The organism is Pseudomonas sp. 22526 (assembly GCF_052044735.1).
Classification (GTDB): Bacteria; Pseudomonadota; Gammaproteobacteria; order Pseudomonadales; family Pseudomonadaceae; genus Aquipseudomonas; species Aquipseudomonas piscium.
The window spans coordinates 307566-350029 of the sequence record NZ_JBQENK010000005.1 but is presented as its reverse complement, the minus strand read 5'-3'; the positions used below and the strand labels follow the sequence as shown (position 1 = coordinate 350029).

The 42464-nt window shown below is 65.1% G+C and carries 28 protein-coding genes (1 of these 28 only partly in view); 15 read left to right on the top strand and 13 right to left on the bottom strand.

The window, feature by feature from the left end; all coding sequences use genetic code 11:
- The coding region (locus tag ACTJKT_RS10460; RefSeq protein ID WP_440787032.1) for an amino acid adenylation domain-containing protein at window positions 1–7068 on the top strand (7068 nt) is incomplete at its 5' end.
- A 450-nt stretch (window positions 7069–7518) separates the two neighbouring features.
- On the opposite strand, the gene ACTJKT_RS10455 is transcribed toward ACTJKT_RS10460, so the two are convergent.
- Together ACTJKT_RS10455 and ACTJKT_RS10450 are read right to left on the bottom strand one after the other, a co-directional pair.
- Window positions 7519–9918, bottom strand: a complete 2400-nt coding sequence (locus ACTJKT_RS10455) for a TonB-dependent siderophore receptor (protein ID WP_440787031.1) — start codon at window positions 9916–9918, stop codon at window positions 7519–7521.
- 153 nt (window positions 9919–10071) lie between these two features.
- Entirely contained in the window at window positions 10072–11724 is a 1653-nt protein-coding gene (locus ACTJKT_RS10450; protein ID WP_440787030.1) for a cyclic peptide export ABC transporter, read from the bottom strand.
- Window positions 11725–11911: 187 nt separating this feature from the next.
- Between ACTJKT_RS10450 and ACTJKT_RS10445 the strand changes: the two genes are divergently transcribed.
- Window positions 11912–12739 carry a N(5)-hydroxyornithine transformylase PvdF gene (locus ACTJKT_RS10445; RefSeq protein ID WP_440787029.1) on the top strand — a complete coding sequence of 276 codons (828 nt, stop codon included), beginning with the start codon at window positions 11912–11914 and terminating at the stop codon, window positions 12737–12739.
- A 255-nt stretch (window positions 12740–12994) separates the two neighbouring features.
- Here ACTJKT_RS10445 and pvdO read toward each other — a convergent pair whose 3' ends face one another.
- Genes pvdO through pvdM form a run of 3 tightly spaced genes read right to left on the bottom strand, consistent with a single transcriptional unit; the run spans window position 12995 to window position 16614 of the window.
- The gene (gene pvdO, locus ACTJKT_RS10440) at window positions 12995–13894 is read right to left on the bottom strand and encodes a dihydropyoverdine dehydrogenase (protein WP_440787028.1); all 900 of its coding nucleotides are present in this window, start codon (window positions 13892–13894) and stop codon (window positions 12995–12997) included.
- Between the two features lie 46 nt (window positions 13895–13940).
- Window positions 13941–15233, bottom strand: a complete 1293-nt coding sequence (gene pvdN / locus ACTJKT_RS10435) for a pyoverdine-tailoring periplasmic protein PvdN (protein WP_440787027.1) — start codon at window positions 15231–15233, stop codon at window positions 13941–13943.
- A 31-nt stretch (window positions 15234–15264) separates the two neighbouring features.
- Window positions 15265–16614, bottom strand: coding sequence for a pyoverdine-tailoring dipeptidase-like protein PvdM (gene pvdM / locus ACTJKT_RS10430; RefSeq protein WP_440787026.1), 1350 nt, complete (start codon window positions 16612–16614; stop codon window positions 15265–15267).
- A 218-nt stretch (window positions 16615–16832) separates the two neighbouring features.
- Here pvdM and pvdP point away from each other — a divergent pair, with 218 nt between their 5' ends.
- On the top strand, window positions 16833–18458 hold the full coding sequence (gene pvdP, locus ACTJKT_RS10425) for a pyoverdine maturation tyrosinase PvdP (RefSeq protein WP_440787025.1): 1626 nt from the start codon (window positions 16833–16835) through the stop codon (window positions 18456–18458).
- Window positions 18459–18680: 222 nt separating this feature from the next.
- On the opposite strand, the gene ACTJKT_RS10420 is transcribed toward pvdP, so the two are convergent.
- Genes ACTJKT_RS10420 through ACTJKT_RS10410 form a run of 3 tightly spaced genes read right to left on the bottom strand, consistent with a single transcriptional unit; the run spans window position 18681 to window position 23229 of the window.
- Window positions 18681–20075: an efflux transporter outer membrane subunit gene (locus ACTJKT_RS10420; RefSeq protein WP_440787024.1), complete on the bottom strand. Its 1395-nt coding sequence runs from the start codon at window positions 20073–20075 to the stop codon at window positions 18681–18683.
- Between the two features lie 7 nt (window positions 20076–20082).
- Window positions 20083–22056 (bottom strand): MacB family efflux pump subunit, encoded by a 1974-nt coding sequence (locus ACTJKT_RS10415; protein ID WP_440787023.1) that lies wholly within the window; start codon window positions 22054–22056, stop codon window positions 20083–20085.
- Entirely contained in the window at window positions 22057–23229 is a 1173-nt protein-coding gene (locus tag ACTJKT_RS10410; RefSeq protein ID WP_440787022.1) for an efflux RND transporter periplasmic adaptor subunit, read from the bottom strand. It lies immediately after the preceding gene.
- Window positions 23230–23562: 333 nt separating this feature from the next.
- Here ACTJKT_RS10410 and ACTJKT_RS10405 point away from each other — a divergent pair, with 333 nt between their 5' ends.
- The 6 genes from ACTJKT_RS10405 (at window position 23563) to ACTJKT_RS10380 (ending at window position 31283) form a co-directional block, all read left to right on the top strand.
- Complete coding sequence (locus ACTJKT_RS10405; protein ID WP_016702389.1) at window positions 23563–24045, top strand: sigma-70 family RNA polymerase sigma factor; 483 nt, start codon at window positions 23563–23565, stop codon at window positions 24043–24045.
- 131 nt (window positions 24046–24176) lie between these two features.
- On the top strand, window positions 24177–25511 hold the full coding sequence (locus ACTJKT_RS10400) for a lysine N(6)-hydroxylase/L-ornithine N(5)-oxygenase family protein (RefSeq protein ID WP_025804952.1): 1335 nt from the start codon (window positions 24177–24179) through the stop codon (window positions 25509–25511).
- Window positions 25512–26118: 607 nt separating this feature from the next.
- Window positions 26119–28884, top strand: a complete 2766-nt coding sequence (gene mgtA, locus ACTJKT_RS10395) for a magnesium-translocating P-type ATPase (RefSeq protein ID WP_440787021.1) — start codon at window positions 26119–26121, stop codon at window positions 28882–28884.
- 262 nt (window positions 28885–29146) lie between these two features.
- Window positions 29147–29863 carry an MgtC/SapB family protein gene (locus ACTJKT_RS10390; protein WP_016702385.1) on the top strand — a complete coding sequence of 239 codons (717 nt, stop codon included), beginning with the start codon at window positions 29147–29149 and terminating at the stop codon, window positions 29861–29863.
- A gap of 126 nt (window positions 29864–29989) precedes the next feature.
- On the top strand, window positions 29990–30457 hold the full coding sequence (locus ACTJKT_RS10385) for a hypothetical protein (protein ID WP_440787020.1): 468 nt from the start codon (window positions 29990–29992) through the stop codon (window positions 30455–30457).
- 346 nt (window positions 30458–30803) lie between these two features.
- Window positions 30804–31283, top strand: a complete 480-nt coding sequence (locus tag ACTJKT_RS10380) for a hypothetical protein (protein WP_440787019.1) — start codon at window positions 30804–30806, stop codon at window positions 31281–31283.
- A gap of 4 nt (window positions 31284–31287) precedes the next feature.
- Here the strand turns inward: ACTJKT_RS10380 and dkgB are convergent, their stop codons facing one another.
- The 3 genes from dkgB to ACTJKT_RS10365 form a co-directional block, all read right to left on the bottom strand.
- The gene (dkgB, locus tag ACTJKT_RS10375; protein WP_440787018.1) at window positions 31288–32091 is read right to left on the bottom strand and encodes a 2,5-didehydrogluconate reductase DkgB; all 804 of its coding nucleotides are present in this window, start codon (window positions 32089–32091) and stop codon (window positions 31288–31290) included.
- A 190-nt stretch (window positions 32092–32281) separates the two neighbouring features.
- Window positions 32282–32821, bottom strand: coding sequence for a PaaI family thioesterase (locus ACTJKT_RS10370; RefSeq protein WP_440787017.1), 540 nt, complete (start codon window positions 32819–32821; stop codon window positions 32282–32284).
- Between the two features lie 109 nt (window positions 32822–32930).
- Window positions 32931–33839 carry a LysR family transcriptional regulator gene (locus ACTJKT_RS10365; protein ID WP_440787016.1) on the bottom strand — a complete coding sequence of 303 codons (909 nt, stop codon included), beginning with the start codon at window positions 33837–33839 and terminating at the stop codon, window positions 32931–32933.
- Window positions 33840–33946: 107 nt separating this feature from the next.
- Here ACTJKT_RS10365 and ACTJKT_RS10360 point away from each other — a divergent pair, with 107 nt between their 5' ends.
- The 5 genes from ACTJKT_RS10360 (at window position 33947) to ACTJKT_RS10340 (ending at window position 38921) form a co-directional block, all read left to right on the top strand.
- Entirely contained in the window at window positions 33947–34813 is an 867-nt protein-coding gene (locus ACTJKT_RS10360) for a pirin family protein (protein ID WP_025804944.1), read from the top strand.
- 98 nt (window positions 34814–34911) lie between these two features.
- The gene (locus ACTJKT_RS10355; protein WP_025804943.1) at window positions 34912–35595 is read left to right on the top strand and encodes an isochorismatase family protein; all 684 of its coding nucleotides are present in this window, start codon (window positions 34912–34914) and stop codon (window positions 35593–35595) included.
- Between the two features lie 56 nt (window positions 35596–35651).
- The gene (gene ycaC / locus ACTJKT_RS10350) at window positions 35652–36278 is read left to right on the top strand and encodes an isochorismate family cysteine hydrolase YcaC (protein ID WP_097304411.1); all 627 of its coding nucleotides are present in this window, start codon (window positions 35652–35654) and stop codon (window positions 36276–36278) included.
- A 547-nt stretch (window positions 36279–36825) separates the two neighbouring features.
- Complete coding sequence (locus tag ACTJKT_RS10345; RefSeq protein ID WP_440787015.1) at window positions 36826–38265, top strand: mechanosensitive ion channel domain-containing protein; 1440 nt, start codon at window positions 36826–36828, stop codon at window positions 38263–38265.
- A 215-nt stretch (window positions 38266–38480) separates the two neighbouring features.
- Window positions 38481–38921, top strand: a complete 441-nt coding sequence (locus tag ACTJKT_RS10340) for a carboxymuconolactone decarboxylase family protein (protein ID WP_097304409.1) — start codon at window positions 38481–38483, stop codon at window positions 38919–38921.
- An 8-nt stretch (window positions 38922–38929) separates the two neighbouring features.
- Here ACTJKT_RS10340 and ACTJKT_RS10335 read toward each other — a convergent pair whose 3' ends face one another.
- Window positions 38930–40522, bottom strand: a complete 1593-nt coding sequence (locus ACTJKT_RS10335; RefSeq protein WP_440787014.1) for a DHA2 family efflux MFS transporter permease subunit — start codon at window positions 40520–40522, stop codon at window positions 38930–38932.
- Entirely contained in the window at window positions 40519–41640 is a 1122-nt protein-coding gene (locus ACTJKT_RS10330) for an HlyD family secretion protein (RefSeq protein WP_440787013.1), read from the bottom strand. Before ACTJKT_RS10330 ends, ACTJKT_RS10335 begins: the two co-directional genes overlap by 4 nt.
- Window positions 41641–41852: 212 nt before the next feature.
- On the opposite strand from ACTJKT_RS10330, the gene ACTJKT_RS10325 reads away from it, so the two are divergent.
- Window positions 41853–42464, top strand: partial view of a DUF533 domain-containing protein gene (locus ACTJKT_RS10325; RefSeq protein ID WP_440787012.1) — the 5' portion only. 159 nt of this gene lie beyond the right edge of the window; 612 of the gene's 771 nt are visible here — the first part of the coding sequence; its start codon is at window positions 41853–41855; its stop codon lies off the right edge, out of view.

Below are 42464 nucleotides of genomic sequence, written 5' to 3'. Positions count from 1 at the left end.
CGCAGCGCCAACCGCCTGGCCCGAGCCCTGATCGCCCGTGGCGTCGGCCCGGAGGTGCGGGTGGCGATTGCCATGCCGCGCAGCGCGGAAATCATGGTGGCCTTCCTCGCGGTACTCAAGGCCGGCGGCGTCTATGTGCCGCTGGATGTGGAATACCCGCGCGATCGCCTGCTGTACATGATGCAGGACAGCCGCGCCAAATTGCTGCTGACCCATACCGCGGTGCAGCAACAGCTGCCGATTCCGGACGGGCTGGACAGTCTGGCGGTGGACCGCACCCAGGACTGGGCAGGGGAGGACGACAGCGCACCGAACGTGGCCCTGGACGGCGACAACCTCGCCTACGTGATCTACACCTCCGGCTCCACCGGCATGCCGAAAGGCGTGGCGGTATCCCACGGTCCGCTGGTGGCGCACATCATCGCCACCGGCGAACGTTATGAAATGACTCCGGCGGATTGCGAGCTGCACTTCATGTCGTTTGCCTTCGATGGTTCCCACGAAGGCTGGATGCACCCACTGATCAACGGTGCCCGGGTACTGATCCGCGACGACAGCCTGTGGCTGCCGGAGCACACCTATGCGCAGATGCATCGCCATGGCGTCACCGTCGGTGTGTTCCCACCGGTGTACCTGCAACAACTGGCCGAGCATGCCGAACGTGACGGCAACCCACCGGCGGTACGGGTGTATTGTTTCGGTGGCGACGCCGTGGCGCAGTCCAGCTATGACCTGGCCTGGCGTGCCTTGCGTCCGACCTACCTGTTCAACGGTTACGGTCCGACCGAAACCGTGGTCACGCCACTGCTGTGGAAAGCCCGCAAAGGCGACCCATGTGGCGCGGCCTATGCACCGATTGGCGAACTGCTGGGCAACCGCAGCGGTTATGTGCTGGACGCCCAATTGAACCTGCAACCGATCGGTGTCGCCGGTGAGCTGTACCTCGGTGGTGAAGGCGTGGCCCGCGGTTACCTGGAGCGTCCGGCGCTGACTGCCGAGCGTTTTGTCCCGGACCCGTTCGGTGCTCCAGGCAGCCGTGTGTACCGCAGCGGCGACCTGACCCGTGGCCGTCCGGACGGTGTGGTGGATTACCTGGGTCGGGTCGACCATCAGGTGAAGATCCGCGGTTTCCGTATCGAACTGGGCGAGATCGAAGCGCGCCTGCGCGAGCAGGATGCGGTACGCGAAGCCGTGGTGGTGGCCCAGGATGGGCCGAGCGGCAAGCAGTTGGTGGGTTACATCGTTGCCCTGGACCCGACAGTGGCCGCGGATAGCGCCGCCCAGGCGACTTGCCGCGAAACCCTGCGCCGGGCGCTGAAGGCCCGCCTGCCGGACTATATGGTGCCGGCGCACCTGCTGTTCCTCGAACAGATGCCGCTGACCCCCAACGGCAAGCTGGACCGCAAGGGCCTGCCACTGCCGGACGCCAGCCTGCTGCAACAGGAGTACGTGGCGCCGCAGAGCGAACTGGAACAACAGATCGCGGCGATCTGGGCCGAGGTCCTGCGCCTGCCCCAGGTCGGCCTGAACGACAACTTCTTCGAACTGGGCGGTGACTCGATCATCTCGATCCAGGTGGTCAGCCGCGCCCGTCAGGCGGGCATCCGCTTCACGCCCAAGGACCTGTTCCAGCACCAGACCGTGCAGAGCCTGGCCGCGGTCGCGCGCCAGGGGGCCGAGGGGCTGTCGATCGATCAGGCCGCGCTGAGCGGCGAACTGTTGCTGCTGCCGATCCAGCAGGCGTTCTTCGAGGACGAGATCGCCGAACGTCATCACTGGAACCAGTCGGTGGTGCTGCAAACCCATGAACGCCTGGACCCGGCGATCCTCACCCAGGCCCTGCAAGCGCTGATCGTGCAGCACGATGCGCTGCGTTCGCAGTTCGTCGCCGATGCCTCCGGCTGGCACGCGGCTTATCGCCCGGTGGAGCAGCATCAGGCCGAGCAGGTGCTGTGGCAGAGCGCGCTGCAAGGTGTCGAGGAACTCGCCGCCCTCGGCGACGAAGCCCAGCGCAGCCTGGACCTCGGCGCGGGCCCGCTGTTGCGCGCGGTCCTCGCCGAGCTGGCCGACGGTTCCCAGCGCTTGCTGCTGGTGATCCATCACCTGGTGGTGGACGGGGTGTCGTGGCGCATCCTGCTGGAGGACCTGCAGAGTGCCTATCGCCAGGTGGCCCGTGGCGCCGCCGTGGTGCTGCCGGCCAAGACCAGTTCGACCCGCGACTGGGCCCAGCGCCTGCAGGGTTATGCCCAGGGCGCGGCCCTGGAGCGCGAGCTGGCCTGGTGGCAGGAGCAATTGCAGGACGCCCGGGCCGAGCTGCCATGCGCCAACCCGGACGCCAGCCTGAGCAACCGCCACGCCCTGAGCGTGACCACCCACCTGGACCAGGACTTCACCCGCAAGCTGTTGCAGGATGCGCCGGCGGCCTATCGCACCCAGATCAACGATCTGCTGTTGACTGCCCTGGCGCGGGTCATCGGGCGCTGGAGCGGCCACGAGTCGACTCTGATCCGCCTGGAAGGCCACGGTCGCGAAGACCTGTTCGACGACATCGACCTGACGCGCACGGTGGGCTGGTTCACCAGTATCTATCCGGTGAAGCTGGTGCCGGCGCAAACCCTGGCCGACTCGCTCAAGGCAATCAAGGAGCAGCTGCGGGCGATTCCCGACAAGGGCATCGGTTTCGGCGCCCTGCGTTACCTGGGCAGTCCGCAGATCCGTGAAGCGCTGGGCCAGCTGCCGCGGCCGCGGATCACCTTCAACTACCTCGGCCAGTTCGATGCCAGCTTCGAGGGCGGCGAGGCCGAAGGGCTGTTCGCGCCGTCCGGCGACTCCGCCGGCGCCGAGCAGAGCCCGGAGGCGTCGCTGGGCAACTGGCTGGAAATCAACGGTCAGGTCTACGGCGGCGAGTTGAACCTGAACTGGAGCTTCAGCCAGGCAATGTTCGACGAGGCGACTATCCAGCGACTGGCCGACGACTACGCCGCAGAACTCAAGGCGCTGATCGAGCATTGCTGCCAGCCCGAAAGCCGCGGCGCCACGCCGTCGGACTTCCCGCTGGCCAGACTGGACCAGGAACAACTGGACGGCCTGCAGTTGCCGATCCAGCAGGTCGAGGACATCTATCCGCTGTCGCCGATGCAGCAGGGCATGCTGTTCCAGTCTCTGTACGGGCAAGGTTCGGGCGACTACATCAACCAGATGCGGGTCGATGTGCAGGGCCTGGACGTCGGGCGCTTCCAGGCGGCCTGGCAGGTGGCGCTGGAGCACCACGATATCCTGCGCAGCGGTTTCCTCTGGCAGGCGGAGCTTACGCAGCCGCTGCAAGTGGTCTACAAGCAGCTGCAAGTGCCCCTGGTCGAACATGACTGGCAGCACCGCGCGGACCAGGCGCAAGCCCTCGACAACCTGGCCGAAGCGGCCAGGACCCAGGGCTTCGTCCTGGAACAGGCACCTTTGCTGAGCCTGGTGGTGGTGCGCACCGGTGCCGACAGCCATCACCTGATCTACACCAACCACCACATCCTGATGGACGGCTGGAGCGGTTCGCAGCTGTTCGGCGAGGTGTTGCAACACTATGCCGGCGAGACCCTGCGCGCGCCTGTCGGGCGTTATCGCGACTACATCGCCTGGCTGCAGGCACAGGACCGCTCGATCAGCGAAACCTTCTGGAAAGGCCAGCTGGCCGGCCTCGAGGAGCCGACGCGGCTGGCCCGTGGCGTGGCCCAGGACGCGAGTGTCGCGCTGGTCAACGGCGCCCACCGCCTGAGCCTCGACCAGGACCAGACCGAGCGCCTCAAGGCCTTTGCCCAGGGCAGCAAGGTCACCCTCAACACCCTGGTGCAAAGTGCCTGGCTGCTGCTTCTGCAGCGCCATACCGGCCAGCGCACCGTTGCCTTCGGGGCGACGGTGGCGGGGCGTCCGGCGGAATTGCAGGGGATCGAGCAACAGGTCGGCCTGTTCATCAACACCCTGCCGGTGGTGGCCACGCCAAGCCCGCAGATGTGGGTGGGCGAATGGCTGCAACAGCTTCAGGAGCAGAACCTGCGCCTGCGCGAGCAGGAGCACACGCCTTTGTTCGAAATCCAGCGCTGGGTCGGGCTGGGTGGCGAGGCGCTGTTCGACAGCATCCTGGTGTTCGAGAACTACCCGGTGTCCGAGGCACTGGAGCAGGGTTCGCCAGCGGGCCTGCGCTTCGGCGCCATCGAGAGCCTGGAGCAGACCCACTATCCATTGACTGTGTTGCTGGCCATCGGCGAAACCCTGGTGCTGGAATTCAACTATGACCGCCAGGCTTTCGGCGCGCGGGACATCGAGCAACTGGCCGAGCACTTCCAGCAACTGCTGCTGGCCCTGGCCACGCCTGAGCCGCAGCGTCTCGCGGACCTGCCGTCGTTGCCGGCCGCGCAGCGCCAGCAGATGGTCCATGACTGGAACGCGACGGCCCGCGATTATCCGCTGCAACGTGGCGTGCACCAGCTTATCGAAGAGCAGGTGCTGCGGACCCCGGATGCGCCGGCGCTGGCCTTTGCCGAGCAGCAGCTGAGTTATGCCCAGCTGAACCGCCGCGCCAACCGCCTGGCCCATCGCCTGATGGCCGCCGGCGTCGGCCCCGATGTACTGGTGGGGCTGGCGGTGGAGCGTTCCATCGAGATGGTGGTCGGCTTGCTGGCGGTGCTCAAGGCCGGTGGCGCCTATGTGCCGCTGGACCCGGAATATCCGCGCGAACGCCTGGCCTACATGCTCGAAGACAGCGCGGTGAAGCTGCTGCTGACCCAGGATCACCTGCTGCAACGCCTGCCGATCCCGCAAGGCCTGGAGTGCCTGGTGCTGGATCAGGGGCAGATGCAAAGCGGCCTCGAAGGCTACAGCGAGGACAATCCGCAGGTGGCGCTGGACGGCGAAAACCTCGCCTACGTGATCTACACCTCCGGTTCCACCGGGCAACCCAAGGGCGCGGGCAACCGTCATTCGGCACTGACCAACCGCCTGTGCTGGATGCAGGAAGCCTATGGCCTGGACGCGCGCGACACGGTCTTGCAGAAGACCCCGTTCAGCTTCGACGTGTCGGTGTGGGAGTTCTTCTGGCCGCTGATGACCGGCTCGCGCCTGGTGGTGGCGGCGCCGGGGGATCACCGTGATCCGGAAAAGCTGGTGCGCCTGATCAACCGGCAGCAGGTCACGACCCTGCACTTCGTGCCTTCGATGTTGCAGGCGTTTCTACAGGATCCGGCCGTGGCTTCCTGCCACAGCCTGCAAAGGATTGTCTGCAGCGGCGAGGCCTTGCCGGTGGATGCCCAGCAGCAAGTCTTCGACAAACTGCCAGCCGCTTGCTTGTACAACCTCTACGGCCCGACCGAGGCGGCGATCGACGTCACCCACTGGACCTGTGTCGACGAGGGCCGGGACGCGGTGCCGATCGGTGTGCCGATCGCCAACCTGGGCTGCTACGTGCTGGACAGCAATCTTGAACCGGTGCCGGTGGGTGTGCTGGGCGAGCTGTACCTGGGCGGGGTCGGCCTGGCCCGTGGTTACCACCGGCGGCCGAGCCTGAGCGCCGAGCGTTTCGTGGCTCATCCGTTCGTCAGTGGCGAGCGCATGTATCGCACCGGCGACCTGGCCCGCTACCGCGCCGACGGGGTGATCGAATACGCCGGGCGTATCGACCATCAGGTCAAGCTGCGCGGCTTGCGCATCGAGCTGGGCGAGATCGAAGCCCGTCTGCTGGAACACGACCTGGTGCGTGAGGCCGCGGTGCTGGCGGTGGAAGGCAAGCATCTGGTGGGCTACCTGGTGCTGCAAGAACACCGTGACGATTGGCGTGACACCCTGGCCGCGCACCTGACGGCCCAACTGCCGGACTACATGGTGCCGGCGCAATGGGTGCTGCTGGAGCAGATGCCGCTGAGCCCCAACGGCAAGCTGGACCGCAAGGCGCTGCCGAAACCGGACGCGCAGCAGGGCACGCAGGACTACGAAGCGCCGCAAAGCGAGCTGGAGCACCAGCTCGCGGCGATCTGGAGCGAGGTGCTGGGCGTGGAGCGTGTCGGCCGGAGCGACAACTTCTTCGAACTGGGCGGCCATTCGCTGCTGGTGCTGATGCTCAAGGAGCGGATCCGCAAGGCCAGCGGCATCGGCCTGTCGGTCAGCCAGCTGATGCTCAACCCGACCGTGCGTGGCCAGGTCAATTGCCTGGAAGGCAACGCGCGCAGTTCGTTGATCGTCAAGCTCAACAGCCAGACCCAGGGCACCCCGCTGTACCTGTTCCACCCAAGCTACGGCTCGGTGCATTGCTACAAGGCCATCGCCCTGGCGCTGCGTGAGCAGCGGCCGGTGATGGGCGTGATCTGCCGGGCCCTGGCCGAGCAGGGCGCTGAGGTGCCGAGCTGGGAAGCCATGGTCGAGGACTACAGCAGGCAACTGCTGGACGCCCAGCCGCAGGGCGCCTTCCGCCTGGCCGGATGGTCCCTGGGCGGCAACCTGGCGCTGGAAGTCGCCTACGCCCTGGAACAGGCCGGCCGGCAGGTCGAGATTGTCGGCTGGATCGACTCCGCGCCGCCGTTCTGGCTCAAGCCGTACTGGGACGCGGCGGTGATCAGCGACGAGCGCGAGGTTTCGGCCAACGAAAGACGGGTGGCCCTGCTCGGGGTGATGTTCGGTGAATTCGCCGAGCCGATCCGCCAGTCCTGGCTGGACTGCCAGGCGGGGTCGGCGGACGAGGCCGAGCAATGGAGCCGGTTCTGCGCCTGGGCCGAACAGACCCTGGGCGATGCCTTCCGCGAGATCAAGGAAGAGTTGCTGCGAGGCAACGAGGCCGAGATCTCCTGGGAAGTCGACCGGACCCTGACCGAGCGTCTGGCGCAGGCCGACTTCAAGCCGATCAAGGCGCCGATCAGCTGCTGGTGGGCGGGCCTGAGCCGGGCCGGCCAGCACAAGGAACTGATCGAGTCGAGCATGCGGCAGGTCATCGGCCAGTCCTGTGTGGTGCGTTCGGTGGTGATCGATACCGACCATGACCGGATCATCGACAACGCCGAGTTCGTGGAGAGCTTTGCCGCCGCGATGGAGTAACCCCAGCAGGAACAAAAACGCCCCCGGCCACATCCGTGACCGGGGGCGTTTTTGTTTGTACGGCAGCACAGAAGCGCAATGTAGCCGCTGCCGAGCCTTGGCGAGGCTGCGCTCGACTGCGCAGCAGTCGCCAAACCAGACGCCCGCGCAGTCCAGGCCCACCACGTCGCCAGCTTTACGGGGCTACGCCCCGATCGCAGCCTGCAGCAGCGGCTACAGGTATGGCTTGTAGCCGCTGCCGAGCCCCGGCGAGGCAGCGATCGACTGCGCAGCGGTCGCCAAACCAGACGCCAGTGCAGTTCAGGCCTACCGCGTCGCCAGCTTTACGGGGCTACGCCCCGATCGCAGCCTGCGGCAGCGGCTACAGGGGGCCAAGGAATCCTGGGCAAACAAAAACGCCCTGGGAAGGTGGAACCTTTCCAGGGCGTGGGGGACGTGCAGGGCGGGGTATCAGAAGTCCCAGCGGGTAGTGACCATGACGTTGCGTGGTTCGCCGTAGATGGCCGAGTTATAGAAGCCGACGTTGGTGTAGTAGTACTTGTCGAAGATGTTGTTGACGTTGAGCGTCGCCGACAGGTTCTTGGTGATCTGGTAGCGGGTCATCAGGTCCACCACCCAGTAGGATTCCTGGGTGATGTCTTCATTCACGCCCTTGGGGCTGTTCCAGATTTGCTGCCAGGCCTTGTTCTGCCAGCGGGCACCGCCGCCGATGGTCATCTTGTCCAGGTCGCCAGTGAGCTTGTAGGTGGTGTAGAGGCTGAGCTGATCTTCGGGCTCGAAGGTCGAGAGCTTCACATCGTTGTCGTCGCGTACCACCTTGTGGGTGTAGCCGCCCTGCACCTGCCAGCCCGGGGCCAGCTCGCCGGACACTTCCAGCTCGTAGCCCTTGGTGGTCGCCTTGCTGCCCTTGAACGCGTAGTTGGACGGCGTCGGCGTCTGGTTGTTGTAGGCGTCGTCCGGTACCGAACGGTTGGTTTCCTTGACCTCGAAGTAGGCCAGGCTGGCGTTCAGGCGACCGTCGAAGAAGTCGCTCTTGATGCCGATTTCGTAGTTTTCGCCTTCATCCGGCTCGATCAACTTGTTGTCGCGGTCGCGGTTGAAGTTCTCCTGGGGCATGAACACGTCGGTGTAGCTGGCGTAGACCGAGAAGTTCTCGTTCAGGTCGTAGATTGCCCCGGCGTAGGGAATGAAGCGCCCGGATTCGGTGTAGGTCGGGGTCAGGCCGGTCAGGCTGTAGTTGACCACGCGGCCGCCCAGCAGGACTTTCAGGTCGTCGGTCACGTTCAGGCGGGTGGTCATGTAGACGCCGGTCTGGCGGATCACGTCGTCGGTGCGCTGCGACACCGGGCCCCAGTCGGGCTTGGGCAGGTTGCCGTGCCAGTTGTTGTAGTCCACACGGTTGGGTACCGAGAAGGTTTCGTCCCAGTAACCCTTGCCTTTCCAGTGGGCCTTGCTGATCGAACCGCCGAGCACCAGGTCGTGGTCGCGGCCGAGCATGCTGAACGGACCGCTGACATAGAGGTCAGCCGAGTCGCTGGTGGTGTCGCCCTTGTAGCGCTGTGCGTTGATTTCGGCGCTGCCGTCGGGCTGCGGCTGGTCGAACTGGATGGAACCCATCTGGGCGTCATAGCCGTTGTACTTGTGGTCCAGTTGCAGCTTGGTCACCCAGCCGTCGCCCAGGTCGTGTTCCAGGGTGGCGAAGACGGTGCGGGTGTACTGCTGCCAGCTGCTCCAGTCGGTGGCGTTGCTGAACGAGCGTTTGGCGTCGTTGCGCTCGCCCTTGGAGTTGAGCAGCGGGAAGCTGCCGGACCAGGTGGAACCCCTGGGGTCGTTGTCCTGATAGTCGGCGCCCACGGTCAGCAGGGTGTCGGGCGACAGGTCGAACTCGAGGATGCCGTAGAACACCAAGTTCTTGGTCGAGTAGCGGTCGATGAACGAATGCTTGTCCTGGTAGGCGGCCACGGCCCGGCCGCGGACGTTGCCGGTCTCGGTCAGCGGGCCGCTGACATCCAGTTCGCTGCGGTAGTTGTCCCAGGAGCCCGCGCCCAGGGTGGCGTGGCCCTGGAAGTCGGCGGTGGGCTTCTTGCGCACCAGGTTGATGGTGCCGCCCAGGGAGCCGGCGCCGCTGAGCAGGCCGGAAGCGCCCTTGAGCACTTCGATGCGGTCGTAGATCGCCATGTCGCTCAGGGTGTTGCCTGCCGAATAGGCGACGTTGCGCACGGCGGAGGGAATGCCGTCGTACTGGAAGTTGTTGATCGAGAAACCGCGGGAGTAGTAGTTGGTCCGGTCGGTGTCGAACGCCGACACAGTGATGCCCGGGGTATGGCGCATGACGGCGTCGACGCTGTTGAGGGCAAAGTCATCCATGTGCTGGCGGGTGACCACGCTGATCGACTGTGGGGTCTCGCGCAGGGTCAGCGGCAGGCGGGTGGCGGTGGCGATGGTGCCCGGGGTGTAGGAGCCGGTGCCTTCGGTCACGTTGCCCAACTGGTTGGCGGTCACTTGCGTCGGGCTCAACTCGAGACCCTCGGAGCCGCTACTGAGGGCGCTGAGGGTCAGCGAGTTGCCTTGCAGGCTGTATTGGATACCGCTGCCGGTCAGCAGGATGCCGATGGCCCGTTGCGCGTCCATCTTGCCCTTCACCGCGGTGCTCTGCTTGCCTTGCACGTCCTGCGGGCTATAGAGGACCTGCAGGTTGGTCTGCCGTCCGAACTCCTGCAGGGCACTGCCTAGAGATTGCACAGGAATGTCCAGCTCGATCTCTTGGGCCTGTACATAGCCGGCTACCGGCAGCGACACCGCAAGGGCCAATGCGCTGGGGAGAAGCTTGATGTTCAGGGCCTTTCGCATGGATAGCGCTTTACTCAGGGGACTGAGACCGAGTACTGCTGGCATGGATGCGTTCTCTTCTATGTATAGGTTGGCAGGTGCTGGTATTTATTGCGGTTAATTCTCATTACCGATAGTGAGACGTTCATCCATGAACAAACCGGAAAAAAAGATTCAGGCCGGTTGCATTTCGTGCACCACCTGGCCCGCGCGCAGACGGACCAGCTGGTCGGCGATATCGAAATAACGATCGTCGTGACTGATCACGATGATGGTCTTGCCCAGGCGCTTGAGATCCGGCAGCAGCTCGGTGTAGAAAATCCGCCGGAAGGCCGGGTCCTGGTCCGCCGCCCATTCGTCGAACACCAGCACCGGGCGCCCTTCGAGCCAGGCGTTGACCAGGGCCAGGCGCTTGCGTTGGCCGGTGGACAGGTCGGTGGTGGTGAAGGCGCCGTCCTTGATGCTGACCTTGTGCGCGATCTCCAGGCGGTCCAGGTATTGGGTGGCACTGTCCAGTGATTGCTGGCCGCCGCCCTGGACCAGGTCGTCGAACAGGTAGTAGTCGGCGAACACGGTGGTGAACAGCTGGCGGTAGTCGTCCCGGGCCGGGTCGGTCACGGCCTCGCCGTTCAGGCGTATTTCCCCGGCCTGAGGTTGGTACAGCCCCAGCAGTAGCTTGATCAGGGTGGTCTTGCCGCAGCCGTTCTCGCCGACGATGAAGACGATGTCGCCCTGCTTGATGTCCAGGTCGATCGGCCCCAGGTGGAAGGGTTCGCTGCCTTCCACCGGCGGCGGGCTGTAGCTCACGCCGCGCAACTCCAGGCTGTGCACCACCGGTTTCGGCGCCTCGGTAGCGTCCAGCAGCAGATGGGGTTCGGGGGAGGAGAAGCGCTCGGACAGTTCGCTGATGCGGCCAAAGGCGATCTTTGCCTTGCCCACCACTGGCAGGTAGGCCACCAGGTTTTCCAGCGGGCCTTTCATGTACAGCAGCACCAGCACGAAGCCGGTGATCACGGTCGGGTCCGGGTTCGGGTTGTAGGCCTGCATGGCCAGGGCCAGGCCGATGACCACGAAGAACAGCATCGAGCCGAAGGTCTTGGCCAGGATATAGATGTTCACCGAACGCACCTGGATCGAGGCGATGCGATCCGCGGTTTCCTGGATGCGGTGAGTGTTCATCCGGTAGCGGCGCGGCCGGTGCATGCGCAATTCCTTGGCGCCCGAGGCAATGGCGTTGTAGTAGCGCTGCAGCTCGTCTTCCTGGTCGCGGGCCAGGTCGAAGCCGCGGATGCCTTTGCCGCCGGCCACGTACTGCACACTGGTGCCGATGAGGATGGCGACCACCATCATCAGGAACATCGGCACCGACAGATACGCCAGGTAGCCCAGGCAGCCGAGGGTGACGGTGGCGGCGATGGCCAGCGGAGTGAAGGCGAAGGAAAAGTCGCTGATGGTGTCGACGTCGTGGGTCAGCACCGGGATCAGGCGGTGGGAGCGGTAGCGTTCGATCTGGGTGATGGGCGCCGAGAGTACTTTTTCCCCCAGGTCCTTGCGCAGCGCGGCAATGATGCGCTGGCCCACGTAGTTGGTGCCGATGTCCGAGACGATCGAGCTGGTCAGCGCCAGCAGGCACAGGGCGGCGAAGGTCAGCACCACGCCCTGGGTCATGCCGGTCTGCGAGTGCAGGGCGTTATTGATGGTGGCCAGCAGCAGGGTGATGGCCAGGCCGCCGACCATGCCCAGGGCAACGGAAATCACGACAGTGGTGCGAAAGGGTCTGAGCAGGGCGAGCAATCCGTGGAAGGCTCCGCGCTTGGGGTCGGTCATAAGGGGTTCCCGGCAGTGGATGAGGGGTCGAGGCAGAAAGACCCGTACCCCTGACAGACGAACCGTTGGCGGCAGTATTTAGCTCGGCGCCGGGGCGCGGATAAATTGCTCGGCGCCTGCTTCGTTCTTGTTCTGTGGGCGCACGTGTATCGACGCAGTGCCTGATCCATTCAGCGAGAGCGAGCAAATGACGAAGAAGAATCTGGTGTATGTCTGGTCCCTGAGGAACGCGGCGGCCGACAAGGCGGGGCAGCCGGTGGCCTACAAGGATCACGAGCGCTACATGAAATCGGTGCTGGAGTTTTTGGTGGAGTCGCTGAACCAGACGCCCCTGGGCGAGGCCTACAACCTGGTGGGCGTGGTCTACGACGATGACGAGCAATCGCCACGGGACCAGCAACTGGTGAGCGACTACGGCTTCGCCTATCAGCCCGGCCGGCAGTGGCTGTACCCGGCGGACCTGCGGGTGCAGGGGCGCCTGGTCAACGACCTGCTGCTCAGCGTGCCGTCCACCTATCGCCGCCATCCGCGGGGCAGCGCCGAGCATATCGCCGGCAAGCAGGACTTCGAGCGCCGCCTGCACGACATCCTGGTGGAACTGAAGGCCGACATCGTGGTGCTCGACGGCCTGCTGGTGATTCTCGACGAGCTGGTGCGTCCGGGCGCGCCTTTCGCGCGGCGGATCATGAATATCCATCCGGGCATCACCCGCCTCGAGTCGCCCTATGAGCGTCGCGGTGCCTATGCCACCTGGAATGCGCTGTACGGTGCCCGTGGGCAGAAGGTGGTGGACTGGACCACGCGGGAAACCGAGCCGGTCGAGCCGCTGTACATGACCGGCGCTTCGTTCCACTACGTGGACAACGGCATCGATTCTGGCGAGGTGTTCCACGACGTGCTCAACACCGAGATCGCCCCCGAGGACACCATCCTCGAACTGCGCTGGAACAACTTCAACAACAGCCTGTTCCCGGCCTTGCATGAAGGCCTGGAACTGTTGGCCAAGCAGGGCTGAGCCCCTTTGGCGGGCGCCGGACCTGGCGCCCCGATCGCCACCTGTAGCCGCTGCCGCAGGCTGCGATCGGGGCGCAGCCCCGCAAACCTGACGACGCGGTATACCTGATGGGGGAGTTGTCTGGCCTGGCGCCCGCTGCGCGGGCGATCGCAGCCTCGCCATGGCTCGGCAGCGGCTACAGGGTCATTTTGTAGCCGCTGCCGCAGGCTGCGATCGGGGCGCAGCCCCGTAAAACCTGGCGACGCGGGAGCGGTGTTACAGCTCGCGTACCACGCGGAAACCGATCCAGTCGCCACGGGTGCTCGGGTAGATATTGTTGCGATTGCCCGAACGGGAGAACACCGGTGCTTCACCCCAGTCATTGCCACGGATCTGCAGCGATTCGCAGCCCGGCTCTACCCAGGCGCTGCCGTCGGTGGGCGCGCCCACATAGTTGGCGTGTTCGCAGTCGGCGATCCATTCATAGACATTGCCGTGCATGTCGTACATGCCGAACGTATTGGGCGGGTAGCTGCCCACTGGCGAGCTGAAGCTGTAGCCATCGGCCGGGCCATAGGTATTGGCGTGCTTGGCGATGCTGTAGCCCTTGCCTTCGTCGAACGGAAACGGAAAGGGACCCTTGGAGCCGGCGCGGGCGGCGTATTCGCGCTGGGCCTCGCTGACCATCGAATACTTGTGCCCGGTCTTTTTCGACAGCCAGGCGACATAGGCCTGCACGTCGGCGAAGTCCATGCACACCGCTGGCTGACGCGGCTCTTGCTTGTAGCGCGGCTTGCTGGCGATGCATTCACGGCCGGGGCGGGTATCGCCATTGGCGATGACCACGCCGGTCTGCTTGACGTAGCTGTCCCACTCGCCGGCGGTGATCTGGAAGCGGCTCATGGCAAAGGGCTTGGCGAAGGTCACGTCATGCATCGGGCCTTCGTCCGGTTCGCGGCCGACCTCGTCGTCCGGGGTGCCCATGGTGAAGGTGCCGGCGGGCAGCACGACCATTTCCGGGCAGTCCTTGCAGTCCTTGAACACCTGGCCCGGTTGCTGCGTGGCGGCTGATGCGCCCTGGCACAGCAGGCCGCCGAGCAGGGCGAGCAGGGAGGCGGCGCAGAGTCTTTGCAGGTTGCGGGACGGGGGCGTGGGGTGAGTCGGTTCAGTAGTCATGAGTCATCTCAAGGGTTGGCAAAGGTGGATCGCCGGTGGCGCGGTCTCAAAGGGTGCGGGCCAGCAAGTCCATGAAGCGGTCGATCTGCGCTTCGTCGTTGAGCAGCCCGGGCGCGGTGCGGATCACCGGGCCGACGTCGCGGTCCACGGCATCGACCACCGCGCGGTTTTTCATCAGGTAGGCGGCGACCGCGTCGCTGTCCTTGCCCTTGACCCGGAAGAAGGTGAAGCCGGCGGACAGCTCGGCGCTCAGCGGCGTCACCAGTTCGATCTGCGGATGTTGCTGCAGGCGTCGTTTCAGGTAGCTGTTGAGGCTGTGAATGCGTGCCTGGACCTCGGCCTTGCCCAGTTCCAGATGCAGCTTGAAGGCTTCGTCCAGCGCCCAGCGATGCTCGAAGGCGTGGTAGCCGCCGGGCGACATGGAGGTGGCGAAATTGTTGTCTTCGGAGAAGGTCGGCGTCATTGGGGTGACGTCCTTGATCTCCTCGGAGCGGGCGCAGACGATCCCGGTGCCGCGCGGGCCGAACATCCACTTGTGGGTGCCGGCGATAAAGAAGTCGCAATGCATGTCCGGGAAGCTCAGGTCTTCCACGCCGAAGCCGTGCACGCCGTCGACCACGTAGAGGATGCGCTCCTGCTCGGCGCGCTCGCGGTTGAGTTCCTCCACCAGCTGGCCGATCTGGCCGATCGGCAGTTTCACGCCGCTGCCGGATTGCACCCAGGTCATGCCCAGCACTCGGGTGTTGGGGCGGATACTGCGCTTGATCGAGCCCAGCACTTCGTCCGCCGATACTGTGTGGGCGTTTTCGAACAGCTTGATCTTGCGCACCTGGGTGCCTTGTTTTTTCACCCGGAAGTCCAGGCTGTACTCGGTGGAGTAGTGCTCGTGGACGGTGGTGAGGATCTCCTGGTCGGGGCGCACATGGATGCCGCCGTAGATCATCGCCAGGCCTTCGCTGGTGCTGCCGGTCAGGGCGATTTGCCCGGGCTTGGCGTTCAGGTAGCGCCCGGCCCACTTGCGCACCTCGGCTTCGCGCTTCCAGGTTTCCTCCAGCTCCCAGTCCATGGCCAGGCCGGGGTTGCGGTCGATGCTTGCGCGATGGCGCTCGATGGCATCGCGCACCGGCTTGGGGTGGGAGGTCACCAGGAAGTTGGAGAAGTGCAGGTAGTCCGGGTCCTGGTTGAACAGTTGACGCAGTTGCGTCCATTTGTCCCCGGACGCCAGCGTGCTGTCGCGGGCTGCGTCGGCCTGGGCCAGAGAGGCGAGGGCGGCATTGCCCAGGGGCAGGCTGGCGGCGAGGACGCCGGCCTGTTTGAGAAAGGTACGGCGGTCAGTCATGGTTTTGGTTCACTTGTTCGGCAAAGGAAATTCAACGGTTGGCGACCGGGCGCGCGGCTTTCTGCACCTGGTCCCAGACCCGCAGGAAGTTGCCGCCCCAGAGCTTGGCGATGTCCGCCTCCGAGTAACCGCGCGACAGCAGCTCGGCGGTGACGTTGCGGATCTCGCCGACGTTCTCCCAGCCCTTGACCCCACCGCCTTCGTTGAAGTCCGAGCTGATGCCGACATGGTCGATGCCGATCTTGCGCACCGTGTAGTCGATGGCGTCGCCCAGGTCCTTGAGGGTTGCCTTGGGCTCTTCCTCGAGGATGGCGTAGAGCTCGCTGGCGTACTGGCCAAACCTCTGTTCCGGCCAGGCCGAGATGATCGGGTCGCCCGGCATCAGGGCCATGGCCAGGTTCGGCAGCGGCGGCAGGTCGAAGCGCGCGCGCAGGGCGTTGAGCTTGTCCTGGGTGGCCTGGGTCAGCGGGCGCAGGTACTGCGAGAAGCCGACCACCTGGACCACGCCGCCGCTGTTCTTGATCAGCTGCATTTCCTTGTCGCTGAGGTTGCGCGGGATATCCACCGAGGCCCGTGGCGCCGAGTGCGAGGCCACCAGCGGCGTGCGGCTCAGTTGCGCCACCTGCTCCAGGGCCTTGGTCGACATCTGCGAGACATCGATGATCACCCCCAGGTCGTTGAGGCGATGCACCGCCTGCTTGCCGATCTGTGACAGGCCATCGAGGGCGTCCGGGGAGTCGTTGAAGAACGGCAGCGGCCGCGAGGAGTCGGCCCAGGCGTTGTTGCCGATGTAGCTGAAGCCGAACATGCGCATGCCGCGGGCGGTCCACAGGTCCAGCAGGTTCAGGTCGTTGCCCAGGGGGTAGGCGTTGAGCATGCTGATAAAGATCGCGAACTTGCCTTCGCCGTGCAGGCGGCGGAAATCGTCCGGGGTGTAGGCGATGCCGACCTGGTTGGGGAAGTCGCGGACCATGCCGGAGATGATCTTGTAGCGCACCTCCTGCTGGTTGCGCGCTTCCTCGACAAAACCCTCGGTGGGACGGTGGGGGGCGTTGGGGCCATTCCACATTTCCGGCCAGCCGAAGATGGTCAGGGCCGCGCCGGACAGGCGCCCGCGATTGGCCTTGACCAGATCGAACTGGCCGCCGCCGTCCTTATCGAACTCGTTGCCGGCGGTGCCGAAGTCCAGCGGCAGGCTGATGTGGCTGTCGAACGACAGGATGCGTTCCTGCAGTTCATCGGCCTGCTTGATCACCTTGACCGGGTAGCCCGGGTTGCCACGCAACCAATAGTCCCAGGCCAGAAAGCCTGCTCCGGCACCGATGGCCAGGGCCAGCGGCAGACCGATGTAAAGAGCCTTTTTCGAACGTGGTTTTGTCATTGCCATCTCAGTCGGGTTCGCCGTCAAAGTGCAGGCCGCTGGTACAGGTACGGCGGCCTTTGCTATCTGGGAAGAACGAGTGAGGTCGGGGGAAAATTAGGCCTCGTGACCGGTCTGCCTGGCGGGCGCGGGCCTTTGCCGATGCGGCTTAAATTTCCCCCCTCTGCAAACGTCCTAGCTGGGATAAGGCCTGCTTCAGGGCTGACACAGGTAGGGCAATGACGATTTCTCGACGAGGGTTTATCGCAGGCTTGGCGCTCACTGGAGCTGCGGTGCCCGCGGCCATTTATGCGCACCGTGAACTGACGCGTGAGGAGGCGCCGGAAACCCCCGGCGAAGCGACGGTCGATCTGGCGGACACCGCCGGCCAGCAATTGGCGGACAAGCTGCGCGGGGTCTGGACCCTGCGTTTCGAGGGCGCGGACGCTGGCCTGGCGGGCCTGCCGCGGGAGGGGCTGGAACTGTTTCTCGACGTCGCCCAGCGCGGGCGCGGCCTGCGTGGTTACCTGGACCGCGGCGAGGCATTGCGTGGCGAGGCCGAGCCGCGTTACCGGGTGGTCGGCGATCTGCTGGCGCCCGATCCGAAACAGCTTTACTGGCGCCTGGTAAGCGCCGATGCCGGCGACGGTGCGCCTTGTTATGAGTTCAGTGTGGTGCTCGACGAAGTCTGGGGTGATTTCGGCAACGCCGGCAGCGGCACCCTCAGCGGGCGCATCCTGCGCCTGGACCGGCCGCTGGTGCTGCCCGAGCAGGACAACCGCTTCGTCGCCACCAAGCAGCTGTTCCCCGAAGCCCGCCAGCGCATCGGTCTGAACCCGACGCTGCTGGCCTGGCTGATTTCCCCCGAGCACCGGCTGTTTCACCAGCTGTGGCATGCCTCGCGGGACAAGTGGCACAGCCTGTCGGAAGAAAAACGCGACGCCCTGCGCGGCATCGGCTGGCAGCCCGGCCCGCTCGGTCAGGAGCGTGACGCCCGGGGCAAGCGCAAGGACCGCAACGGCTCGGGCATCGACTTCTTTTTCATGCACCGGCACATGCTCGGCACCGCACGCTCCATGCAAGACCTGCCGTCCTGGCTGAACTTCCCGACCCCGCAGCCGGAGCTGGAGCGCGATCGCCAGGGTTTCGCCCGTTATTTCGACAATCGCGACGGCTTTGCCCTGCCGCCGACCTGGCTGGCCAGCGACGACGCCGACTACACCCAGTGGGTCAGCGACATCAAGACCGCCGAGACCTACCACAGCAATTTCCAGGTCTGGGAATCGCGTTACCGCGACCCGCGTTACCTGTCGACGCTGACCCTGGGCCAGTTCGGTTCCGAGCTGGAACTGGGCCTGCACGACTGGCTGCACATGCGCTGGGCTTCGGTGCCGCGCGATCCTTCCAATGGCGCGCCGGTGCCGTTCGCCCGCGATCCGGCAGACTTTTCGGCGCGCTGGTACGCTGCGGAAAACGACTTTCTCGGCGACCCGTTTTCCTCCCATGTCAGCCCGGTGTTCTGGGCTTTCCACGGCTGGATCGACGATCGCGTGGAAGACTGGTTCCGTGCCCACGAGCGTTTCCATTCGGGCGAAGTCAGCCGCCTTGAAGTCAACGGCGTGCCCTGGTTCGCCCCCGGGCGCTGGGTCGAGGTCGACGACCCCTGGCTGGGCCCGGACACCCATGGCTGCAGCACCACCCCAGGTTTGCAAGTGGGGCGCTCGGTGGAGATGGATCCTGAGACCATGAAGCTGGCGCTGCGCATCACCTTCGCCGAGGAAGACAAGTTGGCCGAGCTGTTCCGCAAGGTGCCCAAGCGGCCCTGGTATGCCCGTCACCTGAAGGTGCGGGAACGATTGCTGTAACAACACTCGCCGCCCGCGCAGACAAAGGCCCTGTAGCCGCTGCCGAGCTTGCGAGGCTGCGATCGAGGACGCAGTCCTCGCAAGGCCTGTGCACGGGGTTTGTCTGAAACACCGCGTTGCCTGATTGGCGGCCGCTTCGCTGCCGATCGCAGCCTCGCTGCGCTCGGCAGCGGCTACAGAGGTTGCGCACCAGCCCGCAACCTACACGCTCGAAGCACGGCTTCAGAGCACTTTCCAACCACCCCCCAACGCCTTGTACAGGGCCACGCTGGCCTGCAGCCGGGACAGCCGCAGCTGCACGTTCTGGTCTTGCGCGGCGTACAGGGTGCGCTGGGTTTCCAGGACCGTCAGCAGGTCGGCGGCGCCGGCCTGGTAGCGGCTCTGGGCAATGTCGAAGGCGGTCTGCGCCTGGTGCAGTTCTTCGCTCTGCCATTGCCGCTGCTGGTCGAGGCCGCGGATGCTGGCGAGGGCCTTTTCCACATCGGCGAAGCCGTTGACGATCGCCCCGCGGTAGGTTTCCAGCAGCTCTTCCTGGCGCGCCCGGGCCTTGTCGCGTTCGGCGCTCAGGCGGCCGGCGTTGAAGATCGGCGCCGCCAGGGCGCTGGTGAGGTTGTAGAAGGGGCTGCGCAGGATGTCCGAGGCGCTATTGGCCCCCGAGCCGAGGCTGGCGCTCAGGGTGACGGTGGGCAGCATCGCCGCCCGGGCCACCGTGACGTCGGCCTGGGCGGCGGCGAGCCTGGCTTCGGCGCTGGCGATGTCCGGGCGGCGGCTCAACAGGTCGCTGGGTACGCCGGCGTCGATGCTGGGCCAGGTCAGTTGGGCGAAGGCTTGCTGGCCGAGGTCGAGGCTCTGCACCGGCTGGCCGAGCAGGGCGGCGAGGGTGATCCGCGCATCCTCGGCCTGTTGCTGCACCAGTGGCAGCTGGCGCTGCTGGGCGGCCACCAGGCTCTTCTGCTGGGCCAGTTCCAGGGCGGTGGCCGAGCCCGAGTCGTAGCGGGTCTGCACCAGCCTGAGCACGCTCTGCGCATTGGCCAGGTTGAGTTCGGCGATGCGGCTCTGCTCGCCCAGCGACAGCACCTGGGTGTAGCTGTTGGCGACGCCGCTGAGCAGGGTCAGCTCGACGGTGGCCTGGTCGAATTCGCTGGCCCGCAGGCTTTCCACGGCGCTGTCGCGGGCCGCGCGCCTGCCGCCCCAGAAGTCGATTTCATAGCTGGCGCTGAGGCTGGCGTCGAAATAGTCCACGGCCTTGTTGCTGCTGTCGGCGTCCAGTTGGCTGTAGCCGTTGCCGCGCAGCAGCTTCTGCCGGTTGGCGTTGAGCGCGCCCTTGAGTTCCGGCAGCAACGGCGCGCCGGCGACCACCGCCGAGGCCTGGGCCTGGCGCACCCGGGCCATGGCGGCGGCGAGGTCGTGGCTGCCCAGGCGGGCCTGCTCGATCAGGCGCTCCAGTTCCGGGCTGCCGAAGCGGGTCCACCATTGGCGATTGTCCTGCTGCGCAGCCGCGGTATGGGGCGAGTGCCAGGCGGGCGGTGCCTGCAAGCCGCTGTCCGGGCGCGGCGCGGGGCCGCTGCAAGCCGCCAGCAACAGGCTGGTGGCGATAAGGCTGAGGGGCGCTTTCATAGGTCGATCATTCACTGGTGAGGGCCGTGACCGGGTCGAGTCGGGCTGCTTTGCGGGCCGGCATGAAGCCGAAGATGACGCCGGTGACCAGGGCGCAGGCGAAGGCGCCCAGGACCGCCACCAGGGAAAAGGCCACCGCCACTTCGCTGAGGATCAGCACGCCGCCGATGATCAGCGCCAGGGCGATGCCGGTCAGGCCGCCGACCACCGAGAGCATCACCGCCTCGGTGAGGAACTGGCGCAGGATGTCGCGCTGGCGGGCGCCGGTGGCCATGCGGATGCCGATCTCGCGGGTACGTTCGCGCACGGTCATGAGCATGATGTTCATCACCCCGATGCCGCCCACCAGCAGCGAGATCGCGGCAATGGCGCCGAGCATCAGCGACAGGGTGTTCTGGGTGCGGGCCTCGGCCTGGATCATCGCCGCGTTGTTGGTCAGTTCGAAATCGCGTTTGCCGCCGTGCATGCGCAACATCAATTCGTCGATGGCCTGCTCGGCCTCCTTGACCTTGCGCGCATCGCTGGTGGCGATCGCCACGTATTCCGGATTGTGGGTGCCGAACAGGCGGATGCTCGCGGCGGAGTAGGGGATGGCGATGCGGTCGTCGCTGTCCTGATCGCCGGAGCTGGCGCCTTTTTCCGCCAGCACGCCGACCACCTGGAACGGCACGTTCTCGATCAGGATGTATTGGCCGATGGGGTTGGCCACGTCCTTGAGCAGCTTGTCGCGGACCTTCTTGCCGATCACCGCCACGGCGGCCGCGGCGCGCTCGTCGGCCTCGGTGAAATAGCTGCCCTCGACCACCGGCCAGTTGAAGATCGCCGGGAAGTTGGTGTCGTTGCCGCCGACGTAGCTGGTGTGGTCGACGTTGCCGAAGCGCACGCCGGCCTCGGAACCGTTGACCGGCATGATGCGCTTGACCTGCGGCAGGGCGGCCAGGGCGGCGACGTCGTCGAGGGTGATGATGCCCGGCGGGGTGCGCGGGTTGGGCGTGTGGCCGCTGAGGTAAATGATGTTCGAGCCGAACGCGCCCATCTGCGCCATGACCTGGCGCTTGCTGCCTTCGCCCACCGCCAGCATCACCACCACCGAGGCCACGCCTATGACGATCCCCAGCAGGGTCAGGGCGGTGCGGAAGCGGTTGATCCACATCACGCGCCAGGCCGCTTGCACGGCGTCCAGCAGTTCGCCTTTCCAGGCACCGTTGTGTTCGCTGCCGTCGGCCAGGCGCTGGCGCAGGTCCACCGCCTGCAGGGCGCCGCTGTTGGCGCTGGCCTGGACCTCGGGGTGCTGGTCGGCGGTGTCGCTGACGATCTCGCCGTCGCGGATTTCGATGATGCGCTTGGCCCGCGCCGCGACTTCGCGGTCGTGGGTGATCAGGATCACCACATGGCCCTGGCTGGCCAGTTCGTCGAGCAGGGTCATGACCTCGGCGCCGCTGTGGCTGTCGAGGGCGCCGGTGGGTTCGTCGGCGAGGATGATGTGGCCGCCGTTCATCAGCGCGCGGGCGATCGACACCCGCTGCTGCTGGCCGCCGGACAACTGGTGCGGACGGTTGCCGGTGCGGCTGGCCAGGCCCAGGCGGTCGAGCAGGGCGGCGGCGCGGGCGTGGCGCTCGGCCGCCGGGGTGCCGGCATAGATCGCCGGCATCTCGACGTTTTCCTGGGCCGAGCCGGACGGAATCAGGTGGTAGCCCTGGAACACGAAGCCGAAGGCCTCGCGGCGCAGCCAGGCCAGTTCGTCGCTGTCCAGCCGGGCAACGTTTTCCCCGGCGAACAGGTACTCGCCCGAGGTCGGGCGGTCGAGGCAGCCGAGGATGTTCATCAGTGTCGATTTGCCGGAGCCGGAGGCGCCGACTATGGCGACGAACTCGCCGGCGTGGATCGACAGGTCGATGCCACGCAGCACGTCCACTTGCGGCGTGTCGCCGCCGCCGTAGGATTTACGGATGTCCTTGAGGTCGATCAGCGGGGTCTGCATTCAGCCTCCGCTGCTTTGCGCGGGACCGATCAGCAGGTGCTCGCCTTCGTCGAGGCCGTCCAGGACCTGGATGCGCAAGCGATCGCTGATGCCGACCCGTACCTTGCGCTCCTCGATCGAGCCGTTTTTCGCCACCACCCGAGCCAGCTGCACGCCGCTCTCGGCGCTGCTCTGCAGGGCGGCGATCGGCGCGGTGAGGACGTCCTGCGCGCGGTCGGCGACAAAAAACACCTGGGCGGTCATTTCGGCCATCAAGGCGTTGTCGGCGTTATCCACATCCAGCAGCACGGTGTAGAGCACCACCCGGCCGCTGCCGCTCTTGCTCGAACTGTTGGGGCTGCCGCTGCCCTGGCTGCTTTCGTTCAGCGGCTTGGGCGGTATCGGCAGGATCTGCCGCACGGTGCTGGTCCAGCGCCGGGTGCCGCCGCTCAGGGTGGTGAAGTAGGCGGTCATGCCCGGTTTGACGTGGCCGATATCGGCTTCGGAGACCTCGGCCCAGACGGTCATCGGCGACAGCCGGGCGATGCGCAGGATCAGCGGCGTCTGCTGCTGGGCGTTGAGGGTCTGGCCTTCGCGGGCGTCCACCGCGACCACGGTGCCGGACATCGGCGCATAGATGCGCGTGTAGCCCAGCTCGGCCTGGTCGCTGCGCAGGCTGGCCTGGGCCTGGCGGATCTGCGCCTGGATCATGTCGATCCGCGCCTGGGTCGCCTTGAGCTCGGCGCGGGCGGTCTGCACGTCTTCGTCGCGGGTCGCGCCGCCGGCGGCGAGGTTCTGCTGGCGCTGGTATTTCTGCCGGGCCAGTTCGTTCTGCGCCCGCTGCTCTTGCAGCTGGGCCTGCAGGTTCTCGATGGAGAAGCGGCTGGCGTCGAGCTTGGCCTGCTGGGTGGCGGGGTCGATCTCCACCAACAGCTGGCCTTCCTTGACCGGGTCGCCGGCTTCGACGTGGATCTTGCGGATCTGCCCGGACGCCTGGGCGCCGACATCGACATAACGCCGCGGTTGCAGGGTGCCGAGGGCGGTGACGCTGCTTTCGATGGTGCCGCGGCTGACCTGCACGGTGGCGAACTGGTCGCGCCCTGGCGGCAGGATTTTCCAGGCAGCGAAGGCAACGACGGGAATCAGACACAGGGTGACAAGCAGGGCGCGTCGGGTATGACGGGGACGTTTCATGCAGGGTTCCGGCCAATGGAAATCGGCCCGTCGTCCGGCCTGGCCCGTGGCATGGGCGCTGGCTGGAGGCTGTCGATAGCACGACAGATACGGGGAGCTGTCAGGTAAACGAGGGGCAATAGAGGGAATTTAAGCATGGACACATGGAGTTACAGCTGCGGCAAGAGGTATAGACGAACAAAATAAAGTCGGCGAATCGACGCGGTACTTTAAATCTATATGAGAATTACTATAAATTACGTCACTTCTAAACTGCCATCATCGAATCGCCTGCCCAAGGGTGGAGTGCCGGTTGTGCTCAAGGACAAAAGCCGCAGGTCGCGGTCGGGAGTCATGTTGGAAAACTACTATCGCGAGCTGGTGTGTTTCCTCAACGCCAAGCTGGGCAACCTGCAGGTGGCCGAAGATGTGGTGCATGACGCTTATGTGCGGGTGCTGGAGCGTTCCAGCGACACGCCGATCGAGCAACCGCGGGCCTTCCTCTATCGCACGGCGCTGAACCTGGTGATCGATGGCCATAGGCGCAATGCCTTGCGCCAGGTCGAGCCCCTGGATGTGCTCGACAATGAAGAGCGCTTCTTCAGCCCCTCGCCACAAACCAGCATCGACCACGGCCAGCGCCTGGACATGCTGCAACGGGCGCTGGCGGAGCTGCCGGCGCTGTGCCGGGAAAGCTTCCTGCTGCGCAAGCTCGAAGGCCTGTCCCACCCCGAGATCGCCGAGCGCCTGGGGATTTCCCGCAGCCTGGTGGAGAAGCACATCGTCAATGCAATGAAACATTGCCGGGTGCGGGTCCGGCAGTGGGACGCCCATTGATCCTTCTTTGTTAAATTTTTTTTCACTGTCCTCGTTCCTACTCAACAGACGACCTGCTGCCTCGCCATGGGCCGATCAGGTCACCGTCGATTTCTCCCCGCGTTGAGGGATTTATCCAGAGGACACTGGAAATGACACAGGCAATTGCATCGACCATCGTTCACGACCTGATCGGTATCGGTTTCGGCCCCTCGAATCTGGCGCTGGCTATCGCGCTGGAAGAACGTGGCCAGATTCAGGGTCCGCTGGACGCGCTGTTTCTCGACAAGCAGGCCGATTACCGCTGGCACGGTAATACGCTGGTGGCCCAGAGCGACCTGCAGATTTCCTTTCTCAAGGACCTGGTGACCCTGCGCAACCCGACCAGCCCGTACTCCTTCGTCAACTACCTCAAGCACCACGGTCGCCTGGTGGACTTCATCAACCTGGGCACCTTCTATCCGTGCCGCATGGAGTTCAACGATTACCTGCGCTGGGTCGCCGGGCACTTCCAGGAGCAGAGCCGCTACGGCGAAGAAGTGCTGGCCATCGAGCCGGTGCTGCACAACCAGCAGGTCGAGGCGCTGCGGGTGATTTCCCGCGACAGCCAGGGCCAGGAGTTCGTGCGTACCAGCCGTTCGGTGGTGGTCAGCCCTGGCGGCACGCCACTGATCCCGGACACCTTCAAGGCGCTCAAGGACGACGGCCGGGTGTTCCACCACGCGCACTACCTGGAGCGCATGGCCAACCAGCCGTGCACCAGCGGCAAGCCGATGAACGTGGCGATCATCGGGGGCGGGCAGAGCGCGGCCGAGGCCTTTATCGACCTCAACGACAGCTTCCCTTCGGTGCAGGTGGACATGCTGATGCGCGGTTCGGCGCTGAAGCCGGCGGACGACAGCCCGTTCGTCAACGAAGTGTTCTCGCCGGACTTCACCGACCTGGTGTTCCAGCAGCCCAGGGGCGAGCGCGAGCGCCTGGTCCACGAGTACCAGAACACCAACTACTCGGTAGTGGATGTCGACCTGATCGAACGCATCTACGGGATTCTCTACCGCCAGAAAGTCTCCGGCGTCGCGCGCCATGTGTTCCGTACCCTGACCACCGTGGAGAAAGCCACCGCCACTGCCCAGGGTATCGAACTGGTGCTGCGCAACACCTCCACCGGCGAGTTGAGCACCCGCCACTACGACGCGGTGATCCTGGCCACCGGCTACGAGCGCCAGACCCACCGCGCGCTGCTGGCGCCGCTGGAAGCCTACCTGGGCGACTTCGAAGTGGACCGCAACTACCGGGTCATCACCGACGAGCGCTGCAAGGCCGGCATCTACACCCAGGGCTTCAGCCAGGCCAGCCATGGCCTGAGCGACACCTTGCTGTCGGTGCTGCCGATCCGTGCCGAGGAGATCGCCGCTTCGCTGTACGAGCACGACAAAGGCCGCCACAGCCGTTCGGTGCGTGATCTGTTGTTGGCCACGGCTAGCTGATAGAGGCCGTCAAGGTCCGATAGTTCTGGGTTGAACCTTCGGGCCTCATCGCGGGCAAGCCTCGCTCCTACAGAGAATGTGCATGCTTCTGTAGGAGCGAGCGGGCGGCGATCCGACTTGCCCGCGATGGACGGCGCAGCCGTCCCCATTCCGACCCGCTCGATATCCCCGAAAATCCCCTCATCCAGCCTTCGCTGCCGACCCTTCCTGAACCTTCGCTGAAGAACTTTTCGATTCCCCCGCCAGCGCCTTGCCGTCGATTTACTCTGCAAAAACCGCGGCGTAAGCTGCGCGCGTTTTCCATCAAGCGGAGACCCACAGTGGGTACTTGTTCGAGCGACAGTAGTCGGCCGGTTTCGATAACCGGCGCCTTCCCGGCAAGATAACGCGCCCGCTTTGTGTGCCGTTGTCTCGCCGTAACAGCGAGCGGCGGCTTCCCGATCGTGGCCTTCAGGGCCCGTTCCCGATGTCCTTCTCATCGACACTGCAACAGTGGGTGATGCCTGGCCTTGTGCCGCATCGCCGCGCTACGGCTGCGCCTGTTCGCGCGGCCGGCGAACCCGACCTGGCTGTGAGTCTCCCGGCGCCGACCGTTAGGGGACACACCATGAACCTCACCCTGCTCAAAGAGTTTTTCGCCGGCTTCCTGCGGACCCGGCATTTCGCCCGGCACTTTCGCCGCCTGGCCTTGCTGGAAAGCTTCAGCGACGCCAGCGTCAGCCGCGATGTGCCGCCCAGCCTGGCGCAGACCCTGGTGGCCGCGGCCAACGACGATGCCGCGGACCTGCTGCAACGCCTCGGCAGCCACACCGATGGCCTGAGCGAGGCCGAGGCCCAGGCCCTGCGCGAGCAGCATGGCCTCAACGAGGTTGAGCACGAGCAGCCGCTGCCCTGGTGGACACACCTGTGGCATTGCTACAAGAACCCTTTCAACCTGCTGCTGACCCTGCTGGCAGTGATCTCCTGGCTGACCGAAGACATGAAGGCGGCCACGGTGATTTTTTCCATGGTGGTGCTCTCCACGTTGCTGCGTTTCTGGCAGGAGGCCAAGTCGAACAAGGCCGCCGACGCCCTCAAGGCAATGGTCAGCAACACCGCCACTGTGCTGCGGCGCAACGTGGTCGACGCCGCGCCGTCGGTGTTCGCCAGGCTGCATGGCGCGGCGGTGGCGCACCAGGGCCTGCAACGCCTGGAACTGCCGATCCGGCAACTGGTGCCGGGCGACCTGATCCAGCTTTCGGCCGGCGACATGATCCCCGCCGATTGCCGGGTGCTCAGCGCCAAGGACCTGTTCGTCAGTCAGGCGGCGATGACTGGCGAATCGCTGCCGGTGGAGAAATTCCCGCGCCAGCAGGACGCCGCCACCCTCAACCCGCTGGAGCTGGACAACATCCTGTTCATGGGCACCAACGTGGTGTCCGGCGCGGCCACTGCGCTGGTCCTGACCACCGGCAACGCCACTTATTTCGGCGCCCTGGCGCAGCGGGTCGGGGCCACCGACCGGGCGCCGACTTCGTTCCAGAACGGGGTGAACAAGGTCAGCTGGCTGCTGATCCGCTTCATGTTCGTCATGGCGCCGCTGGTGCTGTTCATCAACGGCTTCACCAAGGGCGACTGGATGGAGGCGCTGCTGTTCGCGCTGTCCATCGCCGTGGGCCTGACCCCGGAAATGCTGCCGATGATCGTCACCTCGACCCTGGCCAAGGGCGCGGTGTTCCTGTCGCGCAAGAAGGTCATCGTCAAGCGCCTGGACGCGATCCAGAACTTCGGCGCCATGGACGTGCTGTGCACCGACAAGACCGGCACCCTGACCCAGGACAAGATCTTCCTCGCCCGGCATGTGGATGTCTGGGGTGAAGAGTCCGAGGACGTGCTGGAAATGGCCTACCTGAACAGTTACTACCAGACCGGCCTGAAGAACCTGCTGGACGTGGCGGTGCTGGAGCACGTCGAAGTGCACCGCGAACTGCGGGTCGGCACGGCGTTCCAGAAGGTCGACGAGATTCCCTTCGACTTCAACCGGCGGCGCATGTCGGTGGTGGTGGCCGAGAAGGAGCGTCCGCACCTGCTGATCTGCAAGGGTGCGGTGGAGGAGGTGCTGGCGGTGTGCACCCGGGTGCGCCATGGCGCTGCCGAAGAAATGCTCAGCGACGAGCTGCTGGCGCGGATCCGCCAGGTCACCGCCGAGTTCAACGGCGAAGGCCTGCGGGTGGTGGCCGTGGCCGCCCGGCCGATGCCGCGGGGTCGTGACAGCTACAGCCTGGCGGACGAGCAGGGGCTGACCCTGATCGGTTACGTGGCCTTCCTCGACCCGCCCAAGGAAAGCACCGCGCCGGCCCTCCAGGCCCTGGCCGCCCATGGCGTGGCGGTGAAGGTGCTGACCGGCGACAACGAACTGGTGACGGCGAAAATCTGCCGAGAAGTCGGCCTGGAACAACAGGGCCTGCTGCTGGGCAACGACATCGAGCGCATGAGCGATACCCAGCTGGCCAAGGCGGTGGAAACCACCAACGTCTTCGCCCGGCTCACACCCTCGCACAAGGAGCGCATCGTCCGCCTGCTCAAGGGCAACGGCCATGTGGTCGGCTTCATGGGCGATGGCATCAACGACGCGCCGGCCCTGCGCACCGCGGACATCGGCATTTCGGTGGACAGCGCGGTGGACATCGCCAAGGAGGCGGCGGACATCATCCTCCTGGAGAAAAGCCTGATGGTGCTGGAGGAGGGCGTACTGGAGGGGCGGCGGACCTTCGCCAACATGCTCAAGTACATCAAGATGACCGCCAGCTCCAACTTCGGCAACGTGTTCTCGGTGCTGGTGGCCAGTGCCTTCATTCCGTTCCTGCCGATGCTGCCAATGCATCTGCTGGTGCAGAACCTGCTGTACGACATTTCCCAGATCGCCATCCCGTTCGACAACGTCGATGACGAAATGCTGGCCCGGCCCCAGCGCTGGCAACCGGCGGATGTCGGGCGCTTCATGCTGTTTTTCGGGCCGATCAGTTCGATCTTCGACATCGGCACCTTCGCCCTGATGTGGTACGTGTTCGATGCCAATACCCCGGACCACCAGACCCTGTTCCAGTCCGGCTGGTTCGTGGTTGGCTTGCTGACCCAGACCCTGATCGTGCACATGATCCGCACGCCGAAGATCCCCTTCCTGCAAAGCCGCGCGGCCATGCCGCTGCTGGTGATGACCGGGCTGATCATGGCCATCGGCATCTTCCTGCCCATGGGCCCGCTGGCGCACTACTTCAAGCTGCAGGCGTTGCCGTCGCTGTACTTCGTGTTCCTGCCGGTGATCCTGCTGGCGTACATGGCGCTGACCCAGGCGGTGAAGGGCTTTTATATCCGCCGGTTCGGCTGGCAGTAAGCGCAGCGCCGCACCCAATCCTGTAGCCGCTGCCGCAGGNGGCCCTCCGGGCCGATCGCAGCCTGCGGCAGCGGCTACAGGGCCAGACTGACTCTTGCCGCTTGTGTAGGAGCGAGGCTTGCCCGCGATGGCCGCTCAGCGGCCCCGGCTCGGCGAACCAACATCTCCCCGTAACAGCTCCGGCGCAAGATGGCCGGCGCACCGACAAAGTGCACCTATCCTGTAGGAGCAGCCGCCCGTCGCGTACTCAAGGACTCCATTCATGCAAGCACTCCAGAACATCAACCTGAGCTCCCTGGTGGATACCCTGGTCAGCCTCAGCGCGGCCTTTATCCTCGGTGGCCTGATCGGCTTCGAGCGGCAGTACCGGCAGCGCACCGCCGGCCTGCGCACCAACGTGCTGGTGGCGGTGGGCGCGGCGATTTTCGTCGACATGGCCAACCGCCTTGGCGGCGCCGAAGGCGCGGTGCGGGTGGTGGCCTATGTGGTGTCCGGCATCGGTTTTCTCGGCGCCGGGGTGATCATGCGCGAGGAGGGCAACGTGCGTGGCCTGAACACCGCGGCCACCCTCTGGGCCTCGGCGGCGGTGGGCGCCTGCGCCGGTGCCGACCTGATCCTCGAGGCCTTTCTCGGCACGCTGTTCGTGCTGGCGGCCAACACCCTGCTGCGGCCGATCGTCAACAACATCAACCGCCAGCCGCTGGACGTGATCTCCGCCGAGGTCACCAACATCGTCTACGTCATCGCCCATCGCTCCAAGCAGAAAGCCGTGTTCGCCCTGCTCGAAGCGGAACTGGAGCGCAGCAACTACCCGGCCAGCGATATCGATGTCCATGCCTTCGGCAACGACGATGTGGAGATCGAAGCCACCCTGGCCACCACCTCGGTGGACGGCGACGAACTCGATGCCCTGGTGGCGCGCCTGTCCACCTCGGCCCTGGTGGAGCAGGCGTTCTGGAGCCCCAGTACCACCGAATAAACCGCGCAAGCGCCGGGTCGATGCGCCTGTAAACGGCAGGCCTGTGCAGCGAGGAAAAAAATGCCCGCCCACAGCGATTTTTGGGAATCGTCTTAAAGAGTCGGCCAGGGACCATCGGATAGTCTGTTGAACCTCTGTGTTCCACCGATAGTTGCCACGCCGATGCCCAACAAGCGCCTGAGAATACTGATTGCCGATGCGTCCCGGGAGCAGTGTGGTCGCATCCAGCGTTTGTTGAATGGGCTGGGCTACTTTCGCGTCGCCGCGGTGGGGGCTTTCCGCGAACTGGTGACCCTGACTCACTATTCCTGCGAGCCCTTCGAGAACTTCGACCTGTTGCTGCTCAGCGGCGAGCTGGCGTTTGCCGCCGGGGTGGACGCCGGTGCGTTCTGCCAGGGCAACCCGCAGATCCGCCATGCCATGATCTACGGCGGCCGCACCGAACATGCATTGCCGGTGGCCCTCGGCGCCTCTGCGCTACAGGAGATTCTCTGGGTGCCGAGCGCAACGCAGGAGATCCTCCAGCGCTTTATCGCCCATATCAATCCTCCCGCCTCCTCGGGCAAAGACCGAACCTTCCGAACACTGGAATAGCCTCCCGCAGTTGCTGGGAACAGCGCTTGTGTCGTGCTGCTGGAGGCGGAAACCACCACCTGGCCAGCGGTCTGCTGATGGCTGCGCAAGCCTTTTGTCTCCATCCGGACCGGACAAGACACAGGATTCATGGCCGCCCATTGATACCCGATATGTGCCGACGATGCGGGCGGAAATACCAGGGAAACGAGCATTTCGGGCTCGAAAAGTAGGGGAAAGCCGCATTTTAGTAATTCGGAGTAGGGCTTTTCAGAAAACCCTTAGAGAAAACACTCGGCTGCTCCCCTAGCCTTTATTCATAGGCTTGGAGCCTGTCATCTCAGACTTTTTTCATGGTCGCGAAAAAATGCCGAATAAAACGTTACGAATCCTGATCGCCGATGAACAGCATTTTCATCGAATGAAAATCGAGCGGGTGCTGAACCAACTGGGCTATTACCGGATTGCACCAATGTATCGACTCATCGAGGTGTTGAACGTCGTGGAATATGGCAGTGAGCCAATGGACCTGCTGATCATCAACGCCTCGCTGGGGTTGCACGACCGGCTCGATATCGTGGCGTTCTGCATGGATAACCCGCAGATCCGTCACGTGCTGGTCTATGACTCCGAGCTTCTCGGCGTGCCTTCGATTCCCCTCGACCCGCAGCGCAAGATGTATATCAGCAGCCTGCCATTGCCGGACCAGGAGACCATCAGCCGCTTGATGGGGGCCATCGACACCGGCCGCCGGAGCAAGGCCCCGGCGGCCGGAAAGTTTCCCAGCAGTTCCAACGAGGAAGAGATCGCCCCCGATGGCATTCGCTTGAATGCCGTGGTGCGTTAAGACCTCAGTCCCACGCCGGCGCAATGCCGGCGGGGCTGGTCAGACGATGCCCGCGCTCCAGATCGGCGATGCGCCGCATGTCTGCTTCGCCCAGGGTCAAGGCACAGGCCTTGAGGTTGCTTTCCAGGTTCGCGCGCCTGGTCGAGGATGGAATCACCGCATAACCCGATTGCATGGCCCAGGCCAGGGTCACCTGAGCCGGCGTCGCCCGATGCTGCTCGGCGATCTGCTGGATGACCGGGTCCTTGAGCACTTCACCATAGGCCAGCGTCATGTACGAGGTGATGTGAATCCCCTGGCTTTGCGCGAATTCCACGACCTTGCGGTTCTGCAGGTAAGGATGCAGTTCGATCTGGTGGGTGGCGATGTGTTCGGCGCCGACCGCGGCAATGGCCTGGCGCATCAGGTCGTTGGTGAAGTTGGAAACCCCGATCCGCCGGGTCAGCCCCAGTTGCTTGGCCTCCAGCAGCGCTGCCATGAACTCTTCGACCGGCACCTGGTTGTCCGGTGACGGCCAGTGGATCAGAGTCAGGTCCAGGTAGTCGGTCCGCAGCTTGCGCAGGCTGTCCTTGAGGCTAGGGATCAGCTTGTCCCGGGCGAAATTGGCGACCCAGATCTTGCTGGTGACGAACAGCTCGTCGCGAGGGATGCCGCTGTCGGCGATGGCCTGGCCGACCTCGGCTTCGTTCTCATAGATCTGTGCGGTGTCGATTGTCCGGTAGCCCAGCTCAAGCGCGGTGCTGACCGAGTCGATGACGACCTGGCCTTGCAGGCGAAAGGTGCCGAGGCCGAAAGCAGGTACAGACATGGATGACTCCAGATGGCAGTGGAAAGGCCAGGAGTATCCCGGTCCGCACCTTTGAGAAAAACCGCCGGACAGGCAAAGGAATCTTTACCGCGAATCACGAATGTCCCCGGCTCCCGCAGATACGACACAAGCCCCCGCGGGAGCCGCCGGGCGATCCCATTCCATGGCCCGACTCTCCGCGGCGACAGGTTCAGCCGCGGGCTTCGAGGATCATGCAGGTGGTGGAACCGGTGGCGTACAGGCGGCCATCGACGTCGTAGATCCGCCCTTCGGCCAGGGCGGTGGAGCGGCCCAGGTGGACGATCTTGCCTTCGGCGCGGATCGGCCCGCTGCTGCCGGTCAGGGCCCGTACATAACTGATGCGCAGGTCCAGGGTGGTGTAGCCCTGGCCCTTGTTCAGCCGGGTGTGGATCGCGCAGCCCATGCAGGAATCCAGCAGGGTCGCGGCATAACCGCCGTGCACGCTGCCCAGCGGGTTGTAATGGCGGGCATCCGGGGTGCCCTGGAACACGAAGTGCCCGGCGGACCATTCGATGGGGATGAAATCCAGCAGCGTGCCGATGGGCGGCGAGGGCAGTTCGCCGTTGCCGATGCCTTCGAAGAACTCGGTGGGGGAGAGGGCGCTGACTTCGGCCAGGGACAGGCTGCCCGGACCGGCCAGGCGTGCGCGCATGGCCTGTTCCTGGGCAATCCACTGGGCCAGGGTGGCGTCGCGGGATGGGCTTTGCATGGGCGTTTCCTCGTGGGGCGGAATAAGATGACGAACAAAATATTATGCTCGAAATATTATTTCGACCAGTGCCAAAACCGCCACAGGTCGGAAGATCCGGTCAGCACCCTCAGGTCATATCGCTGTGGCTGAACTCCTCGCCGAGAAAGTCGATCAGGGTGCGTACCGACGGCAGCAGGCCCCGGCGCGACGGGAAGATCGCATGGACGATCCCGCACTTGGGTGCCCAGCCCGGTACCAGATGCACCAGGCGTCCGGCGGCCAGGTCGTCGCGCACCACCACGCTGGGCAGGTGGGCGATGCCGATCCCCGCCAGCGCCGCCTGGCGCAGGGCGATCAGGTCGTCGGTGACCATCCGCGGCTTGTGGCGAATCTGCGCCAGGGCCTGGTCCGGGCCGAACAGCTCCCACTGGTATTCGCGCTGCGCCGCGCCCCAGTGCAGGCTCGGCAGGCCGCTGAGGTCGGCGGGCGAGGCGGGGCTCGACAGGCGTGCGAGAAAGTCCGGATGGCCGACCAGGCACTGGGTGCTGTTGCCCAGCACCTTCATCACCAGGTCGCTGCTTTCCAGCGGCGGGAAGCGCACCCGCAGGGCGATGTCGAAACCTTCGTGAATCAGGTCGACCCGGCGGTTGGTGCTCTCGATGAACAGCTCCACCAGCGGGTACTTGAGCATGTAGCGGGTCAGCATCGGCCCGACCCAGGAATTGAGCAGCGCGGTCGGGCAACTGATGCGCACCAGGCCCTGGGGCTCGGAGCGGTTGCGCTCGATGACTTCCGCGGCGCTTTCCGCTTCCACGCGCATGGCCAGGCAGCGCTGGTAGTACTCATGGCCGATCTCGGTGAGCGAGCAGTGGCGGCTGGTGCGGTGAATCAGGCGCACGCCGAGGCGTTCCTCGAGCTGGGCAATACGCCGGCTGAGCTTGGACTTGGGCATGTCCAGGGCGCGCCCGGCGGCGGCGAAACCCTGGTGTTCGACGACCTGGGTGAAGTAGTAGAGGGTGTTGAGGTCTTCCACCATCGTTCTCCAAATGGAACGCTAAGGACGATTTTTGCAGTCTAGTGCAGCAATGGTATGGGTTTTAAGGTGTATCCACGAAATAACTCACCCATGTCGGAGGCACCAGTATGAAAAACATCATCGGTATCTACACCAGCCCACGGTCTCATTGGGTGGGCGACGGTTTCCCGGTTCGTACGCTGTTTTCCTACGACAACCTGGGCAAGCACATCAGCCCGTTCCTGCTGCTCGACCACGCCGGCCCGGCTGAATTCACCCCGACCCAGCAGCGGCGTGGCGTTGGTCAGCATCCCCATCGCGGCTTCGAAACCGTGACTATCGTTTACAAGGGCGAGGTGGAGCACCGCGACTCCACCGGCAGCGGCGGCAAGATCGGCCCTGGCGATGTGCAATGGATGACCGCGGCTTCGGGGATTCTCCATGAAGAGTTCCACTCCGCAGCGTTCGCCCAGTCTGGCGGCACCCTGGATATGGTCCAGCTGTGGGTCAACCTGCCAGCGCGGGACAAGATGGCCGCACCCGGTTACCAGACCATTCTCGATGGTGACATTCCGGCCATCGCCCTCAAGGACAAGGCCGGCACCCTGCGGCTGATCGCCGGCGAGTTCGACGGCGTCAAGGGCCCGGCGCGCACCTTTACGCCGATCGACGTCTGGGACATCCGCCTGAATGCCGGCAAGCCCCTGACCCTCGATCTGCACGAGGGGCGCAACACCGCCCTGGTGCTGCTGCGCGGCACGGTCCAGGTCAACGGCCAGGAGCTGGTGCGCGAAGGCCAACTGGTGCTGTTCGAGCGCGATGGCGACCAGCTCAGCCTGGAAGCCAACAACGACGCGGTGGTGCTGCTGCTCAGCGGCGAACCGATCGACGAGCCCATCGTCGGCCACGGCCCGTTCGTGATGAACAGCGAGGCCGAGATCCACCAGGCATTCGTCGACTTCCAGTCCGGCCGTTTCGGCCAGATGCCTGGCTGACACCCACTTACCGACTTGCACAGGACGCGTAGGCCGGTTTCAGGGCCAGGGATGGCTGTTGCCTTAAATAAATGCCTCAGACACAAGAGGAACTGCACATGAACAACCTCAACGCGGCCAACTTCAATGGCCTGAAACCGACCATCGACCCCAACGATGCGGCGATGCTGCTGATCGACCACCAGAGCGGGCTGTTCCAGATCGTCAAGGACATGGACGTGCCGCAACTGCGGGCCAATGCCATCGCCCTGGCGAAAGCCGCGACCCTGTTGCAGATGCCGGTGATCACCACGGCCTCGGTGCCCCAGGGGCCCAACGGCCCGCTGATCCCGGAAATCCACCAGGAGGCGCCCCATGCCCAGTACGTGGCGCGCAAAGGTGAAATCAACGCCTGGGACAATCCCGAGTTCCGGGCGGCGGTCGAGGCCACCGGCAAGAAAACCCTGGTAATCGCCGGCACCCTGACCAGCGTCTGCCTGGCATTTCCGTCGATTGCCGCGGTGCATGAAGGCTACAAGGTGTTCGCGGTGGTCGATGCCTCGGGCAACCATTCGCGGCTGGCCACTGATCTGACAATCGCCCGCCTGGCCCAGGCCGGGGTGGTACCGATCGACATCATGGCTACGCTTTCTGAACTGCAAGGTTCGTGGAACCGCCCGGACGCCGAGCAATGGGCCGCGGTCTACGCCCAGGCCATGCCGCACTATCAGTTGCTGATCGAGAGCTACCTCAAGGCCCAGCAAGTGGCGAATGAACACGAAGTGCTGGATTCCCAGCGCTGAGCGAACACCCCCACGCCGATTTCCAGTCGGTATCGATAAGAAGCGAGGACTACCCCATGACTACTGCCTACAAGCGTCTCGACAAGAACAACGCCGCCGTGCTGCTGGTGGACCACCAGGCTGGCCTGCTGTCCCTGGTGCGCGACATCGACCCGGACAAGTTCAAGAACAACGTGCTGGCCCTGGCCGACCTGGCCAAGTACTTCCAGCTGCCGACCATCCTCACCACCAGTTTCGAAACCGGCCCCAACGGCCCGCTGGTGCCCGAGCTCAAGGCGCTGTTCCCGGACGCGCCCTACATTGCCCGGCCGGGCCAGATCAACGCCTGGGACAACGAGGACTTCGTCAAGGCAATCAAGGCCACCGGCAAGAAGCAGCTGATCATTGCCGGGGTGGTGACCGAGGTTTGCGTGGCCTTCCCGGCGCTGTCGGCCCTGGAAGAAGGCTTCGAGGTGTTCGTGGTGACCGATGCTTCCGGCACCTTCAATGAGCTGACCCGCGATTCGGCCTGGAACCGCATGTCCACCGCCGGCGCCCAGCTGATGACCTGGTTCGGCCTGGCCTGTGAGCTGCACCGCGACTGGCGCAACGACATCGAGGGCCTGGGCACCTTGTTCTCCAACCACATCCCGGACTACCGCAACCTGATCACCAGCTACACCACCCTGACCTCCGGCAAATGACCTGCCGATAGCCGCTGGCGAAGGCTGCGATCGGGGCGCAGCCCCGTAAACCGGCCAACGCATTTTCCAGGCAGGTCCGGGGCCAGGGGTTGCGGCAACTGCGTTGCCGATCGCAGCCTCGCAAGCTCGGCAGCGGCTACCCGGTATCACAATCCTGTAGCCGCTGCCGAAGGCTGCGATCGGGGCGCAGCCCCGTAAACCGGCCAACGCATTTTCCAGGCAGGTCCGGGGCCCAGGGGGTGCGGCAACTGCGTTGCCGATCGCAGCCTCGCAAGCTCGGCAGCGGCTACCCGGCATCACGATCCCTGTAGCCGCTGCCGAAGGCTGCGATCGCTGGCGTAGCCAGCGCAATCCAGGGCATGCGATCTACCGGTCGAACTGCCGACGGTTACTACGTCGAAGGCAAGCGATGCCAGCGGCTACAGAGGTGAACGACATCGTTCCGCACAGGGGCCTCCCACGAGGCCCCTGTTTTTGTTTTTCCGGCTATACCTGCAAGGTCGCTTGTGTGAGATTGTCGCGCCTCTGACCGTGCTGGAGTTGCTTGATGTCGATTCTGTTCGCCGACCACCCGTTGTTCGCCGCGCTGGCCCTGCTCCTGTTGGACATGCTGCTGTGGCGCTTGATGGGCGCGCGGGGCGGTTACTGGAAACTGCTGGTGCGGGTGCTGATCTTCACCCTGTACAGCGTGCTGCTGTTCAACCAGGGCCTGAACCCGATGCAGGCGGCGCCCTGGCCGGAGGACGTGCCGCTGCACCTGGCCGCCACGGGGTTGCAGATCGGTTGGTGGCTGTTCGGCGCGCGGACCCTGACGGTGGTGCTCGGCACCCTGATGATGCAACGGGTCGGGCATACCGGGCGACTGTTGCAGGACCTGATGGGCGCGGTGATTTTCCTGATCGCCATCATCGCCGCCATGGCCTATGTGCTGGAGTTGCCGGTCAAGGGTGTGCTGGCCACCTCCGGCGCGGTGGCGATCATTGTCGGCCTGGCGTTGCAAAGCACCCTCAGCGACGTGTTTTCCGGCATCGTGTTGAACACTACCAAGCCCTATCAGCTCGATGACTGGATCTCCATCGACGGCACCGAAGGCCGGGTCACCGACATCGACTGGCGCGCCACCCGCTTGCAGACCTCCCAGGGCAGCATGGCGGTGATTCCCAACTCCATGGCGGCCAAGGCCAAGATCATCAACTTCAGTCGTCCCGCTGATATGCACGGGCTGTCCATCAGCCTCCAGGTCAGCCCCCATGCGCGGCCGCAAACAGTGATCGAGGCGCTGGAGCGGGCCATGCTCGGTTGCCGTTTCCTGCTCCCCAAGCCGGCCCCCAGCGTGGCCTTGAAAAGCTCGGGCAACGCCGGGGTGGAATACGAGATCAGCGGCTTCGTGGCCTCCATGGGGCAGAAGCGCGAAGTGCGCAACCAGCTGTTCGACCTGGCCTTCCGTCACTTGCAGGCGTCCGGCGTCAGCCTGCTGTCCAGCGGTGAAAGCAGCGTGCCGGGCAACTTGTCGCGACCGCGGGCGCTGCTGGACAGCTCGAGCATCTTCTCCACCCTGCGCCAGGAAGAGAAGGAAACCTTCAGCCAGAACATGAGCCTGCAGACCTTCCGTGCCGGCGAGACCATCCTGCCGGCGGGCGAGGTCAGCGATCACCTGCTGATCATCGAGTCGGGGGTGGTCTCGGTGAGCCTGATCCGCGATGGCAAGCCGTTCGAGGCCGGGCGCATGGGGCCGGGCGAAGTGATAGGCGAGGCGGGCATCGCCGATCAGGCGACCGCGGCGGACTTCTCGGCCAAGACCTTCTGCACCCTGTACCGCATCGAGAACGAATACCTCAAGCCCTGCCTGGACGCGCGGCGCGATATCCACGAGGCGATGAAAAACCTCCTGGATTTCCGCCAGCACATCGCCCAGACCCTGACCCAGGAAACCCCGCGGCCGGTGGTGAAAAAAGGCTTCATGCAGTGGCTGCGCCGCCGCGCCTGACCGTCAATGCACATCCCCTGTAGGAGCGAAGCTTGCTCGCGATCCGCGCAGCGGCCATCCACCGCAGTGCCTGGACTGACGCTATCGCGCGCAAGCTGCGCTCCTACAAAAGAGAGGGAGACATTGGTCACCTGGTCTTGGCCGGAATTGGTTATTGGTACGGACCGCGCCCGGGCTTAACGTAGCGCTACATTCACTTGATCTGGAGCCATCCCATGCAACCGCGTATCGACTTCTACACCGCTTCGCCGGACGCCCTCAAAGCCATGATCGCCCTGGAAACCGCGGTCTCGAAACTGCCCCTGGAAAAGTCGCTGATCGAGCTGGTGAAGCTGCGCGCCTCGCAGATCAACGGCTGCGCCTTCTGCGTCGACATGCACACCGCTGATGCGCGCAAGAGCGGGGAAACCGAGCGCCGCCTGTACGCGGTTTCGGTCTGGCGCGAAACGCCGTTCTTCACCGACCGCGAACGGGCCGCCCTGGCCTGGACCGAGTCCCTGACCCGGTTGAGCGAAACCCACGCGCCGGATGCCGACTACGAGCTGCTGAGCAGCCAGTTCAGCCCCAGCGAGCAGGTCGACCTGAGTGTCGCAATCGCCACCATCAACAGCTGGAACCGCCTGGCCGTGGGTTTCCGCAAAATGCCCCAGGCCTGATTCCAGGCTCAATGGCCGTCGGCTGACGGCGCCGACGGCGGGGTGACCTTGCGCATCAGGGGCACCATGGCCGTGGCGATGATGAAACACAGCATGATCATCAGGAACGCATCGCCGTAGGTTTGCGTCTGCGCTTCGCGATAGGTCAGCTGCCAGAGTTGGCGCAGGCTGGCGCTGACGCCTTCGTCGCCGCTCTGGCCCAGCGCCGCGAAGTTGCCGCCGACCCGGGCCAGCCATTGGTTGAGCGCTTCGTTGCTGCTGTTGAGGTGTTCGGCCAGGCGGGTGAAGTGCAGGTTGGTGCGGTCGTTGAGAATGGTGGCGCAGGCAGCGATGCCGATGGCGCCGCCGAGGTTGCGCATCAGGTTGAACAGCCCCGAGGCATGCTTGAGCCGCGCCGGCGCCAGCCCGCCTAGGGTCAGGGTCACCGCCGGCGGCACCGCCAGTTGCTGGGCGATGCCGCGCAAGGCTTGCGGCAGCAGCAATTCCCTGGCCCCCCAGTCATGGGTGATAGGGCTGAAATCCCACATCGACAGGGCGAACAACCCCAGGCCCGCCATCATGATCCAGCGCAGGTCGATGCGGTTGGCGAGGAAGGCATACAGCGGGATCGCCAGCACCTGGAACACCCCGGTGGAAAACACTGCCATACCGATATCCAGCGCGCTGTAGCCGCGCACCCGGCCGAGAAACAGCGGCGTCAGGTAGATGGTGGCGAACAGGCCGATGCCGGTGACGAAGGAAAAGAAACAGCCGAGGGCAAAGTTGCGGTCCTTCAGGGCGCGCAGGTCGACGATCGGGTTGGCCACCTGCAGGGTGCGGCCGATAAAGGCCAGGCCGGCCAATCCGGAAACCCAGGCGGTGGTGAGGATGGTGCTGTCGCTGAACCAGTTCCAGCGCGGGCCTTCTTCCAGGGTGTATTCCAGGCAGCCGAGAAACAGCGCGAGCAACAGCATGCTCAGGTAGTCGGCGCCCTTGAGCAGCGCCAGTTCCGGCTGGTCGATCCGCACCAGCATGGGCACCGCCACGGCGACGAAAACCCCTGGCAGCAGGTTGATGTAGAACAGCCAGTGCCAGCTCGACACCTCGGTGATCCAGCCGCCGATCACCGGGCCCAGGGTCGGCGCCAGGGACGCCACCGCGCCAATGGTCGCCGCGGCGATCACCCGCTGCTTGCCGGTGAAGAAAAAGAACGCGGTGGTGAACACCAGGGGGATCATCGAGCCGCCGAGAAACCCCTGCAGGGCGCGAAACACGATCATGCTCTGGATGTTCCAGGCCACACCGCACAGCAGGCTGGCCAGGGTGAAACCGACCGCCGAGGCGCAGAACAGCCAGCGGGTGGAGAACACCCGCGACAGCCATCCCGACAGCGGGATGACGATGATTTCGGCGATCAGGTAGCTGGTCTGCACCCAGGCGGTTTCATCGGTGCCGGCCGACAGTCCGCCACCGATATCGCGCAACGAGGCCGAGACGATCTGGATATCCAGCAGGGCGATGAACATGCCCATGCACATGGTGGCGAAGGCGAAGACCTTGGTCGCCGTGGCCATGCTGGCGGCATCGAATGGCTGGGCCGGGGCGGCGAGGGCGCGGCTCATGGCGCGCTGGCCACGGCCGGTTCAGGCGTCGCGGGTTCGCCCCGGGTATTGACCGCAGCCGTCACCGAGAGGCCGGGGCGCAGCTGGCCGAGCACCGCGTCCTGCGGATCGAGGATCACCCGCACCGGCACCCGCTGGACGATCTTGGTGAAGTTGCCGGTGGCGTTTTCCGGCGGCAGCACGCTGAACTGCGCGCCGGTGGCCGGTGCCAGGCTGTCGAGGTGGCCGTGGAATTCCCGGCCGGGCAGCACGTCGGCGCGGATCACCACGCGCTGCCCCGGGCTCATGTGTTGCAACTGGTCTTCCTTGAAGTTCGCGTCCACCCACAGGCCGCTGGCTGGCACCAGCGACAGCAGTTGCGCGCCGGCCTGGGTGTAGGCGCCGTTGCGTGCCCGGCGGTTGCCGATCACTCCGTCCATGGGCGCGCGGATTTCCGTATAGCCCAGGTTCAGTTGCGCCAGGTCGCGTTCGGCGCGGGCCTGGAGCAAGGCTGCCTTGGCCTGCAGTTTCTGGGTGGCGATCACTTGCAACTGGCGCTGGGTCGCCAGCAGCTCGGCCTGGGCCCGGGTGTTGAGGGCCTGGGCGGTCTTGAAGCCGGCCTCGGCCCGTTGCGCGCTTTCCACCGACACCGCCGAGCTGCCGACGAGGCGTTTGTAGCGGGCATTGTCGTCGCGCGAGCGGGTCATTTCCGCGGCGGTGGCGTCGATCCCGGCGCGGGCCTGGCTGATCACCGCGTGCTGCAACTGTTCGGTGGCATCCAGGTTGGCCAGCAGCGCTTCCTCGGCGGCCACCGCGCCTTCGGCCTTGGCCAGGCTGGCGCGGTAATCCCGCGAGTCGAGGCGGATCAGCAGGTCGCCGGCCTTGACCCGCTGGTTGTCGCTGACCAGCACCTGCTCGATGTAGCCGGCCACCTTGGGCCCGATCACCGTCACGTCGCCGCCTATATAGGCGTCGTCGGTCTGCTCGATAAAACGCCCGCTGGTCCACCAGTGCAGGCCGTAGAGCACCAGCGCCGCCAGGGCCACCAACGCCAGGGCGGTAAGTAGCAGGCGCTTGAGCAAAGGTGGCCTGGCCGGGGCGGCGACAGTGGCAGGATCGATGGCGGGCAGGCTGGTCATGGCAGGTACCTGGAGTGGAAATATTACGATTGAAATATTATGTTTGTAATATTTTATTGCAACACAATTTTCCTGCCGATCGTCAGGTGCGACCTGGGGGTATTGGCGGCTGACACGAGCGAGGGGCCAGGGCCCAAGCGGAAGCAGTTGGCGCAAGCCGTGGCGAAGACTATTGTTGACAATCTGAATAACTGCCCGAAGAGAGCGATGCCATGAACACCAGTGATTTGCTTGAACAGTTGCTGCGCGCCGGCCAGGCCTCGATGACGCAGCAGGGTGGCGGGGCCTCGGCACCGCAGGATGGCCTGGGAGGCCTGGGTGGCTTGCTCGGTGGTCTGTTGGGCGGTAACAGCGGCGGCGGAGCCCCGGGTGGCCTGGGCGCTGGCGGGCTGGGAGGCCTGTTGGGCGGCCTGCTGGGCGGTTCCGGGTTGGGCGGCGCGATCTCTGGCGGCGCGACGTCCGGCGGAAGCCCTCAAGGCCGTTCCGGCGCTGGCATGAACTACGCAGCACTGGCTTCCCTGGGGATGATGGCGTTCCAGGCTTACCAAGCCTGGCAACAACAGCAGCAATCGGCGGCGCCGCAACAGGCGTTGCGCACCGTCGACCAACTGGCCGGCCCGGAAGTCGAGGAACACAGCCATGCGATCCTCCGTGCCCTGATCGCCGCGGCCAAGGCCGATGGCCGCATCGACGAGCAGGAAAAACAATTGATCAGCGCCGAGATCGGCCGGCACACCGATGACCCGCAATTGCAGCAATGGCTCGACGACGAAGTCGCCCGTCCCCTGGACGCCGCCGATGTGGCCCAATCGGCCGCGGGCGAG

Bases quoted from the DNA above. Each gene is read 5' to 3' on its own strand.
- ACTJKT_RS10420 (WP_440787024.1), bottom strand. From the start codon at position 20,075: ATGAAAGCGCCCCTCAGCCTTATCGCCACCAGCCTGTTGCTGGCGGCT.
- ACTJKT_RS10415 (WP_440787023.1), bottom strand. From the start codon at position 22,056: ATGCAGACCCCGCTGATCGACCTCAAGGACATCCGTAAATCCTACGGC.
- ycaC (WP_097304411.1), top strand. From the start codon at position 35,652: ATGACTACTGCCTACAAGCGTCTCGACAAGAACAACGCCGCCGTGCTG.
- ACTJKT_RS10410 (WP_440787022.1), bottom strand. From the start codon at position 23,229: ATGAAACGTCCCCGTCATACCCGACGCGCCCTGCTTGTCACCCTGTGT.
- pvdP (WP_440787025.1), top strand. From the start codon at position 16,833: ATGACGATTTCTCGACGAGGGTTTATCGCAGGCTTGGCGCTCACTGGA.
- ACTJKT_RS10345 (WP_440787015.1), top strand. From the start codon at position 36,826: ATGTCGATTCTGTTCGCCGACCACCCGTTGTTCGCCGCGCTGGCCCTG.
- ACTJKT_RS10450 (WP_440787030.1), bottom strand. From the start codon at position 11,724: ATGACCGACCCCAAGCGCGGAGCCTTCCACGGATTGCTCGCCCTGCTC.
- ACTJKT_RS10390 (WP_016702385.1), top strand. From the start codon at position 29,147: ATGCAAGCACTCCAGAACATCAACCTGAGCTCCCTGGTGGATACCCTG.
- ACTJKT_RS10445 (WP_440787029.1), top strand. From the start codon at position 11,912: ATGACGAAGAAGAATCTGGTGTATGTCTGGTCCCTGAGGAACGCGGCG.
- ACTJKT_RS10340 (WP_097304409.1), top strand. From the start codon at position 38,481: ATGCAACCGCGTATCGACTTCTACACCGCTTCGCCGGACGCCCTCAAA.
- ACTJKT_RS10365 (WP_440787016.1), bottom strand. From the start codon at position 33,839: ATGGTGGAAGACCTCAACACCCTCTACTACTTCACCCAGGTCGTCGAA.
- pvdN (WP_440787027.1), bottom strand. From the start codon at position 15,233: ATGACTGACCGCCGTACCTTTCTCAAACAGGCCGGCGTCCTCGCCGCC.
- pvdM (WP_440787026.1), bottom strand. From the start codon at position 16,614: ATGACAAAACCACGTTCGAAAAAGGCTCTTTACATCGGTCTGCCGCTG.
- ACTJKT_RS10405 (WP_016702389.1), top strand. From the start codon at position 23,563: ATGTTGGAAAACTACTATCGCGAGCTGGTGTGTTTCCTCAACGCCAAG.
- ACTJKT_RS10355 (WP_025804943.1), top strand. From the start codon at position 34,912: ATGAACAACCTCAACGCGGCCAACTTCAATGGCCTGAAACCGACCATC.
- pvdO (WP_440787028.1), bottom strand. From the start codon at position 13,894: ATGACTACTGAACCGACTCACCCCACGCCCCCGTCCCGCAACCTGCAA.
- ACTJKT_RS10335 (WP_440787014.1), bottom strand. From the start codon at position 40,522: ATGAGCCGCGCCCTCGCCGCCCCGGCCCAGCCATTCGATGCCGCCAGC.
- dkgB (WP_440787018.1), bottom strand. From the start codon at position 32,091: ATGTCTGTACCTGCTTTCGGCCTCGGCACCTTTCGCCTGCAAGGCCAG.
- mgtA (WP_440787021.1), top strand. From the start codon at position 26,119: ATGAACCTCACCCTGCTCAAAGAGTTTTTCGCCGGCTTCCTGCGGACC.
- ACTJKT_RS10330 (WP_440787013.1), bottom strand. From the start codon at position 41,640: ATGACCAGCCTGCCCGCCATCGATCCTGCCACTGTCGCCGCCCCGGCC.
- ACTJKT_RS10400 (WP_025804952.1), top strand. From the start codon at position 24,177: ATGACACAGGCAATTGCATCGACCATCGTTCACGACCTGATCGGTATC.
- ACTJKT_RS10380 (WP_440787019.1), top strand. From the start codon at position 30,804: ATGCCGAATAAAACGTTACGAATCCTGATCGCCGATGAACAGCATTTT.
- ACTJKT_RS10360 (WP_025804944.1), top strand. From the start codon at position 33,947: ATGAAAAACATCATCGGTATCTACACCAGCCCACGGTCTCATTGGGTG.
- ACTJKT_RS10455 (WP_440787031.1), bottom strand. From the start codon at position 9,918: ATGCGAAAGGCCCTGAACATCAAGCTTCTCCCCAGCGCATTGGCCCTT.
- ACTJKT_RS10370 (WP_440787017.1), bottom strand. From the start codon at position 32,821: ATGCAAAGCCCATCCCGCGACGCCACCCTGGCCCAGTGGATTGCCCAG.